At 67.0% G+C, this 45,699-nt stretch carries 36 protein-coding genes and 1 riboswitch (1 of these 37 cut by a window edge); of the genes, 19 read left to right on the top strand and 17 right to left on the bottom strand.

The genetic code is table 11. From position 1 onward, the window contains the following. On the bottom strand, positions 1-645 hold the 5' portion of the coding sequence (locus BSZ14_RS06340) for a threonine aldolase family protein (protein ID WP_076710284.1). Its footprint begins 426 nt before the window's first position; only the first 645 of its 1,071 coding nucleotides appear in the window; it begins with the start codon at positions 643-645; its stop codon lies beyond the left edge, outside the window. Between the two features lie 44 nt (positions 646-689). Further along, positions 690-799, bottom strand: a riboswitch (SAM-I-IV-variant riboswitch). A 112-nt stretch (positions 800-911) separates the two neighbouring features. Here BSZ14_RS06340 and BSZ14_RS06345 point away from each other — a divergent pair. Next, positions 912-1,979: a LacI family DNA-binding transcriptional regulator gene (locus tag BSZ14_RS06345; protein WP_042487504.1), complete on the top strand. Its 1,068-nt coding sequence runs from the start codon at positions 912-914 to the stop codon at positions 1,977-1,979. A gap of 414 nt (positions 1,980-2,393) precedes the next feature. Then, complete coding sequence (locus tag BSZ14_RS06350) at positions 2,394-3,815, top strand: sugar porter family MFS transporter (RefSeq protein WP_042487501.1); 1,422 nt, start codon at positions 2,394-2,396, stop codon at positions 3,813-3,815. A 215-nt stretch (positions 3,816-4,030) separates the two neighbouring features. Here the strand turns inward: BSZ14_RS06350 and BSZ14_RS06355 are convergent, their stop codons facing one another. Then, entirely contained in the window at positions 4,031-5,278 is a 1,248-nt protein-coding gene (locus BSZ14_RS06355; protein ID WP_076710285.1) for an ROK family transcriptional regulator, read from the bottom strand. Positions 5,279-5,440: 162 nt separating this feature from the next. Further along, the gene (locus BSZ14_RS06360; RefSeq protein ID WP_076710286.1) at positions 5,441-6,643 is read right to left on the bottom strand and encodes a PQQ-dependent sugar dehydrogenase; all 1,203 of its coding nucleotides are present in this window, start codon (positions 6,641-6,643) and stop codon (positions 5,441-5,443) included. A 175-nt stretch (positions 6,644-6,818) separates the two neighbouring features. Here BSZ14_RS06360 and rimP point away from each other — a divergent pair, with 175 nt between their 5' ends. The 6 genes from rimP to rbfA all read left to right on the top strand — a co-directional run bounded on the left by rimP (position 6,819) and on the right by rbfA (position 13,458). After that, positions 6,819-7,397: a ribosome maturation protein RimP gene (gene rimP / locus BSZ14_RS06365; protein ID WP_076710287.1), complete on the top strand. Its 579-nt coding sequence runs from the start codon at positions 6,819-6,821 to the stop codon at positions 7,395-7,397. Then, positions 7,397-9,019, top strand: coding sequence for a transcription termination factor NusA (gene nusA, locus BSZ14_RS06370; RefSeq protein WP_076710288.1), 1,623 nt, complete (start codon positions 7,397-7,399; stop codon positions 9,017-9,019). The genes rimP and nusA overlap by 1 nt, the downstream gene beginning before the upstream one ends. Beyond that, positions 9,019-9,255 (top strand): tautomerase family protein, encoded by a 237-nt coding sequence (locus BSZ14_RS06375; RefSeq protein WP_076710289.1) that lies wholly within the window; start codon positions 9,019-9,021, stop codon positions 9,253-9,255. The genes nusA and BSZ14_RS06375 overlap by 1 nt, the downstream gene beginning before the upstream one ends. Further along, positions 9,236-10,039 (top strand): DUF448 domain-containing protein, encoded by an 804-nt coding sequence (locus BSZ14_RS06380; RefSeq protein ID WP_445190534.1) that lies wholly within the window; start codon positions 9,236-9,238, stop codon positions 10,037-10,039. Before BSZ14_RS06375 ends, BSZ14_RS06380 begins: the two co-directional genes overlap by 20 nt. After that, positions 10,036-12,945, top strand: coding sequence for a translation initiation factor IF-2 (gene infB, locus BSZ14_RS06385; protein WP_076710290.1), 2,910 nt, complete (start codon positions 10,036-10,038; stop codon positions 12,943-12,945). The genes BSZ14_RS06380 and infB overlap by 4 nt, the downstream gene beginning before the upstream one ends. Positions 12,946-13,050: 105 nt before the next feature. Then, complete coding sequence (gene rbfA / locus BSZ14_RS06390; protein ID WP_076710291.1) at positions 13,051-13,458, top strand: 30S ribosome-binding factor RbfA; 408 nt, start codon at positions 13,051-13,053, stop codon at positions 13,456-13,458. A gap of 597 nt (positions 13,459-14,055) precedes the next feature. Here rbfA and BSZ14_RS06395 read toward each other — a convergent pair. Beyond that, positions 14,056-14,640, bottom strand: a complete 585-nt coding sequence (locus BSZ14_RS06395) for a YceI family protein (protein ID WP_139330349.1) — start codon at positions 14,638-14,640, stop codon at positions 14,056-14,058. 51 nt (positions 14,641-14,691) lie between these two features. Between BSZ14_RS06395 and BSZ14_RS06400 the strand changes: the two genes are divergently transcribed. The 4 genes from BSZ14_RS06400 (at position 14,692) to pnp (ending at position 19,186) form a co-directional block, all read left to right on the top strand. After that, on the top strand, positions 14,692-15,303 hold the full coding sequence (locus BSZ14_RS06400; protein ID WP_042487470.1) for a thymidine kinase: 612 nt from the start codon (positions 14,692-14,694) through the stop codon (positions 15,301-15,303). A 9-nt stretch (positions 15,304-15,312) separates the two neighbouring features. Next, positions 15,313-16,320 (top strand): tRNA pseudouridine(55) synthase TruB, encoded by a 1,008-nt coding sequence (truB, locus tag BSZ14_RS06405; protein ID WP_076710293.1) that lies wholly within the window; start codon positions 15,313-15,315, stop codon positions 16,318-16,320. 12 nt (positions 16,321-16,332) lie between these two features. Further along, entirely contained in the window at positions 16,333-16,602 is a 270-nt protein-coding gene (gene rpsO, locus BSZ14_RS06410) for a 30S ribosomal protein S15 (RefSeq protein WP_007406197.1), read from the top strand. A 244-nt stretch (positions 16,603-16,846) separates the two neighbouring features. Continuing rightward, positions 16,847-19,186, top strand: coding sequence for a polyribonucleotide nucleotidyltransferase (gene pnp / locus BSZ14_RS06415; protein ID WP_076710294.1), 2,340 nt, complete (start codon positions 16,847-16,849; stop codon positions 19,184-19,186). Between the two features lie 203 nt (positions 19,187-19,389). Here pnp and BSZ14_RS06420 read toward each other — a convergent pair whose 3' ends face one another. The 5 genes from BSZ14_RS06420 to BSZ14_RS06440 form a co-directional block, all read right to left on the bottom strand. Then, entirely contained in the window at positions 19,390-20,199 is an 810-nt protein-coding gene (locus BSZ14_RS06420; protein WP_206744330.1) for an alpha/beta hydrolase, read from the bottom strand. A gap of 80 nt (positions 20,200-20,279) precedes the next feature. Beyond that, positions 20,280-21,272: a glycosyltransferase family 2 protein gene (locus tag BSZ14_RS06425; RefSeq protein ID WP_076710295.1), complete on the bottom strand. Its 993-nt coding sequence runs from the start codon at positions 21,270-21,272 to the stop codon at positions 20,280-20,282. A gap of 34 nt (positions 21,273-21,306) precedes the next feature. Continuing rightward, positions 21,307-22,722: a M48 family metalloprotease gene (locus BSZ14_RS06430; protein ID WP_076710296.1), complete on the bottom strand. Its 1,416-nt coding sequence runs from the start codon at positions 22,720-22,722 to the stop codon at positions 21,307-21,309. Between the two features lie 375 nt (positions 22,723-23,097). Next, complete coding sequence (locus BSZ14_RS06435) at positions 23,098-25,197, bottom strand: RelA/SpoT family protein (protein ID WP_076710297.1); 2,100 nt, start codon at positions 25,195-25,197, stop codon at positions 23,098-23,100. Positions 25,198-25,484: 287 nt separating this feature from the next. Continuing rightward, complete coding sequence (locus BSZ14_RS06440) at positions 25,485-27,896, bottom strand: ligase-associated DNA damage response DEXH box helicase (RefSeq protein ID WP_198930463.1); 2,412 nt, start codon at positions 27,894-27,896, stop codon at positions 25,485-25,487. Positions 27,897-27,915: 19 nt separating this feature from the next. Here BSZ14_RS06440 and BSZ14_RS06445 point away from each other — a divergent pair, with 19 nt between their 5' ends. After that, positions 27,916-28,914, top strand: a complete 999-nt coding sequence (locus BSZ14_RS06445) for a ligase-associated DNA damage response exonuclease (RefSeq protein ID WP_042487436.1) — start codon at positions 27,916-27,918, stop codon at positions 28,912-28,914. Between the two features lie 109 nt (positions 28,915-29,023). Here BSZ14_RS06445 and mdoH read toward each other — a convergent pair whose 3' ends face one another. After that, entirely contained in the window at positions 29,024-30,823 is a 1,800-nt protein-coding gene (mdoH, locus tag BSZ14_RS06450) for a glucans biosynthesis glucosyltransferase MdoH (protein WP_076710298.1), read from the bottom strand. Beyond that, entirely contained in the window at positions 30,820-32,385 is a 1,566-nt protein-coding gene (locus tag BSZ14_RS06455; protein ID WP_241823666.1) for a glucan biosynthesis protein, read from the bottom strand. Before BSZ14_RS06455 ends, mdoH begins: the two co-directional genes overlap by 4 nt. Before the next feature lie 222 nt (positions 32,386-32,607). Here BSZ14_RS06455 and BSZ14_RS06460 point away from each other — a divergent pair, with 222 nt between their 5' ends. After that, on the top strand, positions 32,608-35,520 hold the full coding sequence (locus BSZ14_RS06460) for a TonB-dependent receptor domain-containing protein (protein ID WP_241823667.1): 2,913 nt from the start codon (positions 32,608-32,610) through the stop codon (positions 35,518-35,520). A gap of 109 nt (positions 35,521-35,629) precedes the next feature. On the opposite strand, the gene BSZ14_RS06465 is transcribed toward BSZ14_RS06460, so the two are convergent. Beyond that, complete coding sequence (locus tag BSZ14_RS06465; RefSeq protein ID WP_076710300.1) at positions 35,630-36,235, bottom strand: TlpA family protein disulfide reductase; 606 nt, start codon at positions 36,233-36,235, stop codon at positions 35,630-35,632. Positions 36,236-36,251: 16 nt separating this feature from the next. On the opposite strand from BSZ14_RS06465, the gene argH reads away from it, so the two are divergent. The 5 genes from argH to BSZ14_RS06490 all read left to right on the top strand — a co-directional run bounded on the left by argH (position 36,252) and on the right by BSZ14_RS06490 (position 40,980). Next, entirely contained in the window at positions 36,252-37,619 is a 1,368-nt protein-coding gene (gene argH / locus BSZ14_RS06470) for an argininosuccinate lyase (RefSeq protein ID WP_076710301.1), read from the top strand. Further along, positions 37,616-37,852, top strand: a complete 237-nt coding sequence (locus BSZ14_RS06475) for a hypothetical protein (RefSeq protein WP_042487426.1) — start codon at positions 37,616-37,618, stop codon at positions 37,850-37,852. The genes argH and BSZ14_RS06475 overlap by 4 nt, the downstream gene beginning before the upstream one ends. After that, positions 37,852-39,114, top strand: coding sequence for a diaminopimelate decarboxylase (gene lysA, locus BSZ14_RS06480; protein ID WP_076710302.1), 1,263 nt, complete (start codon positions 37,852-37,854; stop codon positions 39,112-39,114). The genes BSZ14_RS06475 and lysA overlap by 1 nt, the downstream gene beginning before the upstream one ends. Positions 39,115-39,256: 142 nt before the next feature. Next, a complete protein-coding gene (locus tag BSZ14_RS06485; RefSeq protein ID WP_076710303.1) occupies positions 39,257-40,030 on the top strand; it encodes a precorrin-2 dehydrogenase/sirohydrochlorin ferrochelatase family protein in 774 nt (257 codons plus the stop codon). Beyond that, positions 40,027-40,980 carry a zinc transporter ZntB gene (locus tag BSZ14_RS06490; protein ID WP_076710304.1) on the top strand — a complete coding sequence of 318 codons (954 nt, stop codon included), beginning with the start codon at positions 40,027-40,029 and terminating at the stop codon, positions 40,978-40,980. The genes BSZ14_RS06485 and BSZ14_RS06490 overlap by 4 nt, the downstream gene beginning before the upstream one ends. Before the next feature lie 295 nt (positions 40,981-41,275). On the opposite strand, the gene fliS is transcribed toward BSZ14_RS06490, so the two are convergent. From fliS to fliQ, 5 genes are all read right to left on the bottom strand, one after another. Continuing rightward, positions 41,276-41,695, bottom strand: coding sequence for a flagellar export chaperone FliS (fliS, locus tag BSZ14_RS06495; RefSeq protein WP_042487415.1), 420 nt, complete (start codon positions 41,693-41,695; stop codon positions 41,276-41,278). 1 nt (position 41,696) lies between these two features. After that, the gene (gene fliD / locus BSZ14_RS06500; RefSeq protein ID WP_076710305.1) at positions 41,697-43,187 is read right to left on the bottom strand and encodes a flagellar filament capping protein FliD; all 1,491 of its coding nucleotides are present in this window, start codon (positions 43,185-43,187) and stop codon (positions 41,697-41,699) included. A 91-nt stretch (positions 43,188-43,278) separates the two neighbouring features. Then, positions 43,279-44,406 carry an EscU/YscU/HrcU family type III secretion system export apparatus switch protein gene (locus BSZ14_RS06505; RefSeq protein WP_076710306.1) on the bottom strand — a complete coding sequence of 376 codons (1,128 nt, stop codon included), beginning with the start codon at positions 44,404-44,406 and terminating at the stop codon, positions 43,279-43,281. Next, positions 44,406-45,179 (bottom strand): flagellar biosynthetic protein FliR, encoded by a 774-nt coding sequence (gene fliR, locus BSZ14_RS06510; protein WP_042487409.1) that lies wholly within the window; start codon positions 45,177-45,179, stop codon positions 44,406-44,408. The genes BSZ14_RS06505 and fliR overlap by 1 nt, the downstream gene beginning before the upstream one ends. 2 nt (positions 45,180-45,181) lie before the next feature. Further along, positions 45,182-45,451 carry a flagellar biosynthesis protein FliQ gene (fliQ, locus tag BSZ14_RS06515; RefSeq protein WP_042487406.1) on the bottom strand — a complete coding sequence of 90 codons (270 nt, stop codon included), beginning with the start codon at positions 45,449-45,451 and terminating at the stop codon, positions 45,182-45,184. Positions 45,452-45,699: the final 248 nt, after the last annotated feature.

A 45,699-nucleotide genomic window follows, 5' to 3' on the forward strand; every position in this document is an offset into this window, starting at 1 on the left:
GCCATTCTTGGTGCCGCCGAAGCACAGGACATCGACGCCTGCGCGCCACGTCATGTCGGCGGGCGAGCAGCCCAGCGCCGCGCAGGCATTGGCGAAGCGCGCCCCGTCCATGTGCAGCCGCAGCCCCAGCTCGCGGCACACCGCCGACAGCGCATGGATTTCGGCCAGCGTATAGACCTGGCCCGTCTCGGTCGGCTGGGTGATCGTCACCGCGCGCGGTTTCGGAAAGTGGATGTCCGACCGGCCGGTGGCGAGCGCGCGCACCGCGTCGGGGGTCAGCTTGCCGTCCTCGGTCTGCGCGACCAGCAGCTTCGATCCGTTGGAGAAGAATTCGGGCGCGCCGCACTCGTCGGTCTCGACATGCGCGGAGGCCGAGCAGATGACGCTGTGATAGCTCTGGCAGAGCGCCGCCAGCGCCAGCGAATTGGCCGCCGTGCCGTTGAAGGCGAAGAAGACCTCGCACTTGGTCTGGAACAGCGTGCGGAACGCATCGGCGGCGCGGTCGGTATAGGGGTCCTCGCCATAGGCGGGGACATAGCCCTGGTTGGCCTCGGCCATCGCGGCCCAGGCTTCGGGACAGATGCCCGCATAATTGTCACTGGCAAATTGCTGGGGGGCAGAATGTTGGGGAACCACCGCGCTCATCACAAATCCTTCGTGCCTATGACGAGTCGGATGAGGAAAGTGGCGGTTCGTCCCGTTGTTGCCGGTTCGGCCACATCCCTCTCCATCCGGAAAGGCACCACCTTGCCGGGAGGCAGGTTGGTGCCGGGCTATGGCCCGACTCTTGATGCTGGCGCGGGCTTTAGCGGCGGGCGGCCCGGTCCGCAAGAGCGCCGGCCCGCGCGTCCGCCATCTTTCGACCCTCAAACCATTGCGTATCGCGCCCGAAAGGTGGAAGCGTAAACGTTATGAACATCAGGACCTCGCGCCGCGGTAGCAGCGCTCCCACGATCAGCGATGTCGCGCGCGCCGCCGGTGTGTCGCTGATGACCGTCTCGCGCGTCATCAACAACGAGGCCAATGTCCGCCCCGCCACCCGCGAAAAGGTGGAGGCCGCGATCGCGCAGCTCAATTATGCGCCCAACCCGGCGGCGCGCAGCCTGGCGGGCGCGGCGCAGATCCGCATCGGCATGCTCTACAGCAATCCCAGCCAGGGGTTCCTCAGCGAATTCCTGCTGGGCACGCTGGACCAGGCGTCGCGGCTCGACGTGCAGATGGTCGTGGAGAAATGCGAGATCGGTGACCATGAGGTCGAGGTCGCGGGCCACCTGATCGCGGGCGGGATCGATGGCGTGATCCTGCCGCCGCCCCTGTGCGAGGCGGAAGCCGTGCTCTCCCTGCTGCGCAAGGCGCGGGTGCCCGCCGTGGTCGTGGCGACCGGCGTCGCGCCACAGGAAATGCCCGAATCGGCGATGGCGGTGCAGATCGACGACCGCGCGGCAGCCGAGGAAATGACCCGCCATGTCATGACCTTGGGCCATCGCCGGATCGGCTTTATCTGCGGCAACCCCAATCTGACCGCCAGCGCGCGCCGTTACGAGGGGTTCCGCGCCGCGCTGGAGGCGATGGGCGTGCCGTTCGACGAGGATCTGGTCGCGCCGGGCCTCTATACCTATCGCTCGGGGCTGGACGCGGCCGAGCGGCTGCTCGACCTGGCCGAGCCGCCGACCGCGATCCTGGCGTCGAACGACGACATGGCGGCGGCGACCGTGGCGGTGGCGCATCGCCGCGGCCTCGACGTGCCGAGCGACCTGACCGTCTGCGGCTTCGACGACACCACGCTGTCGACGACGATCTGGCCGGAGCTGACCACCATTCACCAGCCGATCGCCGACATGGCGCGCGCGGCGGTGGAAATGATGGCCACCGTCATCCGCCAGAAAAACGCCGAACCACCCGCGCATCGCATGCTGGATTACAGCCTGATCCGCCGCCAGTCGGACGCCGCGCCGCGCCGCAGGCCACGCGGGATATAGGGGCGAATCGACATTCATGCTCCCCTTTCTTCCCTCTCCCCTGGACAGGGGAGAGGGTTAGCGAAGCTTGCCAGCGTGCTGGCTAGCGGAGCTTGGGTGAGGGGTTGAGCGAGCCTTCGGCTCGCGCGCGCTGTGCGCGCCACCCCTCACCCAGCTCCGACTAAGCCTTTGCTTTCGCAAAGACCAAGTCTGCGCAACCCTCTCCCCTCTACGAGGGGCGAGGGTAAGAGAGTTTGCTCCCGGAACCGGGCGTCGCTCTGCGGCGAAGTGGGACGAACCACGCGCACAGGTGCTTGACGGCGCGATGTTTTAAGATAGCGTTACCATCATGGCTGGCCATATATTGTGCCGGTGACAGGACATTGTCGTGCGGATAGGCCAAGACGCCACGCACGGATCAGGAGAGGGCCGGAAGTGACCGACACAAGGGGATTGGACGCCGCGCGCGTCAATCATGGATTCATCGCCGCGATCGTCGTTGTCGCGACCATCGGCGGTTTCATGTTCGGCTATGACTCAGGCGTCATCAATGGCACCCAGAAGGGGCTGGAGGCCGCATTCGACCTCGGCCGCCTGGGCGTCGGCGTCAATGTCGGCGCGATCCTGGTCGGATCGGCGATCGGTGCGTTCGGCGCAGGGAGGCTGGCCGATGCGATCGGCCGCCGCAACGTCATGATGCTGGCCGCCGGTCTCTTCCTGGTCAGCGCGTTGCTGGCGGGGGCCGCCGGCAGCTCGGCGATCTTCATCTTCGCGCGCATCATCGGCGGTTTGGGCGTCGGCGCGGCCAGCGTCATCTCGCCGGTCTATATCTCCGAAGTCACTCCGGCCGCGATTCGGGGCCGGTTGTCGAGCGTGCAGCAGGTGATGATCATCACCGGCCTGACCGGCGCGTTCGTCGCGAACTTCGCACTGGCCCGTTACGCCGGTGGCTCGACCGCCGAATTCTGGCTGGGCTTCCCCGCCTGGCGCTGGATGTTCTGGCTTCAGGCGATCCCGGCGGCGGTCTATTTCGCCGCGCTGTCGATCATCCCGGAAAGCCCGCGCTTCCTGGTCGCCAAGGGCCGCGATGCCGAGGCGCATACGGTCCTGACCAAGCTGTTCGGCGAGGCCGAGGCAACCCGCAAGGTGGCCGAGATCCGAGGCTCGCTGGCCGCCGACCAGCACAAGCCCAAGCTGTCCGACCTGGTCGACAAGACGACCGGCAAGATCCGCCCGATCCTGTGGGCGGGCATCGGCCTGGCCGTATTCCAGCAGCTGGTCGGCATCAACGTCGTCTTCTATTATGGCGCGACCTTGTGGGAAGCGGTCGGCTTTTCGGAGGATTATGCGCTCCAGACCAACATCCTGTCGGGCGTGCTGTCGATCGCGGCCTGCCTGTTCACCATTGCGACCGTCGACAAGATCGGCCGTAAGCCGCTGTTGCTGATCGGTTCGGCGGGCATGGCAGTGACGCTGGCGATCGTCGCTTATGCCTTTTCGACCGCCGTCACCGGCACCAATGGCGCGGTGTCGCTGCCCGGCAATAACGGCGTGATCGCGCTGGTCGCGGCGAACCTCTACGTCATCTTCTTCAACGCCAGCTGGGGTCCGGTGATGTGGGTCATGCTGGGCGAGATGTTCCCGAACCAGATTCGCGGGTCCGGCCTGGCCGTCTCGGGCTTTGCCCAGTGGATCGCCAATGCCGCCATCTCGGTCAGCTTCCCCGCGCTCGCCGTGTCGCCGGGCCTGAGCGTGACCTATTTCGGTTATGCCTTCTTCGCGGCGGTGTCGTTCTTCTTCGTCCGCGCCATGGTCAATGAGACGCGTGGTCGCGAGCTGGAAGACATGGCGGGCTGATCACCCCGATCCTAGAATGCCTGGCAGGCCCGCTTCCCCATGGGGAGGCGGGCCTTTTTCTTTGCGGGCGGCCCAACCTCAAGCCCCAACCTCCGTTCAGCCTGAGCGAAGTCGAAGGCCAAGGGAATCCATTCGCCCCATGGGTGTTTGGAGAGGTCCCGGCGTGGCCTTCGACTTCGCTCAGGCGGAACGGAGGGTGGGATTTAAGGGGCGGTTTACCCGCGCCCCGCCTGGATCAGGATCGAGTCGGACGGCAACAGCCGGTCCATGAAGGGCAGCATCGCCGCGCCGATCGCGGGGGCGTCCTGCGCGCTGCGGGCGGGGCGGATAGCGGGGCGGGCGGGCAGCTCGACCCCGGCCAGTGCCTCGCTCAACCCCGCCGACAGCCGTTCGAGCAGCCAGCCGGGCAGGCGTCCGCCGATCAGGATGGCATGGGGGTCGAACAGGGTCGTCACCGCGACGATGGGTTGGAGCAGCGCGGCGATCGAATCCTCGATCCACTGGTCGATGACCGCGCACAGCATCGGGTCGTCGCCGTCACCCAAAGTCTCGGGCGAATCGAGCGTATAGCCCGCCGCCTTCAACCGCACCTCCAGTCCGGCCAGCGACACCGTATCCTGCACGATCGCACCGGGCCGTCCCGCCGTGGGGTCGGGGATCAGCCCGATCTCGCCCGAACGGCGATGCGCGCCGCGATGATAGGTCCGGTCGATGACCAGCCCGCCGCCAAGGCCCGCGGTGATGAGCAGGTAGAAGAAGCTGGGGCAGGCGAAGTCATGGTCGTGCTGCGCCTCGCCCAGGGCAGCGGCGGCGGCGTCGTTGTCGCGGTACATCGGCCAGGGCAGCAGCGGCGCGAGCAGCGCGGCCGTGTCGACCCCGTTCCAGGCGTCATAACCGCGCGTCTGGTTGGGCAGCGAGCGGTCGACGCCGTCCGGCATCGCCACCCCGACGCCCAGCACGCGCGTCCGGTCGACCTGACCCTCGGCCAATGCGGGTTCCAGCGTGTCGCCGATAAAGGCCAGGACGTCGTCCGGCGTCGCAAAGGCGATCTCTCGCGAGGCCCGCGCCCGTACCGTGCCGCACAGGTCGAGGATCGCGATGGCCAGATGGTCGCGGTCGATGGTCAGGCCGATGCCGAATGCGCCGTCGGGGCACAGCTCGATCTTGAGCGCAGGCTGGCCGCGCCCGCGATGCAGCCGCCCGGCGGTGCGGATCAGCCCCATCTCGATCAGTCGCCCGGTGATGTTGGCGATGGTCGGCGGGGTCAGCCCGGTCTGGTTGGCGATGGCGATCCGCGTCGTCTCGCGGTGTAGACGGATGACCTGCAGCACGGTGCGCAGGTTGTAATCGCCCGCCCGCTCCAGATTGGTGCCCGACAGACCGCGCGACAGACGCGAGTCGCGCGAATGCGCCTCGATGGCAGGCCCCCGCTCCGGCGGATTGGGCTGCGACGATCGCGTCATTCTGGTGTCGTCTCCCATGGTGGAGCGAACCCGGATCGCCCGTCTTTGCCACAGGATCAGCGCGACGGCCGGGTCAGGTCAAGACCTATTGTCAGACCTGACCATACCGCCCCGGCACATTGGTCCTATTTTCATGGACTTATGCCGGAGTGATGGGGCGAATCAGGCCGGGGTCAGCTTGATGAGCCTTCCCTGGGAATCGCCGCCATCCTCCAGCACATAAATGGCGCCGTCCGGCCCCTGCTCGACCTCGCGGATGCGCGCGCCCATGTCCCACTGGTCGCCCTTGGCGGCGCTGGTGCCGTTCAGGTCGACGCGGATCAGCGCCTTGCTCGACAACCCGCCGATAAAGGCGTCGCCGCGCCATTGCGGGAAGAGCGAGCCCGAATAGATCATCAGACCGCCCGGCGAGATCACCGGGTTCCACCAGACCTTGGGCGCTTCATAGCCGTCGCCGGGGCGGTGGTCGGGAATGTCGCTGCCGTCGTAATTCGATCCGTTGGACGCGTTGGGCCAGCCATAATTGCGCCCCGGCAGGATCAGGTTCAGCTCGTCGCCGCCCTTGGGACCCATTTCCTGCTGCCACAAATTGCCCGCGCCATCGAAGGCGATGCCCAGCAGGTTGCGATGGCCATAGGACCAGACCGCCGGACCGAAGCCTTGCGCGGCCAGCGGATTGCCGGCGGCGGGTTTGCCGTCCGGGGTCAGGCGCAGCACCTTGCCCAAAGTCGCCTTGGGATCCTGTGCGGGCGTGAATTTCTGACGGTCGCCCGCGGTGAAGAACAGATACTGGCCGTCGGGCGAGAAGGCGATGCGGCCCGAATAATGGCCGTCGCCGGTCACGGCGGGACTGGCGGCCCATAGCGTCTCGATACCCGTCAGCTGCGCCGTGCCGTTCGATTCCTGAAAGCGCCCGCGCGCCAGCACGACATGCTTGCCGCCGTCCGCTGCAGCCGAATAGCTGAAATAGACGCGACCCGACTGGGCGAAATCGGGGGCGAGGACCACGTCCATGAGGCCGCCCTGGCCCGCCGAATCGACCGCGATCCGCGCGATCGTCTGCCGGGACTGGCCGTCCGCGCCGACCAGCAGCATCCGCCCGTCCTTCTCGGTCACCAGCATCCGCCGGTCGGGCAGGAAGGTCATCGCCCAGGGCGCGTCGAAATCGGCGATGACGGTGCGGCCGAAGGGCTGGCCGTCGACCACGGTCGCGGGCGGGGTCGCCGTGGCGGACGGGGAGGGCGAGGGCGTCCCGCCCGGCGTGACCGTCACCGGGGGCGTGCTGCCCGTCTCGTCGGGGCCGGGTCCATTGCCCGAACAGGCGATCAGCGCCACCGGCAAGGCGGCAAGCAACGGCAATTTCATCTTCTACTCTCCCGGTAAGGCCCCTGACCGGCCCTGTGGGCCGACAACGCCTTGGCATGGATGCTTGTTTCGTCGGCGGTTCCTGTGTATAGACTGACGCATTCTCTTACATCGTCGGGTGAAAGAGGCTGCGGGACGGGTTCCGCGGCACCGATCCGGCACATCTGGAGCTTTCATGGCGGACATCGCCCTTCTGACGCAACTCATCGAACCCGAGGCCAAGGCGCTCGGCTTCGAGCTCGTGCGCGTGAAGATGTATGGCGGCACGTCGGACCCCACGCTCCAGGTGATGGCCGAGCGTCCCGACACGCGCCAGCTGAACATCGACGACTGCGCCGACCTGTCGCGCCGTATCTCCGACGTGATGGACGCGCTGGAGGAGCAGGGCCGCGATCCGATCGACCATGCGTACCGGCTGGAGGTCTCCTCGCCCGGTATCGACCGCCCGCTGACCCGGCTGAAGGATTTCGCCGACTGGGCGGGGCATGAGGCGCGGATCACGCTCGCCGAGAAGCTGAACGGCCGCAAGCAGTTCAAGGGCGATCTCGCCGGGGTCGAGGGCGAGGCTGTCGTCATCGTCGATGGGGAGGAGGTTCGCCACGAACTGCCCTTCACCGCGATCGAAGATGCCAAGCTCGTCATGACCGACCGGCTGATCGCCGCGACGGTGCCGCTGTCCGTCGAGGGCGCGGAAGAGGTTTATTATCAGGATGCGCCCGAACAGGACGGCGCCACCACGGAAGGACGGCACTGATGGCTACCGCCATTTCCGCCAACAAGGCGGAACTGATCGCGATCGCGAATGCGGTCGCCTCGGAAAAGATGATCGACAAGGGCATCGTCATCGAGGCGATGGAGGACGCGATCCAGCGTGCCGCCCGTGCCCGCTATGGTGCCGAGAACGACATCCGTGCGAAGCTCGACCCCAATTCGGGCGACCTGCGTCTGTGGCGCGTCGTCGAGGTGGTCGAGCAGGTCGACGATTATTACAAGCAGATCGACATCAAGGGTGCCGAGAAGCTGCAAAAGGGTGCCGCGATCGGCGACTTCATCGTCGACCCGCTGCCCCCGATCGAATTCGGCCGCATCGCCGCACAGGCGGCCAAGCAGGTCATCTTCCAGAAGGTCCGCGACGCCGAGCGCGACCGTCAGTTCGATGAGTTCAAGGACCGCCAGGGCGAGATCATCACCGGCGTCGTCAAGCGCGTCGAGTTCGGCCACATCGTCGTCGATCTGGGCCGCGCCGAGGGCGTGATCCGTCGCGACCAGCAGATTCCGCGCGAAGTCGTCCGCGTGAACGACCGCATCCGCTCGCTGATCCTGAACGTGCGCCGCGAGAATCGCGGTCCGCAGATCTTCCTGTCCCGCGCGCACCCGGACTTCATGAAGAAGCTGTTCGCGCAGGAAGTGCCCGAAATCTATGACGGCATCATCGAGATCAAGGCTGCCGCGCGCGATCCGGGCAGCCGCGCCAAGATCGGCGTCATCAGCCACGACTCGAGCATCGACCCCGTCGGCGCCTGCGTCGGCATGAAGGGCAGCCGCGTTCAGGCCGTCGTGCAGGAAATGCAGGGCGAAAAGATCGACATCATCCCCTGGTCGCCCGACACCGCCACCTTCGTGGTGAACGCGCTCCAGCCCGCGAACGTCAGCCGCGTCGTGATCGACGAGGAAGAGGACCGGATCGAAGTCGTCGTCCCCGACGACCAGCTGTCCCTCGCCATCGGTCGTCGCGGCCAGAATGTCCGTCTGGCCAGCCAGCTGACCGCCAAGGCGATCGACATCCTGACCGAGGCCGACGCGTCGGAGAAACGCCAGAAGGAGTTCGTCGCGAATTCCGAACTGTTCCAGAACGAGCTCGACGTGGACGAGACGCTGGCCCAGCTGCTGGTCGCCGAAGGCTTCGGCGCGCTGGAAGAGGTCGCCTATGTCGAGCTCGACGAGCTCGCCGCGATCGAGGGCTTCGACGAGGACCTGGCGCAGGAGCTGCAGAGCCGTGCGCAGGAAGCGCTGGACCGCCGCGAACAGGCCGCCCGCGACGAGCGTCGCGCGCTGGGCGTCGACGATGCGCTGGCCGAGATGCCGTATCTGACCGAGGCGATGCTGGTCACGCTGGGCAAGGCGGGCGTCAAGACGCTCGACGATCTTGCCGATCTCGCGACCGACGAACTGGTCGAGAAGAAGCGCGCCGAGCCGCGTCGCCGCGGCGACGATGCCCCGCGTGCGGCCCCCAAGGGCGGCATCCTGGCCGAATATGGCCTAAGCGACGAGCAGGGCAACGAGATCATCATGGCCGCCCGTGCGCACTGGTTCACCGATGAGGAAGAACCCGCTGCCGACACGGCCGAGGCGCAGGCGGAGGGTGAGGAAGCCTGATGCCGTTCGTCTCGATCCGTCTGGCGGGCACCGCCTCCAAGCAGCAAAAGGCCGAGATCGTCGCCGACGTGACTCGTTCGCTGGTGGAGCGGCTGGGCAAGAACCCGGCCGCCGTCCAGATCGTGATCGAGGAGGTTTCGACCGAGAACTATGGTGCGGGCGGTCAGCTGATCGCCGACCGTGATGCGCCTGCCTCTAACCCCCCGGGAGACGCGCATGCGGAACCGGGACAATGAGCGCGCCGGCGTAAATAGCGCTCCGGCCAAGAAGGGCCGGAGTCCCAGGGAATCGGCGAAGGCCGCCCGCGATTCGATCGACGGGCCGGTCCGCCGCTGCATCCTGTCGGGCGAGCATGACGCGCGTCCGCATTTGATCCGTCTGGCGCTCGCGCCCGACGGGCGGGTGCTGCCCGATGTCCGCGCGAAGGCGCCGGGCCGGGGTGGCTGGATCGGCGTGACTCGCGGCGAGCTGGAAACGGCCATCGCCAAGGGCAAGTTGAAGGGGGCGCTGGCGCGCGCGTTCAAGACGGGCGAGTTCAGTATTCCCGACGATCTGCCCGACCTGATCGCATCCGCTTTGGAGCGGAACGCGCTCGACCGGCTGGGACTCGAGTCGCGCTCGGGCATGCTGCTGACCGGATCGGACAAGATCGCGACGGCGGCGCGCTCGGGGCAGTTGCACGCGCTCTATCATGCGTCCGATGCGGGCGACGATGGGTGCCGCAAGCTGGCGCAGGCGTGGCGCGTGGGATCGGACCGCGAAGGTTCCGATCTCAAGGGGTTGGCACTGCCCGCCACACGCCCCATATTGTCAATGGCGTTGGGCCGCGAAAATGTGGTACACATCGGCCTGACAGATCGTAACGCGGCAAAGCGGGTGAGCGAAGCGCTCGACCGCTGGCTGCATTTTATCGGACCCGACCCTGTGGCAACGCCTTGCGAAACGGCCTCGCAAGGCGCATCGGCGTCCGACATTACCGGTGACCGAACGGCCGTGACCGTACACGAGGATTTTGAGTGAGCGAGACCGACAACGACAAGCCGAAACTCGGAATGCGCCAGCCTTTGGGGCTGAAGCGCACGGTCGAGACCGGCAAGGTGAAGCAGAGCTTCAGCCACGGCCGGTCCAACACCGTGATCGTCGAGACGAAGCGCCGTCGCGTCCTTGGCCCGCAGGGTGGAGCGCCCGAGGCGGCCGCCCCCGCGCTGACTCCGGCCCCGGCTCCGGCCGCCCCCGTGGCGACCGCGCCGGTCGCCCCGCCGCGCCCCGTTCCGTCGAACGAGACGGCGCAGGAGCGTCAGGCCCGTCTGCTGCGTGAGGCCGAGGAACAGCGCCTCACCATGCAGGAAGAGATTCGTCGCCGCGAGGACGCCGAGCGTCAGCAGCGCGCCGAAGACGAGCGTGCCCGTGCCGAGGAGCGTGCGCGTGCCGCCGCCGAGGCGGCCGCTGCCCCGCCGCCCGCGCCGGAACCGGCTCCCGAGCCCCAGCCTGCCGCTGAGCCTGAACCGGCCCCCGCGCCGGTCGCCGAAGCGCCCGTTCAGGCCCCCGTTCAGGCCCCAGCGCAGGTCGAGGAACCTGCCGCGCCGACCATCTCGGTCCAGCCGCGCATGTTCCGTCCGGTCGAGCGTCCGGTGATCCCGGCGCCCGAACCCAAGGTGGAAGCACCCAAGGTCGAGGCCCCCGCTCCGACCCCGGCCCCCGCGCCGACGCCCGCGCCCGCTCCGGTCGCGGCGAAGCCTGCGCCTGCTCCGGCCCCCGCGCCGGTGGTGCCGACGCCGCCGATCCTGGGTCGCGATCCCTCGATGCCCGCGCCGCGCCGCTTCTCGCCGGTGCAGCGTCCGGAAATCCCGAAGCCGGTGCCCAAGCCCGCGCCTGCGCCCGCCGCAGCGGCAGCGCCTGCCGCCAGCGCGCCCGGCAACACCACCGCCTCCGCTCCGTCGGGCGGTGCGCCGCGTTCGATGCCCTCGGGCCAGCCGACGCCGCGCAACGCGCCTCCGGGCCGTCCGCAGCAGCGCGACCGCAAGGGTGACGAGCGTCGCGGCGGCAAGCTGACCGTCACGCGTGCCCTGAACGAGGACGGCGCCCGCGCCCGCTCGCTCGCGGCGCTCAAGCGTGCCCGTGAAAAGGAAAAGCGTGGCTTTGGCGGTCCGCGCGAGCCGCAGGTCAAGCAGGTCCGCGACGTGCAGGTGCCCGAGGCGATCACCGTCCAGGAACTGGCCAATCGTATGGCCGAAAAGGGCGCGGATCTGGTCAAGGCGCTGTTCAAGATGGGCATGCCCGTCACGATGACGCAGACCATCGACCAGGATACGGCCGAGCTGCTGGTGACCGAATTCGGCCACAACATCGTCCGCGTCTCCGACAGCGACATCGACCTGGCGCTCGACACCACCGAGGATGCGGCGGAATCGCTGCGCCCACGCCCGCCGGTCGTGACGATCATGGGCCATGTCGACCACGGCAAGACCTCGCTGCTCGACGCGCTGCGCGGCACCGATGTGGTGCGCGGCGAGGCCGGTGGCATCACCCAGCATATCGGCGCCTATCAGGTCACGCTGAAGGACAAGTCGAAGGTCACCTTCCTCGACACGCCGGGCCACGAGGCCTTCACCCAGATGCGCGCCCGCGGTGCCGACGTCACGGATATCGTGGTGCTGGTGGTCGCGGCCGATGATGGGCTGATGCCGCAGACGATCGAGGCGATCAACCACACCAAGGCGGCGGGCAAGCCGATGATCGTGGCGATCAACAAGATCGACAAGCACGACGCCAATGCCCAGCGTGTCCGCGAGCGTCTGCTCGAACATGACGTGCAGGTCGAGGACATGGGTGGTGAGACCCAGGACGTCGAAGTGTCGGCGCTCAAGAAGATCGGTCTGGATACGCTGATCGAGAAGATCCAGCTTCAGGCCGAACTGCTCGAACTGACCGCCAACCCCGACCGGCCTGCCGAGGGCAGCGTGGTCGAGGCCAAGCTGGACAAGGGCCGTGGTCCGGTCGCGACCGTGCTGGTCACCCGCGGCACGCTGAAGGTCGGCGACGTGTTCGTGGTCGGCGCTGAAAGCGGCAAGGTCCGTGCGCTGGTCGACGACAAGGGCCGTCAGGTGAAGGAAGCGGGTCCGGCGATGCCGGTCGAGGTCCTCGGCCTGTCGGGCGTGCCCCAGGCGGGCGACCTGTTGCAGGTCGTCGAGAACGAGGCGCGCGCCCGTGAAGTTGCCGAATACCGCCAGAGCGTGGTGCTCCAAAAGCGCACGACCTCGGCCCCGGCCAGCCTGGAGTCGATGTTCTCGGCGCTGAAGGCGAACCAGGCCAAGGAATATCCGCTGGTCGTGAAGGCGGATACGCAGGGCACGGTCGAGGCGATCGTGGCGTCGATCACCAAGATCCAGTCGGATCTGATCAAGGCGCGCATCCTGCACTCGGGCGTCGGTGGTATCACCGAGTCGGACGTAACGCTGGCGGCCGCCTCCGGTGCGCCGATCATCGGCTTCAACGTCCGTGCCAACGCCAAGGCGCGCGAGATCGCCGAGCGGAACAAGGTGGCGCTCAAATATTATGACGTCATCTATGACCTGATCGACGAGATCCGCGCGGGCATGGCCGGTGAGCTGGGTCCCGAGGCGTTCGAAACGGTCGTCGGCCGCGCCGAAATCCGCGAGGTCTTCTCGGCGGGCAAGATCGGCAAGGCCGCCGGTCTGCTGGTCACCGAGGGTGTCATCCGCAAGGCGCTCAAGGCGCGCATCACGCGCAACGACGTCATCATCTACCAGGGCGAGATCAACTCGCTCCGCCGGTTCAAGGACGATGTCGCCGAAGTTCGCGCCGGTCTGGAATGCGGTGTGACGTTCACGCAGAACTTCACCGACATCAAGGCGGGCGACTATCTCGAAACCTTCGAGGTCGAACTGCGCGAGCGTTCGCTCTGATGATAGCGGGGCGGCGGGAGGGATCCTGCCGCTCCCGCTTCATGCCGGAATGAATCGCGGTCGCCTGTCCGGCGGCCGCGATTTTCGTTTGAGAAGAAACAGACCATGGTCCAGTCCAAAAACCCCGCCGAACCCTCGGTCCGCCTGCTGCGCGTCGGCGAGCAGGTCCGCCACATCCTGTCCGAAATCCTCGCGCGCGGCGACGTGCATGACGAGACGCTGGCCAAGCACATGGTCAGCGTGACCGAAGTGCGCATGTCGCCCGACCTGCGCCATGCGACCGTCTTCGTGAAGCCGCTGCTCGGCAAGGACGAGGAGGTGGTGATCAAGGCGCTGCGCACCAACACCGCCTATCTCCAGCGCGAGGTCGCGCACCGGGTGAAGATGAAATATGCCGCCAAGCTGAAGTTCCTGGCGGACGAGAGCTTCGACGAGGGCAGCCATATCGATTCGCTGCTCCGCTCGCCCAAGGTGTCGCAGGATCTGGAGGAGGGGGAGTCGTCCGAGGACTGACACCCGCCCTCCGTTCAGCCTGAGCGAAGTCGAAGGCCACGCTGGGACCGTCGTAAATCGGGTTCGCGCGAAGTCGCGAAGCCGCGAAGGTTTTGATTCGCGCAGAGGCGCGGAGGGCGCAGAGAAGAAGAGCCCTCACCCAATAGGGCAGGCCACCCCGGCGAAGGCCGGGGTCCAGTAGCAAAGCATTGATGGCGCGCCGCGCCAAGGCGGGGGAGGCAAATGCCTCGGGCCATCGCGTATCCATCGCAACTGGACCCGGGCCTTCGGGGCGGCGCGGTCGGGGGGCGTTTATGGAAGGATGACATGGGTTTGATGCGAGTGAGCCCCTCCCCTTCAGGGGAGGGGTTGGGGTGGGGCCTCTCCAACGAGAACCCGCTTGCGGAAGCGCCCCACCCCCATCCCCTCCCCTGAAGGGGAGGGGGGAGTCGATCTCACTTCATCCCGATCTACCGAATCCCCCTCTGCGTCCGCTGCGCCTCTGCGCGAACCCGAAAAAAGGGGATGCCCTTGGCCTTCGGCTCGAGTCTATTCTGAGCGGCTGGTTTGCCAGCCAGCCGAAGGGCTCAGGCCAAACGGGGCGAGAATAGGGGGGGCTCACCCCCCGACCGGCACCAAGTCCGCGTCGATCGCGATCGTCACCTGTCGCCCGACGATCAGCGGATAGGCCGTCATCCCGAAATCGCGCCGGTCGATTCGCGTCGTCGCCGCGATATGCACCGGCTCGCGGCCCGTCATCGCGGCGAAGTCGCGCGAGAAGTCGACCGCCAGCGCCGCCGGGCGGGTCACGCCCCGGGCGGAGATCGTGCCCGCCACCGTCGCGCTGTGCGGCCCGGTGCGCGTCATGCCGGTCGCGTGGAAGGTCACGCGCGGATAATGGTCGACATCGAAAAAGTCCGGCCCGCGCAACCGCGACCGGGTGAGCGCGTCGCCCGCCTCCAGCGTCTGCGTGTCGATCCGTACGTCCAGCGTCACCGCCTTCGCATCGCGGTCTGACAATGCGACATGGCCCTCGCTATGGGGAAAGCGCGCGGTCTTGCTGCCCAGGCCGAAAAAGCCGACCTTGGCCTGCACGCGGGCATGGGCGGGATCGATCGTATAGCCGATCGCGCCGGTGCCGCTGGCGGAAGCCATGCTGGCCAGCGCCGCGACCGCAACCATCGCGAGATTACCGATTCTCAACCCTTCCACCTCATGCTCGAAAAGGCCGTCCCCTTCCGATAAGGGGCCGCCATGGCCAAGCTCTATTTTTACTATGCCAGCATGAATGCGGGAAAATCGACCATGCTGTTGCAGGCCGATTTCAACTATCGCGAGCGGGGGATGAACACGATGCTGTTCACTGCCGCGATCGACGACCGCTTCGCCTATGGCACCATCGCCTCGCGCATCGGCCTGTCGCAACCCGCGACGCCGTTCCAGGCGACGACCGATCTGGAGGCCTGCGCCCTAGACCAGCATGGCCGCACGCCGCTGGCCTGTATCCTGGTCGACGAGGCGCAGTTCCTGACGCCCGAGCAGGTCGACCAGCTGGCGCGGCTGGCCGACCGGCATCGCATTCCGGTGCTGTGTTACGGCCTGCGCACGGACTTCAAGGGACAGTTGTTCCCCGGTTCGGCGCGGCTGCTGGCGCTGGCCGATGCGCTGAGCGAGATCAAGTCGGTGTGCGTTTGCGGAGCCAAGGCGACGATGAACCTGCGCGTCGACGGACAGGGCAAGGCGATCGCCGAGGGTGCGCAGACCGAGATCGGCGGCAATGACCGCTATGTCGCGCTGTGCCGCCGCCATTTCGGCGAGGCGCTGGCGGGGGAGCCGGTGCTTGAGGCGGAGGCAAAGCCCGACTAACGCTGCCCGATGCATGGATGGATCATTCTCGACAAGCCGCTGGGGCTGGGCTCGACGCAAGGGGTGAGCGCGGTCAAGCGGTGCTTGCGCCAGGGCGGCTATGGCAAGGGTATCAAGGTCGGCCATGGCGGCACGCTCGATCCGCTGGCGACCGGCGTGCTGCCGATCGCGGTGGGCGAGGCGACCAAGCTGGCCGGGCGGATGCTCGACAGCGACAAGGTGTATGACTTCACCATCCGGTTCGGGGCGCAGACCTCGACGCTGGATGCCGAGGGCGAGGTGGTCGCGACCAGCGACGTGCGCCCGACTCGCACTGCGCTGGAGGCGGTGCTGCCGCGCTTCACCGGGCCGATCGACCAGGTGCCGCCCGCCTATTCCGCGCTGAAAGTCGATGGCGAGCGCGCCTATGACCTGGCGCGGGCGGGGGAAGAGGTGGTGCTGGCGAGCAGAGCTGTGACGATTTACGCGCTCATATCCTCCCCGGAACGGGGAGGGGGACCGTTCGCGCCAGCGAATGGTGGAGGGGGGGAGCCACTGGGCGAGTCCCTCGCGGACGCCCCCCTCCACCATCCTTCGGATGGTCCCCCTCCCCGTGCCGGGGAGGATTGGCTGGAGGAGATCACCCTCACCGCGCATGTCTCGAAGGGCACCTATATCCGCAGCCTCGCCCGCGACATCGCGCTCGCGCTGGGCACGGTCGGCCATGTCACCATGCTCCGCCGCATCAAGGCGGGGCCGTTCACCCTGGCCCCGGCGATATCGCTGGACAAATTGAACGAAATGGGGCAGGCGCGCACCCTTGAACAGATACTCCTGCCGCTGAGGGCGGGGCTGGACGACATCCCGGCTCTTGCTCTCGACCCCGACCAGGCAGGGGCGCTCCGTCAGGGGCGTGTGCTGGCCGGGATTGCCGTGGACGATGGCCAATATTTCGCGATGCTGGGGGATATCCCGGTGGCGCTGGTGGAGGCACTGGACGAACAGGTCCGGGTCGTTCGGGGTTTCAACCTCGATTAAGAAAGGATCACGATGTCGATCACCGCTGAACGCCGCCAGGAAATCATCAAGGATCATGCCCGCGCCGAGGGTGACACGGGTTCGCCCGAAGTCCAGGTCGCGATCCTGACCCAGCGTATTCAGAACCTGACCGAGCACTTCAAGACCCACGCGAAGGACAACCACTCGCGTCGCGGCCTGCTGATGCTGGTCAACAAGCGCCGCTCGCTGCTCGACTATCTGCGTCACAAGGATGGCGACCGCTATCTGGCGCTGATCGCCAAGCTCGGCCTGCGCAAGTAAGCCATCGGCGAGAGCCATGAAAAAGGGCATCCCTCACGGGGTGCCCTTTTTTTATCATCTGGTGTATAGAGCACCCGGCCGACCGGATGGCGCATAGGCGCATCCCCAAAGCCTTTATGTCATGAAACCCGTCGAACGCGGCGGGTAGGATCGGAGGATCGGCAATTCGGCCGAACTCCAGAGCCAATCTTGGCTCAACCCATAGGCCCCGGCGGGATAGGCCCGTCGGAGTGAAGGAAATTCCATGTTCAATACCAAGAAAGTGGCCATCGAGTGGGGCGGCAAGACGCTGACCCTCGAAACCGGCAAGGTGGCCCGTCAGGCCGACGGCGCGGTAATCGCGACGCTGGGCGAGACGGTGGTGCTGTGCGCCGTGACGGCCGCGAAGAATGTGAAGGAAGGGCAGGATTTCTTCCCGCTCACCGTTCACTATCAGGAGAAGTTCTCGTCGGCGGGCCGTATCCCCGGCGGTTTCTTCAAGCGCGAGCGCGGTGCGACCGAGCGTGAGACGCTGATCAGCCGCCTGATCGATCGTCCGATCCGCCCGCTGTTCCCCGAAGGTTTCTACAACGAGATCAACTGCATCTGCCAGGTGCTCTCCTATGACGGCGAGAATGAGCCCGACATTCTGGCGCTGGTCGCCGCGTCGGCCGCGCTCACCATCTCGGGCGTGCCCTTCATGGGGCCGATCGGCGCGGCGCGCGTCGGTTATGTCGATGGTGAGTATCAGCTGAACCCGACCGACGCCGAGGCGCTGGCCGGGGACCTGGACCTGGTCGTCGCCGCCACCCACGACGCGGTGATGATGGTCGAGTCGGAAGCCAAGGAGCTGTCCGAGGAAGTGATGCTGGGCGCCGTCATGTACGCGCACAAGGCATCGCAGCAGATCATCGACGCGATCATCGACCTGGCCGAGCAGGCCGCCAAGGACCCGTGGGAGCTGAAGGTCGGCGACGACCAGAAGGCGGTCAAGGCCGAGCTGAAGAAGCTGGTCGGCAAGGACATCACCGCCGCCTACAAGTTGACCGACAAGCAGGCGCGCCAGACCGCGCTGGGCGAGGCCCGCGCCAAGGCGAAGGCCGCCATGGCCGACCGCGCGCCGCAGGAGCAGCTCGTCGCCGCCAAGCTGGTCAAGAAGCTGGAAGCCGAGATCGTCCGCACCGCGATCCTGAAGGACGGCCGCCGCATCGACGGTCGCTCGACCACGCAGATCCGTCCGATCGAGGCGGAGGTCCACTTCCTGCCGCGTTCGCACGGTTCGGCGCTGTTCACGCGCGGCGAGACCCAGACGATCGCGACCACGACGCTGGGCACCCGCGATGCGGAGCAGATGATCGACGGTCTGAACGGCCTGTCGTACCAGCACTTCATGCTGCACTATAACTTCCCGCCCTATTCGGTCGGCGAAGTGGGTCGCTTCGGCGCGCCGGGCCGTCGCGAGATCGGCCATGGCAAGCTGGCATGGCGTGCGCTGCACCCGGTGCTGCCGACCAAGGAGGAATTCCCCTACACGATCCGCGTGACCAGCGACATCACCGAGTCGAACGGCTCGTCGTCGATGGCCACCGTCTGCGGCGGCTCGCTGTCGCTGATGGATGCGGGCGTTCCGCTGAAGCGTCCGGTCTCGGGCATCGCCATGGGCCTGATCCTTGAGGGCAAGGACTTCGCGGTCCTGTCCGACATCCTGGGTGACGAGGATCACCTGGGCGACATGGACTTCAAGGTGGCGGGCACCTCCGAGGGCATCACCTCGCTCCAGATGGACATCAAGATCGCCGGTATCACCGAGGAGATCATGAAGGTCGCGCTGGCGCAGGCCAAGGAAGGCCGTGCGCACATCCTGGGCGAGATGAACAAGGCGCTGGGCGAGACCCGCACCGAGCTGTCGGCCCATGCCCCGCGCATCGAGACGATGACGATCGACAAGTCGAAGATCCGCGACGTGATCGGCACCGGCGGCAAGGTGATCCGCGAGATCGTCGCCACCACCGGCGCCAAGGTCGACATCGACGACGAGGGCGTCATCAAGATCAGCTCGTCGGACGGTTCGCAGATCGAAGCCGCGATGAACTGGATCAAGGGCATCGTCGAAGAGGCCGAGGTCGGCAAGATCTACAACGGCAAGGTCGTCAACCTGGTCGATTTCGGTGCGTTCGTGAACTTCATGGGCGGCAAGGACGGTCTGGTCCACGTCTCGGAGATCAAGAACGAGCGCGTCGAGAAGGTCTCGGACGTCCTGAGCGAAGGCCAGGAAGTCAAGGTCAAGGTCCTCGAGATCGACCCGCGCGGCAAGGTTCGCCTGTCGATGCGCGTCGTCGACCAGGAAACCGGCGAAGAGCTGGAGGACAACCGTCCGGCCCGCGAACCGCGTGAACCGCGCGGCGACCGTGGCCCGCGCGAAGGCGGCCGTGGTCCGCGTCGTGACGGCGGCGATCGTGGCGGCGAGCGCGGTGGTGATCGTGGTGGCGAAGGCCGCAGTGGTCCGCGTCGCGACCGTGGCGACCGTCCCCGTCGCGAGGGTGGCGAGCAGGGCGGTTCGCCCGAATTCGCCGCCCCGGCCTTCCTGACCGGCGATCGCGACTGATCCTTTGCCATGAGGCAGGAAAAGGGCTCGGGGGAAACCCCGGGCCTTTTTTCGTGGGGGATTGCCCCTCCACCACCCGGCTGTGCCGGGCGGTCCCCCTCCCCATCAAAGATGTGGAGGATTTTATGTCACCCTATTCCTCCCCAAGCTATGCTTGGGGAGGGGAACCATGCGAAGCATGGTGGAGGGGCATCTGCCGACCCTCACCGCGAATGCGCGTCCATCCAGCGGGCAATCGCATCCACCACCTGATCCTCGATCCCGTAATAGCCATGCGGGCTCAGCGACCCACAGGCCTTGTCCGAGCGAGTCACCCCGCCCGACACCGTCAGCACCTTTACCGTCGGGCTGTGAGTCATCGCGGCGGCGATACGCGGCGCATCGGCGGGCGGGGCGACATCGCAGGCATCGTCGCGATTGGCGACGACCAGCGCGGGCACCGTCACCCGTGCCGGATCGGCGTCGAACACCGTCTCATGACTGCCGCCCAGAACCGACACCGACTCGGTCAGCACGACGCCCGCGACGCTCCCCGGCACGGCATGGGCCGCGCCATTCATCGCCGCGATGGACCCCTGGCTGGTGCCGAGCAGAAAGACCGGCCCCGGCCCCTCACGATGCGCAAGCGCCACCAGATCGCCGATGACCCGCGCATAGCCCGGCGAGCTCCGGCGCCCCCGCATATTGTCGCCGCCCAGCGCATCGGGGATCAGGACGCCATAACCCCTGGCATTCCAGAGGCTGCGGGTTCGCACGACGAAATTGTCGCCATGCGCGGTCGCGCCGTCACGGCCGATCCCGACATCGCCCGCGCCGCCGGGCAGCATCACGATCATGCCCCGCGCGTCGGCCGGGACGGACAGCAGCACACGCTGCACCGCGCCGTTCGGTCGGGGCAGGTCGAGGATGCGGGTGGTGACGGATGCGAGCGGCACAGGGGCCTGCGCCGACAGGGGCAGGGGGTAAGCCGCCGATCCCGCCAGAACCAAACCGATCATCCACCACTTCGCCATCGCTCTGTCCCCTGCCGTTTGGGGGGCAGGACCATGCGCGGCCCGGCTTAACGCAGGCTGAGGACTTCGCCGTTCAATGGTCAGGCCGGGTCCTTGGCGCCCTCATGCGCGCTATAGCCCAGCCGCGCATGGCCCTGCACCGGCCCGGCGACATCGGCGACGAGGTAGAGCGGCCGCCGCTTCGACTCGATATAGAGCCGCCCCAGATATTCGCCGATCATGCCCAGCACGAACATCTGCACCGCGCCCAGGATGACGGTGACCAGCATAGTCGAGGTCCAGCCCTGCACCGCCGAGCCCGTCAGCCAGCCGATCGCGATATAGACCAGCAGCAACAGCGAGGCAGCGGTCAGCGCCAGGCCGATATGGCTGGCCCAGCGCAAGGGGGCGGTGGAGAAGCCCGTCACCGCGTCGAAGGCGAGCGCGATCATCTTGCCCAGCGGATAATGGGTTTCGCCCGCATGACGCTCGGCCCGGTCATAGGGGAAGGGGACTTGGCGGAAACCGACCCAGGCGACCATGCCGCGAATGAAGCGCGCCTGTTCGGGCAGCGATTGCAGCGCGTCGAGCGCACGGCGGCTCATCAGCCGGAAATCGCCGGTGTCGAGCGGGATTGGGGTGTCGGTCAGCCGGTCGAGCATCCGGTAGAAAATCGCCGCCGTCGCTTTCTTGAACAGCGTTTCCCCGGCCCGCTTGCGACGCACGGCATAGACCACGTCCGCCCCCTGCGCCGCCATGGTCGCGCGCATATCGGTCAGGAGTTCGGGCGGGTCCTGAAGATCGGCGTCGATGATCAGGATCTGCTCGCCTGCGCACAGGTCGAGCCCTGCGGTAAGCGCCAACTGGTGGCCATGGTTGCGCGACAGGTTGATCGCGACCAGATGCGGATCGGCGTCGGCCAGCCGCTGCATCACCGGCCAGCTATCGTCCTTCGAGCCGTCGTTGACGAGGACGATCTCATAATCCTCACCCACCGCCGCACGCGCCGCGCCCGAAATGCGCGCGTGCAGCACGTCCAGACAGGCGGCTTCGTTATAGCAGGGGACGACGACGGACAGGGCAGGGCGCTTCATGACGCCGCCGGTTTAGCGGCGTCGAAGCCGTCCGTCACCCATTCACGACCAGCTTGACCAAACGACCCGGCACCAGCGCTTGTTCCGGGTCCAGACCGTTGAGCGTGATGAAGCGTTCGCGCTTGTAATCGGGAAAGGCCATGCGCGCCGACAGGCTGTCGATCGTGTCCCCCGCCTTCACCGTGACGATGCTGACCCTCTTGCCGCGAATGGCATTGGCCTCGGCGGTCGAGAGCGGCGCGACCGAGGCGAGCAGCGGCTGGAACGGCCCGATGCCCGAGCCTGCGGGCGTGACCAGCGTGAAGGTGTAGGTCGCCGAGGGGAAACGGTATGCGACCACCGTGGCATCGACGGCGCGGTTGTTGGCGGCGGCGCGGGTGGTGACCCAGGCATAGGGGATGCCGTTGGCCGTGCCGTTCTGAAGCTGGCCCGAGGGGGTGCCGGTGCCGAGCTGTCCGAAGCGCTGGGTGATCGCCTGGCCCAGGTCGCTGCCTTGCGCCAGCCGCATCTCGGCCTGTCCGCCCTGGCCGACCACCGTCACCGCGTCGCTGCCATTGGCGATGGCATAGCCGCCGGGCGCGGTGAATTTCATCTTGAGGCCAGGATGGCGGAAGGTCTGGCCGTCGACGATGCCCTCCCTGGGATCGTCGCCATAGGGCAGGCCGTCCAGCATCCGCAGGAACGCGGTGTCCTGCGGCGGGGTGGTTTCCGGGCGGCCGGTCTGCTTGGCGAGCGCGGCGGCGCGGCGCACGCGGTCGGCGCTGTTCGGGTGGGTCGAGGCCCAGGTGGGGATGGCGTTGGCGTCCTTGCCCGCCGTGCGCGCGGCGAGGTTGCTCGATGCGGCCAGCGAGGCGAGCATGTCGGCCGAGGCGTAAGGGTCGTATCCGGCCGCCGTCATGTAACGGATGCCGAGGCCGTCGGCCTGATATTCCTGATCGCGGCCATATTTCAGCGTGTAGAGCTGCGCACCGGTGCCGACCAGCTGGGTCGCGATATTGCTGCCGGTCAGCAGGCCCGCCCCCGCCGCCAGGATCGAGCCGATGGTCGAGCGGGTGTTGCGGCTTTGCGAGTGGCGCGCGGCGACATGGCCGACCTCATGCCCCAGCACCGAGGCGAGTTCCGCCTCCGAGTTCATCAGCGCGAGCAGTTGGCGCGTGACATAGATATAGCCGCCGGGGATGGCGAAGGCATTCTCGACCGGCGAGTTGAGCGTGGTGACGGTGAAGTCCCCTTGCGCGTTCGACAGGCCCGACTGGACCGCGACCCGCTTGCCCACCCGCTCGACGAACGCGGCCTGCGGGCCGGTATAGCGACCGCCATATTGCTTGACGAGTTCGGGGTTGGCCTGCGCCCCTTGCGCCTTGTCCGAGGCGGAGATGGAGCGCGTGGTCTGCGCCGCGACGGGGGCGGCGACGAGCGCGAGCATGGCGGCGGCGGTGACGAAACGCATCGGTGAGGAACTCCCTGTTCGCGCTTTTCAAAGCGCGTGGCGGGCGCGGGTTCCAGCTTTTTGTTACGGGGGCGTCATTCTGGTGTCAGGATCGTCCCCAACAGCGTGGCGTACCCCGGCGAAGGCCGGGGTCCAGTTTCTTCTCGGTTTGTGATGCGCGAAACGATGCGGGGGAGGCACCTGCCTTGCGCCATCGATCCGTCATCGCAACTGGCCCCGGCCTTCGCCGGGGAACAGGCAGAATTGGTTCGTGCGGAGCGCGGAGATTGTTAGGGTTCTGCGCAGATTCAGGCGCTTCTATTGGTCTTCGTTTCATAATTTCCTCCCCTTCCAGGGGAGGAAAGGCGGGCCTTCCGCGCCGCGCCTCTGCGCGAGCTAAACCCGCTCCACCAGGCTCACCACATCCGCCGCGCGCAACGCGGCGATCAGGCGCATCAGGTGTTGCAGGTCGTGTACCTCGACATCGATCAGGTTGGTGTGGAAGCGTGTGTCGCGCGTATCCAGCCGGACGTTGATGATGTTGGCCTTATGCTGGCCGATGATCGTCGCCAGGATGCCCAGCGCGCCCGGCTCGTTCTTGACCATGACCGAGATACGCGCGGTCGCGCCCTCGCTGTCGTCGCCCCAGGACACGTCGACCCAGTCGGTTTCCTCGTCGGTCCGGTCGGCGAGTTCGGCGAGCACCGGGCACTGGATCGCATGGACCTCGATCCCCGCATCGGGGCGGCGGAGACCCACGATGCGGTCGCCCGGCACCGGGTGACAGCATTGCGCCAGGTCATAGGCGACGCCCGGCGTCAGCCCCTTGATCGAAATGGCGCTCGACTGCGGCGGCAGGGCGACGACGTCCGCGCCTGCGGAGCCCGGCATCAGCGCTTCCATCACGGCGGCGTCGGACACGGTGCGCCGGGCGATCGCGATCATCAGATGCGCCTCGTCGGGCATCTTCAACCGTTGCAGCGCATGGGTCAGCGCATCCGGCCCGATCTGCGCGGGCAGGCGGCGGACGATGTCCTCGTACAGCTTGGTGCCGAGCGTCACCTGCTCGTCACGCTCGGCATGGCGCAGGTGGCGGCGGATCGCGGCCAGCGCCTTGCCGGTGATCGCCAGGTTCAGCCAGTTGGCCTGCGGGGTCTGTCCGGCCGATCGCAGGATCTGCACCTGATCGCCGTTCAAGATGACGGTCGACAGCGGCACGACTCGGCCATTGAGCTTCGCCCCCACCGCCTGGTCGCCCAGATCGGTGTGGACGGCATAGGCGAAGTCGATCGGCGTCGCGCCCTTGGGCAGCTGGATCAGCTCGCCCTTGGGGGTGAAGGCGAAGATGCGATCCTGGTACATCGCCATCTTCGTATGCTCGATCAGCTCTTCGGGGCTGTCCGAGGTGTCGAGGATCTCGACCAGGTCGCGAATCCAGCTGACCTGCGCGTCGTGGCGTGTCGCCTGCTTGTAGGTCCAGTGCGCGGCCAGGCCAAAATCGGCCTCGGCATGCATTTCGGGGGTGCGAATCTGAATCTCGATGCGCGCATTGTCGGCATGGATGACGGACGTGTGCAGCGAGCGGTATCCGTTGCGCTTGGGCGTCGAGATATAATCCTTGAACCGCCCCGGCACCATCGGCCAGCGGCGATGGATCAGCCCCAGCGCGCGGTAGCAATCCTCTTCCGTGGGCACGATCGCGCGGAACGCCATGACGTCGGACAGCTGCTCGAAGCTGATGTGCCGCTCGTTCATCTTGCGGAAGATCGAGAAAGCCGACTTCTCGCGCCCCGTCACGTCCGCCTCGACGCCGCCGCGTGACATCAGCAGCTTGAGGCCCGAGGCGATCTTGGCAATCCGGTCGCCGCCGCCCTCCTTCATCTGCGCGAGGCGCAGCGTGATCGACTCATAGGCTTCGGGTTCGAGCTGCTGGAAGGAGAGCATCTGCATCTCCTTCATGAACTCGTACATGCCGATCCGCTCGGCGAGCGGGGCGTAGATGTCCATCGTCTCCTTCGCGATGCGGCGGCGCTTTTCCGGCTTCGCGATGTGATGGAGGGTGCGCATGTTGTGGAGACGATCGGCCAGCTTCACCAGCAGGACGCGGATATCGTCCGACATGGCGAGCAGGAATTTGCGCAGATTCTCGGCGGCGCGCTCGCTTTCGGTCTGCGCCTCGATCTTGGACAGCTTGGTGACGCCATCGACCAGCCGCGCGACATTGGGACCGAACAGCCGCTCGATCTCGTCATAGGTGGCGACGGTATCCTCGATCGTGTCGTGCAGGATCGCGGTCGCGATCGTCTCGTCATCCAGATGCAGGTCGGTCAGGATGCCTGCGACCTCGATCGGATGGCTGAAATAGGGATCACCCGAGGCACGCTTCTGGCTGCCATGCGCCTTCATCGAGAAGACATAGGCGCGGTTCAGCAGCGCCTCGTCGGCCTGGGGGTCATAGTCGAGCACGCGGTCGACGAGTTCATACTGGCGGAGCACGATATCAGATTTGCGTGGTAGGGATGGGCATTGCAACATTTTTGATGCGATCAGGGTGATCGGATGGGTTTGTTTCCTTTTTATGCCCCTCCCATCTTCTTAGCCCCTCTCCCGGCAGGGGGAGGGGTTGGGGAGGGGCAAGGGCCACAGGGGCTGGTCTCGGTGAGACCCCGTGCCCTCCCCCATCCCCTCCCGTTTACGGGAGGGGAGCGGCAAGACGTCAGGGTTTCCCATACTGAACCTCCGTTCCGCCTGAGCGAAGTCGAAGGCCACGGGAATCCCTCACCTCACGCCGCCATCGCCTCCGCCGCCAGCGCCTCGGCCTCGATCAACAGGTCATCATCCGCACTGCCGGTCGAAACCTTCTCGCGCCCGATCAGCACCAGCACCGGCACCGCCAACGGGCTCACCCGCTCCAGATCGACGTGCAGCATCGTCCCCCCCGCCCGGTCGAGCAGGTTCGCCAAGCGGCCCACATCGGTCATCCGCGCTCGCGCATCGTCCCATGCCGCCTGGAGCAGCAGGTGGCCGGGCTCGTATTTGCGCAGCACGTCGTAGATAAGGTCGGTCGAGAAGGTCACCTGACGCCCGGTCTTGCGCTTGCCGGGATGCTGGCGCTCGACCAGCCCGCCGATCACCGCGACTTCCCGAAACGCGCGTTTCAGAAGATGCGATTGCTGCACCCAGTCGACGAACTCGTTTTCGAGGATGTCGGGGGAGAACAGGCTGGCCGGGTCCGTCACCTTCTCCAGCCCATAACAGGCCAGCGCATAGTCGCTGGCGACGAAGCCCAGCGGCTTCAACCCCTGCGCCTCCATCCGCCGGGTGATGAGCATCCCCAGCGACTGGTGCGCATTCCACCCCTCGAAGCTGTAGGCGACCATGTAATGCCGCCCCTCGCGCGGGAAGGTCTCGACCAGCAACTGGCCGGGGCGGGGCAGGACCGAGCGGCGGTCCTGCATCTCCAGCCAGTCGTGAACATCGGGGGGAAAGCGATCCCATTCGCGCCGGTCGGCGAGGAATTCGCGCACCCGGTCGGCGAGGCTGGTCGAGAGCGGCATCCGGCTGCCGCCATAGGTCGGGATGCGCGCGGGGCGGGAGGTGGCGCGAACGATCAGGTCCTCGCCGTCGATCGACTCCACCTCCAGGCTCAACCCGGCGAAGAAGAAGGTGTCTCCCGGCGCCAGCGTCGCGGCGAAACCTTCCTCCACCCGGCCGAGTTGGCGGCCGTTGCGAAAGCGGACCTTCAGCATGGTCGCCTCGACGATGATCCCGGCGTTCAGGCGATGCTGCGCAACGAATTGCGGATGGGTGACCCGCCATAGGCCGTCCGGTTGCCGGACCAGCCGCTTGAACTTGTCATAGGCGCGCAAGGCATATCCGCCGTCCGCGATGAAGTTCAGCACCCGGTCGAACGTTTCGTCGGGCAAGGCCGAATAGGGCATGGCCGAGCGGATTTCGTCGAGCAGCGCGCCCTGCTCGAACGGGGCGGCGCAGGCGCAGGCCATGACATGCTGCGCCAGCACGTCGAGCGCCCCCTGGCGGAAGATATCGGGGTCCAGCTCGCCCGCCTCCACCGCGTCGAGCGCGGCGCGCGCCTCCAGATATTCGAAGCGGTTGCCGGGGACCAGGATGGCGCGGCTCGATTCGTCCAGCCGGTGATTGGCGCGGCCGATGCGTTGCAACAGGCGCGACGACCCCTTGGGCGCGCCCATCTGGATCACGCAATCGACATCGCCCCAGTCGACGCCCAGGTCGAGGCTGGCGGTCGCGACCAGCGCGCGGAGTTGCCCGTCCGCCATCGCGCCCTCGACCTTCTGCCGCGCCTCCAGCGAGAGCGAGCCGTGATGGACGCCGATCGGCAGGCTCTTGTCGTTCGCCTTCCACAAATCCTGGAAGATCAGTTCGGCCAGACTGCGCGTGTTGCAGAAGACGATGGTGGTCCGGTTCGCCTCGATCACCCGCATCACCTGCGCGGCGGCATAGCGGCCGGAATGGCCCGCCCAGGGGACACGGTCCTCGGGCAGCAGGATCGATATGTCCGGCGGCGCACCCGGCTCGCCGGTGACGAGGCCTACCGCGTCGATATCGCCATCGGGCGCGAGCCAAGCGCGATAGCCGTCCGGGTCCGCCACCGTCGCCGACAGCGCGACACGGCGCAGATCGGGGGACAGGCGCTGCAACCGTGCCATGCACAGGGACAGCAGGTCACCGCGCTTGCCGGTGGCGAATGCATGGACTTCGTCCACGACGATGGTCTTCAGTCCGGCGAACAGGGCCGCGGCATCGGGATAGCTGAGCAACAGCGACAGCGATTCCGGCGTGGTCAGCAATATCTGCGGCGGCTTGACCCGTTGCCGCGCCTTCTTGTCCGACGAAGTGTCGCCGGTCCGCGTCTCGACTCGTATATCGAGGCCCATTTCCTCGATCGGCGTGACGAGGTTGCGGCGGATATCGACCGCCAGCGCCTTCAAGGGCGACACGTAAAGGGTGTGCAGCCCCTCGGTCGGTGCTTCGATCAGCTCGGTCAGGGTGGGGAGGAACCCCGCCAGCGTCTTGCCCGCGCCGGTCGTCGCGACCAGCAGCGCGTGACGTCCGGCGCGGGCTTCCTCCAGCATCGCCAGCTGATGGGTGCGCGGGGACCAGCCCTTGGCGGCGAACCAGTCGGTCAGGGCGGGGGGAAGGGAACCGGGGGGCATCCCGAAGGATATAGGTATCATGGTCAAGCTCGGCGACTGGATACAGCCCCATAAACACGGGATTTACATAGGCCCCGCCGATGTGTGGGTCGATCCGTCCGAACCGGAGCCTAAGGCGCTGGTGACTCACGGCCATGCCGACCATGCGCGCGGCGGGCACGGCACGGTCTGGGCGACGCCCGAGACGCTGGCGATCATGGCGGCGCGCTACGGCCCGCAAAACGGGGTGGAGGTCGCCTATGGCGAGACCATCCGGCTGGGCGAGGTCGAGGTGGGCTTTGTCCCCGCGGGCCATGTGCTGGGATCGGCGCAGATCGTGCTCGATTATCGGGGCGAGCGGGTGGTGGTGTCGGGCGATTACAAGCGCCGCGCCGACCCGACCTGTGCGGCGTTCGAGCCGGTGAAGTGCGATGTCTTCGTCACCGAGGCGACCTTCGCGCTGCCCGTCTTCCGGCATCCCGAAACCGGCGACGAGATCGACAAGCTGATCGCGCGGCTCCACGCCAATCCGACGCGCTGCGTGCTGGTCGGTGCCTATGCGCTGGGCAAGGCGCAACGGGTGATCGCGGAATTGCGCGTGCGCGGGCATGAGGCGCCCATCTATCTCCACGGTGCGCTGGCGCGGCTATGCGCGCTGTATCAGGAACTGGGCGTCGATCTGGGTGAGCTGCGCATGGTCGCGGATACGCCCAAGGCCGAGATGGCGGGGCATGTCGTGATGTGCCCGCCGGGTGCGCTCAACGATCGCTGGTCGCGGCGGCTGCCCGATCCGATCACCGCGATGGCGAGCGGCTGGATGCGGGTGCGCCAGCGCGCGCGGCAGAAGAATGTCGAGCTGCCGCTGATCCTGTCCGACCATGCCGATTGGGACGAACTCACCCAGACGCTGACCGAGATCGCCCCGCGCGAAGTGTGGGTGACGCATGGCCGCGAGGAGGCGTTGGTCCACTGGTGCGAGACGCGGCAGATGAAGGCGCGGGCCTTGGCGCTGGTGGGGTTCGAGGATGAGGATGATTGAGGGGGTGTAGCGTGGGCTTCGACTTCGCTCAGCCTGAACGGAGCGGGGGAATGGGTCTGGATTCAAAACCCCGTTCAGGCTGAGCGAAGTCGAAGCCCAAGGGGATCCCTCAAACCATCGCCAAAGGCCGGGCCGGTTCCGCCACAACCGACCCCGGCACCGCGAACACGCCCTTCCTGGCCAGCCGTTCGCCCGGCCGGACCTTCGCGGTTTCCATCGCCAGCCAGGGCGACAGCAACAGCCCCAGCGTTACCGGCGACAGCCACGCCCCCAGCATCGGGTTCAGGAACGACACGGCCACCAACACCACGCCGATTCCCAGATGCCAGCGATAGCGCGGCATCGCGTCGGCCGCTGCCAGCCCGTCGCGCACCCGGCTCTGCGGGTTCCAGCCCGACGGCTTGCCGCACACGATGTTGACGAGGTCGATCGTCTGGGTCAGCGCGATCACCGGCGCGGTCAGGATCGACAGCGGCACGTCGAGCGCGACCGAGGACAGGATGCCGCGCACCCCGCCATAGCTGGCCCGTCGATCACGGTCGGCCATTGCCCAGATCATGCTCAATAGCTTCGGCCCGAACAGCAGGACCAGCGTCACCGCCAGCACCCGTGCCGACGTCACGGCCCGCACCGTCCGGTCATCGTCCGACAGGCTCTGCGCGATCGAGGTGGCGATCAGGATCAGCCAGGCGGGCGACATCAGATAGGCCGAGGCACCGATCAGCAACTGCAACCGGCTGATCCAGTGGAAACCGCTCGACCCCAGCAGCTTGAGATGTTGGGTATTGCCCTGCGCCCAGCGCCTGTCGCGCACCGCCTGGTCGATCAGGGTGGGCGGGAACTCCTCGAAACTGTCCTCGACCATCAGCATGTGCAGCCGCCAGCCGCGCCGCCGCAGCAGCGCCGCCTCGACCATGTCGTGGCTCATGATCGTGCCGCCAAAGGGCGGGCGTCCGGGCAGGTCGGGCAGGCCGCAGCTTTCGGCAAAGGCGCGGATGCGGATCAGGGCATTATGGCCCCAGAAGGTCGACTCCGATCCCGACCACCAGACCAGCCCGGCGGTCGAGATCGGCCCGTAGAAGCGGCTGGCGAACTGCATCCAGCGCTGGAAGAAGGTCGTCGCGCCGATAATCATCGGCACCGTCTGGAGGAGCGCGATGGAGGGGCGCTGCTCCATGATCTGCGCCATGCCGACGATCGTGTCGCCGCCCATCAGGCTGTCGGCGTCGAGCATCAGCATGAAATCATAGGCCGCGCCGTGATTGCGGATCCACTCGGCGACATTGCCCGGCTTGCGCCCGGTATTCTCGGTCCGACGGCGATAATAGAGCGGCACGCGCAGCCGGGGGGCGAGGCGTTCCCAGGCGGCGCGCTCCTCGGCTTCGGCGGCTTCGCCCGAATCGGACAGCACGAAAAAGGCGAAGCGGTCTGCGGCGCCCGCCCGGTCGATCATCATGGCCATGCGCGCGATCCGATCATAGACCGCGTCGACATCCTCGTTATGCACCGGCACCAGCACCGCCGTGCGCGCGGTCGGCGGCGCGGCCCCCTTGGGCGCGGGCGTGATGCCGGGATGCGCGCCTGAGATCAGCAGGATGAAGCCGATCGCCGCCGTCACGAAGCCGAACGAGATCCAGGCGAACAGCGGGAAGAACAACAGGAGCAGCAGCCCGTCGAGCAGGCTGAACCCGTCACTCAACAACGCCTCCTTGACCGAGGCGGAGGCGGCGGTGGCCAGCAGCCCGGTCAGCAGGACCAGCAACAGGCGGCGCGTCAATATGTCGTCGGGCGACAGGTTGACGCCCTCGCGCGGTTCGGGTGCGTTATGCGGCGGCGGCAGGCCGTCGAACCGCTGCACCGCCATGGTCAGCGGGGCGGGCGGCGGCATCATCGCGGGCCTGTCGGTCATGGCAGGAAGACCGGCATCAACACCGTCTCGCTCAGCGCCCGGGCCTGATGCTTCAGGTACAGGCGGACATCGGCCGGGCCTTGGCCCTGGGGGGCGATATCGGCGGTCACGCGCCAGCGGTTCGACTGGCCGACGACCGGATAGGCGGCTTGGGCCAGCAGATTGCCGCGCGCGACGGAAATATCGGCGGTGACGCCGCTCTGCCGGTCGAGCCCGGCCAGGGTAGGGCCGGTGAAATCGACGACCAGCTTGCGCGCGCCCGGCGTCGGTTCCGCACCCGGTCGACCGGCATCGCCCGTCCAGCTGTCGACCGCATGGGCGATGGCGGGCACGACGGTCGGGTCGGTGGAGGTCCAGCTCAGCCGGTAATCGAATTGCCGCTTCTGCCCGGCCCTGGGCGCGTCGGCGGGGTTCCAGAAGGCGACGATATTGTCGACCGTCTCGCTCGCGGTCGGGAAGGCATAGAGCATGACCTGCCCACGCCCCCAGTCGCCCTGCGGCTGCACCCACAGGTTCGCGCGACGGTCGTAAAACGCCCCGTCATCCTGATAATGGTCGAAGTCGCGGTCACGCTGGAGCAGCCCGAAGCCGCGCGGGTTGGTGTCGACAAAGCTGTCGAGGGTGGGGCGGGGTGGGTTGACCAAAGGCCGCCACAAGCGCTCGCCCGCGCCGGTCAACAGCGCCAGCCCGTCCGAATCGTGAATCTCGGGCCGCCAGTCGCGCGCGGCGGTGCGATTGCCCTCGCCATACCAGAACATGCTGGTCGCGGGCGCGATGCCCAGCCGCTCGACGTCGCGGCGAAAGAACAGGACGGCGGACACGCGCTGCTCGACGCCGCCGGTGCCCTTTTGCGACTCGATCCGGTACGCGCCGCTGACGCTCGGTCCGTCGAGCAGCGCATGGACGGTATAGCCTTGCGCGCCCGTCCGTTCGATCCAGAAGTCGGTAAAGGCGGGAAATTCCTCGCGCCCGTCGATGCCGGTGTCGATGGCGATCCCCCGCGCCGACAGACCATATTGGTCCTGCGCGCCCGCCGTGCGGAAATAGGACGCGCCCTGAAAGGCCAGCCAGTCGCTCTTCCCGTCCGCCGTCATCGCGCGGAACCCGGCGATGCCCAGCGGCGGGGCATGGCCCGCCTCGGCGGTGAACAGCGAGGGGGAGAAGGGAACGGCGCGGGCCTGGCCATTCTCGACGATATGGATGCCGACCGGGACGGGGGCATAGCGGCCCAATGGGAACAGCCGGATACCCCCGGCCAATGTCCGATCGTCGCGGTAGCGGATGGTGCCGACCGCGTCATAGCCGATGGCCTCCGCCGCCGCGACCTTGGCCGGTGCCCGATAAGGCTGCCGCGCCAGCGCCTCGGCCCGGGCTTGCAATCCAGCCCAGGAAAAGGGCGTGGGGGCGCCCAGCGCCACGGCCCCGGCGGCCGCCTGTGCGGCGACACGGCCGGCGGCGGTCGGGGTCAGACCCAGAACGGCAAGCGCCGCGACCAGTTCTCGACGATTGGCCTGCATCATCGGCTTCAGCATCTCCCGTAACGCCCGGAGCGGATCGCGCATCATGGCTGCGCAGGCCCGGTCGATTGTGCAACGCAGCGTGCGGCGATCGGTTGCCGGGGCACGATCAGATGGCCAATCGTACCGGGATTGTCATACCGTATATTATATTTGACGTCCGCTCCGTTTTTTGTCAGGAGAAACACAATAAAATCAATTGGGGGCATTTTCATGATTGGAAATTACCGCAGCCTGGCCTGCTCGGCTGGCGCTATTGCGATCGCGTTGCTTTCGGTTTCGCCAGCTTATGCGCAGGTCAAGCCGGTGTCCGACCAGCCCCAAGATGCGCGCTGCGTCCCTGATCAGCCCTGTCCGCCCGAAACGGACTCGACCGAAGGCGAGGCGATCGTCGTCACCGGCACCCGGCTTCAGCGCCCCAATTTCACCAGCAACAGCCCGCTGACCGTCGTCGACGCGACGGAGATTCGCTATCAGGGCGCGATCCAGGTCGAAAACGTGCTGAACCGCCTGCCGCAGGTGACGCCGGATGCGAACGAGAACGGCTCGAACGGGTCGGACGGCACGGCGCGCGTCAATCTGCGCAACCTGGGCAGCAACCGGAACCTCGTGCTGGTCAACGGCCAGCGCATGTTGCCGGTGCAGGCCAACGACCTGAACTTCATCCCGGCCGCGCTCATCAAGCGGGTCGATGTCGTCACCGGCGGCGCGTCGGCGGTCTATGGTTCGGACGCGATTTCGGGCGTCGTGAACTTCATCCTGCGCGACGACCTGAACGGCGTGCGCACCGACGTCCAGTACGGCTTTGCCCAGCACCAGAACGACAATGCCTTCGCGCGCGGCGTGCAGAGCCAGGCCAATTACCGCCTCGCCCAGCCGATGATCCTCGACGGGCAGAAGCTGGACGTGAACGTCGCCTTCGGCACCAACTTCCCCGACGGGCGCGGCAATGTGACCGCCTATTTCGGCTATCGCGACACCAAGCCGGTGCTGCAGGGCGACCGCGACGTGTCCTCCTGCGCCTTCGATCCGGCGGGGACGGGCAATTCGACGCTGACCTGCGGCGGCTCCAGCAACAACCAGTACGGCCTGTTCGATCCGATCACCGGGCCGAACGCCGATGCGGGCCGGTTCAACAACACGCGCGACGGCAACCGGACCTGGGTGCCGTACGACTCCAGCTTCCGCTACAATTACGCGCCGCTCAACTATTTCCAGCGCAACGACACCCGCTACACGGCCGGGGCCTTTGCCAAGTACGAGATTTCGCCCGCGATCGAAGCCTATGGCAGCTTCATGTTCATGGACGACCACACCAATTCACAGGTCGCTCCGTCCGCGTTGTTCCAGGGCTATACCTACTCGATCAACTGCGACAATCCGTTCCTGAGCGCGCAGCAGGGCCAGATCCTGTGCGGCAACGCCTATGGCACCAATGCGACGCAGCAGGCCTATATCGGCTATCGCCCGGTGGCCGGAAACGCCCGTCCGCGTCGCGACGACCTGCGCCACACCGATTTCCGCGTCACCGGCGGGGTTCGTGGCGAGATCGCGCCGGGCATCCGTTACGACGCCAACGCGCTGTTCTCGACGGTTCTCTATAACGAGACCTATGAGAACGACATTGACCCGTCGCGTGCCAATCGCGGCATCCAGGTCGTCAACGTCAACGGCACCCCGACCTGCAAGTCGGTGATCGACGGCAGCGACCCGCAATGCGTGCCGCTCGACATCTTCCGCTATAACGGCATCTCGGACGCCGCGTTCGGCTATATCTATGCGCCGACCTCGACCCGCGGCGTCGACCGCGAAACGGTCCTGAGCGGCAATATCAGCGCGGACCTGGGCACCTATGGCGTCAAGTCGCCCTGGTCGGACGACGGCATCGGCGTCGTGCTGGGCATCGAGCACCGGTATGAGAGCCTGGAGTTCAAGGCCGACGCGCTGGCGCTGCAAAAGGGGACCAAGGAAACCCAGGGCCGCTTCGACGTGAACGAGGTGTTCGCCGAAATCGAAGTGCCGATCATCCAGAACAAGCCCTTCGTCAAGGAACTGGCACTGAACGCGGGGTATCGCGGATCGGACTATTCCAACCTGTCCAAGATCGTGTCGACCTACAAGGCCGAGCTGTCCTGGGCGCCGAGCAGCGACATCCGCCTGCGCGGCAGCTATAACCGCGCGATCCGCGCCGCCAACGTGTCCGAGCTGTTCGGACCGCAGTTCAACGGCAATGTCAGCGCGCAGGACCCCTGTGCCACCGCGACGCCGACCGCGACCTTCGCCCAGTGCGCCCGCACCGGCGTGACCCAGGCGCAATATGGCCGCATCACCGACTGCCCGGCGGAAACGTGTACCGCGCAGTTCGGCGGCAACCCGGCGCTGAAGCCCGAAACGGCCGATACGCTCACCGCCGGCATCGTGTTCACGCCGACTTTCCTGCGCCGCCTGTCGCTGACCGTCGATTATTTCGACATCAAGGTGCGCGACTATATCAGCTCGATTTCGGTGTCGCAGACGATCAGCCAGTGCATCGCGACCGGCAATCCGTTCTTCTGCAACCTGTTCAAGCGTGATCCGCGCGGCGGCATCATCTTCGGCGATCAGGGCTATATCGTCTCGACGACGCAGAACACCGGCTCGCTGCGCACCTCGGGCGTCGATTTCGGCCTCAGCTATTCGCAGCCGCTGGGCGGCGCGGGGTCGCTCGCCGTCGATTTCCAGGGGACCTGGAACCGCAAGCTGGTGAACGAGCCGGTGCCCGGCCTCGGCTCGTTCGATTGCGTCGGCTATTTCGGCCCGACCTGCGGCCAGCCCATGCCGGAATGGCGTCACCAGTCGCGCTTCACCTGGACCGATGCGGCCAAGGTCGGCTCGATCTCGCTCAACTGGCGCTATATCGGCCCGACGAAGCTGACCAACAATTCGACCGACCCGAATTTCGCGAACACGCCGTCGATCTTCAACAGCCGGATCAAGGCCTATAACTATTTCGACCTGGCGGGCACGGCCAAGGTGCAGGACGGCATCACCTTCCGCGCCGGTGTGAACAACCTGTTCGACCGGGATCCGCCGATCATCGCGCAGGGCCTGCTGGCCGCGTTCGGCAACGGCAACACCTATCCGGGCATGTACGATGCGGTGGGCCGCACCGTGTTCATCGGCCTGACGGCGGAGTTCTGATGCCAAAAGGGGGCGGTCCAGCGCCGCCCCCGATCCAACCACTTTACCCTAGCCTGCCCCGTCCGGTTCACGCCGGGCGGGGATTTTTCTGCGGGGCGGGGCGTCCGGCTTATCTCGCCTCGGCGAGCAGCTCGGTCGCCTCGGCCCCGGCCCAGTCGAAGCCGCCGGTCACGCGCCAGATCTCCTTGCCGTCCGCGCCGTACAGGATCGTGGTCGGCAGATTGGCCTTGTAGTGGACGCTCAGAGTTAGTTTCGGGTCGAGATAGATGGGCAACGCGTCCAGCTTCTTGCCCGCCAGGAACGGCTTCACCTTGGCCATGTCGTCCTGCGCCACCGCGATGACGGCGACCTTGCCCTTCAGCCGCTGGGCGATGGCGGCGAGCGTCGGCATCTCCGCGACGCACGGCCCGCACCAGGTCGCCCAGAGGTTGACCAGCACCGGCCGCCCCCGGAAATCGGCCAGGCTCGTTGGTTTGCCGTCCATGGCGGTGAAGCCGAGCAGCGGCGCGGCCTCGCCCTTGTGGCTGCGGTCGACCGCACCGGCGGGCCTGGGGGCTTCCACGGCCGACGTGCCGGACGCCTCGCCGCTGGTGACTTCGCCGCTCGAAACTTCACCGCTGGAAGTGTTGGCGGCTTGCTCCGGGGCGGGGCTTTGCTTATCGCACCCGGCGACCATCAGCCCCAGGAGACAGGCGATCACGGTACGCGACGACATGGGCGGCTCCAACGCAATGTGGGGCGGGCGCTTCGCAGAAGGTCCCGCCGCGGTGATGCGCGAGATAAACGCGTCCATCCCCTTCGACAAGCGATTGTGGAAACAGGACATCGCCGGGTCGAAAGCGCATGTCGCGATGCTGGGCAAACAGGGCATCGTCTCGGCCGAAGACGCCGCGACGATTGCGGCCGGTCTCGATAAGGTCGCCGAGGATTACGCCGCCAATGGCGTGTCCGAAGATCTGACCCTCGAAGACATCCATATGCAGACCGAGGCGAAGCTTAGCCAGCTGATCGGCCCGGTCGCGGGGCGTCTGCACACCGCGCGGTCGCGCAACGACCAGGTGGCGACCGACTTCCGCCTGTGGGTGCGCGACGCGATCGACGAGACGCTGGCCGCGCTCGGCGCGCTGCGGAACGCCTTGCTGACGCGGGCCGAGGAACATGCCGACAGCGTGATGCCGGGCTTCACCCACCTTCAGTCCGCGCAGCCGGTGACTTTGGGCCATCACCTGATGGCCTATCACGAGATGATCGTGCGCGATGCCAGTCGCTTCGTGGCGGCGCGGGCGCGGATGAACCAGTGTCCGCTGGGGTCGGCGGCGCTGGCGGGGACGGGCTTTCCGGTCGACCGGCACATGACGGCGCAGGCGCTGGGCTTCGACGAGCCGACGCGCAACTCGCTGGATGCGGTCAGCGACCGGGACTTCGCGATCGACTTCCTTCAGGCGGCGACCAATTGCTCGCTGCACCTGTCGCGGCTGGCGGAAGAGTTCGTGCTCTGGGCGTCGCAGCCCTTCGGCTTTGTCGCGCTGTCCGACCAATGGTCGACGGGCAGCTCGATCATGCCGCAGAAGCGCAACCCGGACGCGGCCGAGCTGGTGCGTGGCCATGCGGGCCGGATCATGGGTTGCATGACCAGCCTGATGGTCACGATGAAGGGCCTGCCGCTCGCCTATTCCAAGGACATGCAGGACGACAAGCCGCCGGTGTTCGAGGCGCACGACCTGCTGGCGCTGTCGATCGCGGCGATGACCGGCATGGTTGAAAGCGCGACCTTCCGTACCGAGCGGATGCGGGCTGTTGCGGAGGCGGGCTTCTCGACCGCGACCGATCTGGCCGACTGGCTGGTGCGGGTCGGCGGCATTCCCTTCCGCGAGGCGCATCACATCACCGGCCGCGCAGTGAAGCTGGCCGAGGAGAAGGGCGTGATGCTGCACCAGCTGGGACTCGACGAGCTGACCGGCATCGATGGGCGGATCGATGAGCGCATCTATGACGTGCTGTCGGTCGATGCCTCGGTCGCCAGCCGGGTCAGCTTCGGCGGCACCGCGCCTGCCAATGTCCGCGCCGCCATCGCGACCGCACGGGGCCTGCGGGCATGAAGCCCGCGCTCGCCCTGCTGGTCGCGCTGGCGCTGACCGGCTGTGGCGCGGCCAACCGGCTGCAACCGGCCAAGGGCGAGAGCCTGCCGGTCGCGCCGCGCGGCGCCACCGCGACCCCGACGCCGCAGCAATTGCTGACGGCCACCCCCCAACAACGCCCGCAGCGCTCCGACGAACTGATGACCCAGTCGCAGGACCGGCGCTCGGACGAATTTGATTTGCCCCCCCGCTGATGGACCATTTTCACTTCTCGAACGGCGAACTCCATGTGGAGGACGTGCCCGTATCCCGGATCGCGGCCGAAGTCGGTACGCCGGTGTACATCTATTCCGCCTCGACCTTCCGCCGTCATGCGCAGGTGTTCCGCGAGGGGCTGAGCGCCCTGCCGCGTGTCCATCTGGCCTATGCGATCAAGGCGAACCCGAACATCGCCGTGCTGCGCGTGCTGGCCGATGAGGGTTACGGCGCGGACGTCGTGTCGGTGGGCGAGATGCGCCGGGCGCTGGCGGCAGGCATGAAGCCGGAGGACATCGTCTTCTCCGGCGTCGGCAAGACCCGAGCCGAACTGGTCGCGGCGCTGGAAGCCGGGATCGGCCAGTTCAACCTGGAGCTGGAGGAAGAGGGCGCAGTCCTGGCCGAGCTGGCGCATGAGCGCGGGCTGGTCGCCCCCGCCACGCTGCGCGTGAACCCGGACGTCGATGCGGGCACCCATGCCAAGATCTCGACCGGGCGCAAGGAGAACAAGTTCGGCGTGCCGATCGATCAGGCGCTCGGCATGTTCGATCGTCTGGCGGGGCTGCCCGGCATCGACCTGAAGGGCGTCGCCTGCCACATCGGCAGCCAGCTGGGCGATCTTGCGCCGCTGGAGGCCGCCTATAAGCGCGTCGGTGAGTTGGTGGCCGAACTGCGCAGGGCGGGGCACCGCATTACCCGCGTCGATCTGGGCGGTGGCTTGGGTGTACCGTATAAGCCGGGCGACGTGATGCCCGCACCCGCCGCTTATGGCGAGATGGTCGCGCGCGTGACGAAGGACTGGGATGTCGAACTGATGTTCGAGCCGGGCCGGGTGATCGCGGGCAATGCCGGGGTGCTGGCGACCGAAGTCGTCTGGGTGAAGCCCGGCGTCGCCAACCCGTACGTCATCGTCGATGCGGCGATGAACGACCTGATGCGGCCTGCACTGTATGACGCGCATCATGATTTCGTCGCGGTGAAACCCACCGGCGAGACGATGATGGCGAACATCGCGGGGCCGGTGTGCGAGACGGGCGATACCTTTGCCATGAATCGCGAGATCGACGCGGTGAAGTCGGGCGACCTGGCCGTGTTCCGCACCGCCGGGGCTTATGGCGCGACCATGGCGTCGACCTATAACAGCCGCCCGCTGGTGCCCGAAGTGATGGTCGAGGGCGACCGCTTCGCCGTCGTCGCCGACCGCATCGCCGCCGAAACGATCATCGCCGCCGAGCGCGTGCCGGAGTGGCTGAAGAAGTGAGGCCCCATGCCCCAATCCTCCCCAAGCTTTGCTTGGGGAGGGGGACCGCGCCCGCAGGGCGTGGTGGAGGGGCCGGGGACATTTGCCCCTCCACCACCGCTTCGCGGCGGTCCCCCTCCCCATCGGAGATGGGGAGGAATGGGTGAGTCTCGGTAGTCTGCCCTTGTTCGTCCGGCTGGGTGGCCGTCCGGTCATTCTGGTTGGCGAGGGCGAACCGGCCGAGGCCAAGCGCCGCCTGCTCGACCGCGCGGGCGCGCAGGTCGTCGGCGAAGACGCCCAGGCCGCACTCGCCATCGTCGCGATCGAGGATGAGCACGAAGCGCAAGCCGCCATCGCCCGGCTGAAGGCGCGCGGCGTGCTGGTCAATGCGGTCGACCGCCCGGCGGCGTGCGACTTCACGCTGCCCGCCATCGTCGAGCGCGGCCCCGTGATCGTCGCGATCGGCACCGGCGGCGTGTCGGCGGGACTCGCGGCGGCGTTGCGCCAGCGACTGGAGACGTTGCTCCCTGCCGGGTTGGGCAGGTTGGCCGAGGGGCTTTACGCGGCCCGTAGCGCCTTGCGCGCGCGCTTCCCCGACGGTGCGGAACGGCGGCGGGCGATCGGGGCGGCGCTATCGCCCGGCGGGGCGCTCGACCCGTTGGCGGGCGAGACCGATGTCGCGGGCTGGCTGGCGCAGGCCGACCGTCCGGCGGCGAGGGTCGAGGCGTTCGTCCTGACCTCGACCGATCCCGACGACCTGACCCTGCGCCAGGCGCGGGCGCTGGCGGCGGCCGATCGGGTCTATCACCGCGCCGATGTGCCGCCCGCGATCCTCGACCGGGCGCGTGCCGACGCGGTCCGGATCGAAAGCGACGCGCTCCCGGCCGAGCCGGGGGAGGGGCAGATCGTCGACCTGGCCATGGGCCGCGGCGCATGACCGGCTTCGCCTATGGCATCGATGGCGGCAAGGCCGAGGCGATCCCGATCCGTGAGGCGGTGGATGCCAAGGCACGGCTGGTCTGGGTGCATCTGGAGACCAACGACGCGGTCGCGCAACGCTGGCTGCGCGATTCCGCGCATCTCGCCGATTATGTCATCGACGCGCTGACCGCCGCCGAAACCCGCCCGCGCTGCGAGGCGGTGGGCGAGGGGGCGTTTCTGAACCTGCGCGGCCGCAGCAGCCAGCCGCTCGACGGGTCGGACATGCTCGCCTCGGTGCGGATCTGGGCGGTGAAGGGCCGGGTCTATTCCGTGACGCGCCGCCCGCTGCTGGCGGTCGATACGGTGCGCAAGGAGGTCGAGGGCGGCACCATCGCCGATCCGGGCGACCTGATCACCGCCTTCGCCACCGCCATCACCAACGACCTCGACCCCGATGTCGCGGGGTTGGGCGACGAGTTGGACAGTTGCGAGGAGCAGCTGGACGAACATCGCGTGTTCCAGCTGCGCCGCACGGTCAGCCGGGTTCGCGTCGCCGCGATCGGTTATCGCCGCTTCCTCAGCCCGCAGCGCGCCGCGCTGGAGAAGTTGGCGGCGCTGCCCGGCGACTGGCTGGGGGATGACGACCGGTTGCATCTCTCCGCCGCCGCCGACCGCGCCGCGCGCATGGCCGAGGAGCTGGAGTCGATCCGCGAGCGCGCCGCGCTGGTCCACGAAACGCTGACCGACATGCGGGCCGAGCAGATCGACAATCGCGCGCTCGTCATCTCGATCGTGGCGATGGTGTTCCTGCCGCTGACCTTCATCACCGGGCTGTATGGGATGAACGTCAAGAACCTGCCCTATGCCGAGGAGCCGTGGGCGTTCGATGCGATCCTGGGCACGTGCGCGCTGATCGCGGCGGGGATCGTGATCTATTTCGTTCAGAAACACTGGTTCCGGCGTTAAGGCATACCGTTTTCCGTACCCAGCCGCCTTTCGCGCCGAGCGAATTCGAAGCGCACCCCCGGCACGTCGCCGAGTCGCTCGGGAAACCCCTGGCCTTCGACTTCGCTCAGGCTGAACGGCGTGAGGGATGCGCCTGAGCGTTAAGGCATGATGCCATCAGCTTGATCCACCCCTCCCCTTCAGGGGAGGGGCCGGGGGTGGGGCGTTTCCGCAAACGCCGGGCCTGTAGCGATGCCCCACCCCAACCCCTCCCCTGAAGGGGGCTAGGCTTGGTGCGATCCCATGTCATCATGCTCTAATTCTTGCCCTTCGGCGCGTTCATCTTGCGAACGGTTTCCCATGCCTCCGCGATATCGGCGATGCTCGCCGCGACGTTACGGAAGATCTGCGCGTCCTGGCCCAGCGAGGCGTCCACGATCTGCTTGCGCGCGCCGCCATAGAGGCGGGCGAAGGTGATCGACATATCGCCGCCATTCTCGAAATCCAGACCCGCCTCCAGTGCGAACAGGATGGCGGTGGCGCGGGTCACCCGCTCGCTCTTGCGTGCGAGTTGGCCATGCTCGGTCGCCCAGGCGGCCGAACGGAGCGCGGAGATCAGTTCCTCGTAGAGCAGCTGCACCAGCGCGGGGCCGTCGGCCATGGCGGTGCGGCCGACCACGTCGATCTGGCGATAGACGGCGGCGGGATCGGTCAGAAGGGCGGAGGCATAGGTCATATCAGTTGCTCTTCGTCCACATCTTGACCTGCTGATCCATCAGACCCTGTGCCGATTTGTACGCCGAGACGCGGCTGTTCATCGCCGCGAAGCGCGCGGTCAGCGCGTCGCTGGCCCGTTCGCGATTGTCGGACAGGCGACTCTGCTGATCCGCCAGATCCTTCTGCGCCTGTGTCAGGTTGCTGTACGAGGCGGTCAGGCCATAGACGCTGCTGGTCGCCGACAGCTGGATGCTGTTCATCCGCGCCGACAGGCCGATCAGATTGTCGCCGCTGGACTGGAACATCTTCTCGACGGAATCGGGATAGGTCGACAGCGCCTTGGCCAGCTGCGTCTGGTCGATGGTCAGCGTGCCGTCCTTCTCGGTCCTGACGCCCAGATCGGCCAAGGTCTTGGGGCCGAGATCGACGTCGCTGCCGGGCACCAGCTTGGTCGTGGTCAGCGTGCGCATCGTCTGGGCCAGCGAACGTGCGGCGGGATCGGCGCGCAGATCGCCGGTGATCGGGTCGATCGCCTTGTTCAGCGCGGTCATATTGTCGTTATAGGTCGAGACGAAGTTGGACACGACGGTGCTGAGCGCCGCGCTGGGGCTGGAGCCGGTCAGCGACAGCGGCTTGGTCGACACCGCGGACAGGGTCATGTTCACCCCGGGCACCAGGTCGTTGACGCTGTTGCTCGCCCGCTCGACGGTGACGCCGTCCATCGTGATGCTGGCATTGGCGGCGGTCGAGGACGTGGCGGTCCCGGTCGCCCCGTTGCCGACGTTCAGCCGGGCGAGCCCCGCCGTATCGCCTTCGGTCGCGGTGATGGTGAAGCTGTTGTCCTTGCCGCTGGCCCCGGTGAAGGACAGGAAGGCATTGCCGCCCGCATCGGTGACAACCGATGCCGTGATGCCGGTATTGGCGGCATTGATCTTGGCCGCCAGCAGGCCCGGCGTCGAATCGTCGGCGCCGAACGACACCGATACGGCATCCTTCGACCCGACCTTGATCGACAGGCTGCCGGTGCCCAGTGAGGCCGTCTTGGAAAAGGACGCCTTCGTCGAGGAGACCTGCGCGCTGGCCAGCGCATTGACGGTGATCGACTTGGACATGCCCGACAGCTTGGCGCCCGCCGCCGTCGTCACGCTCATGGTCGAGGGGTCGGAGCTGGTCGCCTGGGTCGCGAGCGTTCCCCCGCTCGCCAGCGAGGCCAGCGCGGAGGCGAAATCGGTGATCGCGCTCTTGATCGACGACACGACCGAAATCTTTGAGGTCAGCGTGTCGGCCTGCGCCTTGAGCGCCGCGGTCTTGACGGCGAACTGCGCCTCGATCAGCGAGGGGACGACCGTCGACAGGTCGATGCCCGAACCCGCCTGCAACGAGTTGAACAGCTGCTGGGCGGCGGTCTTCGTCGCATTCTGCGCCGCGTTGCTCGCGTTCGCCGAACTGGACGAGGATGTGGAGGAGGTCGTCGTGCTATTGGACGATGTGCTCGAGGAAACGGTGGTCATCGACGATACTCCGGCGCGCGCTTGCCATGCTTAACGGCCGCCGGCCGTCGGGCTTTAGGGGGATGCGACGAATGGCGCAGGGCGATACGCATCATGGCTGTTCGACGCCGTTCTCGTCGAAGCGGGCGCCCACCGGCACCTCGACGGGCGGCTGCGACGTACCGCCCGCGCCCGCATTGAGGCCGAAGACGAAGGCGAGGACGACGGCGATCGCCTGGTACAGGTCGGCGCGCACCTCCTGCCCCTCGCGACTGGTGTAATAGACGGCGCGGGCGAGCTGCGGATATTCCAGCACCGGCGTCTCCAGCTCGGCGGCCAGTTCGCGAATGGCCAGCGCGGTCGCGCCGCGTCCCTTGGCGACGACCACCGGCACCTCGTCCTGCCCCCGGTCGTAGCGCAGGGCGACGGCGAAATGGGTCGGGTTGGTCAGGATGACATGCGCCTCCTGCACCGCCGCGCGCACCGCCCGGCGCGACATCTCGCGCTGCTTGCCACGAATATGCGCCTTGGCCTCGGGATTGCCTTCGCTTTCCTTATGCTCGTCCTTGACCTCCTGCTTGGTCATCTTGAGCTTGGAGAACAGCTGGATGATCTGGATCGGCACGTCGAACCCGGCGATCAGGATCAGGCCGAAGCCCATGACCAGCAGGATGGTGATGAAGGTGCCGCCCAGCGATCCGATCGCGCCGTTCAGGTCCGACTGCGCCAGCCCCAGGGTGGCGTGCGACGATTTCCACAGCATATAGGCGCCCAGCGCACCGAGCAGCACGACCTTGAGCAGCGACTTGCCCAGCTCGATCCAGCCATGCGTGCCGAAGATGCGCTTCAGGCCCGAGGCGGGGTTCAGCTTGGACGGCTTGGGCGCCATCGCCTTGGGATTGAACTGGAGCGAGCCAAGACCCGCCTGCGACGCGATGGTCGCGACGATCGTGACCGCGAACAGCGAGGCGAGCGAGGGCCACAGCTTGCCCCCCGCCTCCAGCAAGGGGCGGAACGGCTCGAAATCCTCTACATCGGCATGGGTGAACTGGAAACTGGTCGCCATCACCGCCTTGCACGCGCCCAGCAAGGTCGGCCCCGCGAACATCAGCCAGGCGATGCCCGCCATCATCACCAGGGCCGCCGCCAGATCGCGGCTGCGCAGGATCTGCCCGTCCTCGCGCGCCTTGTCGCGGCGCTTCTGGGTTGGGGCTTCTGTCTTTTCGCCGCCCTCCGACATCAGCCGATCACCAATGTCTCGGTGGCGGCCAGCGCCTCGCGGATGATGACGAGCATATAATCGCCCATCGCCGGGAAGGCGACGGCGATGGTTATGACGCCGATGGTCAGCGCGGCGGGCATGCCCACCGAGAAGAGGTTGAGCGAGGGCGCCGCGCGGCTCATCATCCCCATGACGAGGTTCAGGCAGAGCAGCAGGAAACCGACCGGCAGCGCCAGCAGCAGCCCGGCGAGAAAGGCATAGCCGCCGAACAGCGCGATCGCCTTGAACTGTGCCGGGGTCATCCAGGCCTGTCCGGGCGGCAGCGCCTCATAGCTTTTCACGATCGTCTCGACGAGGACGAGATGCCCGTCGACCGACAGGAACAACAGCGTCAGCATGACGGTGAAGAACTGGCCCAGCGCCTGGCTCGACCGGCCGTTGAGCGGATCGACGGTCGTGGCGAAGTTGAGCCCCATCGACCCGCCGATCAGCTCGCTGGCGACCAGCGGCGCGGTAAAGGCGATCTGGAGGATCAGGCCCAGCGCCAGGCCGACGATCGCCTCGCCCGCGACGGACATGATGGTGGGGACCGAGAAGATGACGGGCGGCGGCACGACCGGATGGACCGAGTTCACCAGAAAGGCGATCGCACCCGCCAGGCTGACCCGCACGGGCAGGGGGATCGACACCGCGCCGAACACGGGCGCGGTGATGAAGGCGGCCCCGATGCGGATCATCAGGAACAGGATCGCCCAAGCCTGCGGCTCGATCGAGAGGCCGAAGCCGAGCATGGTTACTTCACGAGATCGGGAATACGCTCGAACATGCTGACCATGAAGTCGCTGAGCAGCCCGACGATCAGGCTGCCGAAGATCAGGATCGAGACGGCGACGACGATCAGCTTGGGCACGAACGACAGCGTCTGTTCGTTGATCGAGGTCGCGGCCTGGATCATGCCGATCACCAGGCCCGAGACGAGCACCGGCACCAGGATCGGCGCGGCGGCGAGCGCCAGCACCCACATGCTCTGGTTGGCCAGCGTCAGGAAATATTGGGCGTCCATGATGCGGTCTTTGATCCCGAATGGGTGAGGTTTTCCCGTGGCCTTCGACTTCGCTCAGGCTGAACGGGTTATGCCGCGAAAATGGTTAACGAAGACCTGCATTTCCCGGCCGTTTACGCCGAGTGAAGTCCTCCTGGAGTCGAAAACGATCAACTCTGCTCACCCCTCCCCTTCAGGGGAGGGGCCGGGGGTGGGGCGCTTCCGCAAGCGAAACGCCCATGGCGATGCCCCCCCCCCACCCCCCCCCC

The organism is Sphingomonas sp. Sph1(2015) (assembly GCF_001970915.1).
Lineage (GTDB): Bacteria > Pseudomonadota > Alphaproteobacteria > Sphingomonadales > Sphingomonadaceae > Sphingomonas > Sphingomonas parapaucimobilis.

Bases quoted from the DNA above. Each gene is read 5' to 3' on its own strand.
- BSZ14_RS06465 (WP_076710300.1), bottom strand. From the start codon at position 36,235: ATGTCGTCGCGTACCGTGATCGCCTGTCTCCTGGGGCTGATGGTCGCC.
- BSZ14_RS06375 (WP_076710289.1), top strand. From the start codon at position 9,019: ATGCCGTTCGTCTCGATCCGTCTGGCGGGCACCGCCTCCAAGCAGCAA.
- mdoH (WP_076710298.1), bottom strand. From the start codon at position 30,823: ATGACCGACAGGCCCGCGATGATGCCGCCGCCCGCCCCGCTGACCATG.
- BSZ14_RS06475 (WP_042487426.1), top strand. From the start codon at position 37,616: ATGAAGCCCGCGCTCGCCCTGCTGGTCGCGCTGGCGCTGACCGGCTGT.
- rimP (WP_076710287.1), top strand. From the start codon at position 6,819: ATGGCGGACATCGCCCTTCTGACGCAACTCATCGAACCCGAGGCCAAG.
- BSZ14_RS06490 (WP_076710304.1), top strand. From the start codon at position 40,027: ATGACCGGCTTCGCCTATGGCATCGATGGCGGCAAGGCCGAGGCGATC.
- fliD (WP_076710305.1), bottom strand. From the start codon at position 43,187: ATGACCACCGTTTCCTCGAGCACATCGTCCAATAGCACGACGACCTCC.
- nusA (WP_076710288.1), top strand. From the start codon at position 7,397: ATGGCTACCGCCATTTCCGCCAACAAGGCGGAACTGATCGCGATCGCG.
- truB (WP_076710293.1), top strand. From the start codon at position 15,313: ATGCATGGATGGATCATTCTCGACAAGCCGCTGGGGCTGGGCTCGACG.
- BSZ14_RS06425 (WP_076710295.1), bottom strand. From the start codon at position 21,272: ATGAAGCGCCCTGCCCTGTCCGTCGTCGTCCCCTGCTATAACGAAGCC.
- BSZ14_RS06505 (WP_076710306.1), bottom strand. From the start codon at position 44,406: ATGTCGGAGGGCGGCGAAAAGACAGAAGCCCCAACCCAGAAGCGCCGC.
- pnp (WP_076710294.1), top strand. From the start codon at position 16,847: ATGTTCAATACCAAGAAAGTGGCCATCGAGTGGGGCGGCAAGACGCTG.
- BSZ14_RS06345 (WP_042487504.1), top strand. From the start codon at position 912: ATGAACATCAGGACCTCGCGCCGCGGTAGCAGCGCTCCCACGATCAGC.
- fliQ (WP_042487406.1), bottom strand. From the start codon at position 45,451: ATGGACGCCCAATATTTCCTGACGCTGGCCAACCAGAGCATGTGGGTG.
- BSZ14_RS06455 (WP_241823666.1), bottom strand. From the start codon at position 32,385: ATGCGCGATCCGCTCCGGGCGTTACGGGAGATGCTGAAGCCGATGATG.
- argH (WP_076710301.1), top strand. From the start codon at position 36,252: ATGTGGGGCGGGCGCTTCGCAGAAGGTCCCGCCGCGGTGATGCGCGAG.
- BSZ14_RS06380 (WP_445190534.1), top strand. From the start codon at position 9,236: ATGCGGAACCGGGACAATGAGCGCGCCGGCGTAAATAGCGCTCCGGCC.
- BSZ14_RS06355 (WP_076710285.1), bottom strand. From the start codon at position 5,278: ATGACGCGATCGTCGCAGCCCAATCCGCCGGAGCGGGGGCCTGCCATC.
- BSZ14_RS06400 (WP_042487470.1), top strand. From the start codon at position 14,692: ATGGCCAAGCTCTATTTTTACTATGCCAGCATGAATGCGGGAAAATCG.
- rbfA (WP_076710291.1), top strand. From the start codon at position 13,051: ATGGTCCAGTCCAAAAACCCCGCCGAACCCTCGGTCCGCCTGCTGCGC.
- rpsO (WP_007406197.1), top strand. From the start codon at position 16,333: ATGTCGATCACCGCTGAACGCCGCCAGGAAATCATCAAGGATCATGCC.
- fliS (WP_042487415.1), bottom strand. From the start codon at position 41,695: ATGACCTATGCCTCCGCCCTTCTGACCGATCCCGCCGCCGTCTATCGC.
- BSZ14_RS06440 (WP_198930463.1), bottom strand. From the start codon at position 27,896: ATGCCCCCCGGTTCCCTTCCCCCCGCCCTGACCGACTGGTTCGCCGCC.
- BSZ14_RS06430 (WP_076710296.1), bottom strand. From the start codon at position 22,722: ATGCGTTTCGTCACCGCCGCCGCCATGCTCGCGCTCGTCGCCGCCCCC.
- lysA (WP_076710302.1), top strand. From the start codon at position 37,852: ATGGACCATTTTCACTTCTCGAACGGCGAACTCCATGTGGAGGACGTG.
- BSZ14_RS06420 (WP_206744330.1), bottom strand. From the start codon at position 20,199: ATGGCGAAGTGGTGGATGATCGGTTTGGTTCTGGCGGGATCGGCGGCT.
- fliR (WP_042487409.1), bottom strand. From the start codon at position 45,179: ATGCTCGGCTTCGGCCTCTCGATCGAGCCGCAGGCTTGGGCGATCCTG.
- BSZ14_RS06445 (WP_042487436.1), top strand. From the start codon at position 27,916: ATGGTCAAGCTCGGCGACTGGATACAGCCCCATAAACACGGGATTTAC.
- BSZ14_RS06360 (WP_076710286.1), bottom strand. From the start codon at position 6,643: ATGAAATTGCCGTTGCTTGCCGCCTTGCCGGTGGCGCTGATCGCCTGT.